The following is a 56,367-nucleotide window of genomic DNA, read 5'->3' as shown; positions in this document are numbered from 1 at the left end:
GGCGGGGGGAGGGCGTCGAACGAGGGTGTCCGTGCGGTGGCCGCCGGCGGGCGGGCGGCCGTGCGGCGCACGGTCTCACCCGGCCGTGCGTGACTCGGGCCGGTCGGGCAGGGGGAGGGGCGCGTGCGGAAGCGGCGTGACCGGTGCCGGTTCCCTGTTGGCCACTGCGCCGATCCCGCGCGGTGAGGCGCCGAGGTCCGTCCTTCCTTCCCCACCTCGTGCCGAGGAAGTCTGCCCACACCGTGGCCGTCGCCTCCGGGACGGGCCGTCTTCCGTGCGGCCTGCCCGGGCACGGACAGGGGGATTCCGCCGCTGGACGGCAACTCCGCGGCGGCAGGCGCGAAGCGCGCGCGTACGCGCCGGTGTGCGCGCTGGGTGACGACCTTTCCCCCGTCGTCGATCAGCCAGGCGCCGGTCACCGGCCGGCCCCCAGGTCCCTGCGACGGCCTGCCGGGGCAAGAGGCCCCGGAGTGCCTGGACCGGCAGGACATGCGGCGACCCCGGTTCGGCGATCCCCATGACGTCGTCGTGCCGCGCGGCACCGACATCAGGGGGCGCCGATCAGTAGCCGCGGTACTGCTGCTGTTGCTGGTTGTTGTACGGGTCCTGGTACGGAGCCGTCTGCGCGGGGCGCGGGGCCGCCGGGCGCATCGCCTCGTAGCCGGTGCCGCCCATCATCGGGCGCGGCGGCTGCGGCTGCTGCTGGCCGGGGTAGCCGCGCGGTGCCGTCGCCTGCTGCGGGATGTACGCGGTGGGCGCCTGCTGCATCGGAACGGGCTGCTGCATCTGCGGGTAGCCGTAGCCGGGGGCCGGCTGGGAGGGGCCCGCGGGAAGGGCGGGCAGTGCCGACGGGAGCGCGGGCAGGTTCAGGCCGCTCGGCGCGTCGTAGGCGGGGGGGACCCGGATCGGGGCGATCTGCGGGGTGCCCCGTTCGGCCACGAGGGAGTCGTAGATCGGGGTGTCCGGGAAGGAGGCGGAGTAGTAGCCGCCGCCATAGGTGGAGCGGGGGGAGGTCATGGCACATAAGTTAAGCCCACGATGTGCTGGTTGGGGAGACCGATAAGAGGGTTGTTTTCCGTGTCGGCAGTGACGCCGGATCCCCAATCCGAGCGAACTCGGCAAAAAAGGACGGCAATCATCGTACTGATCGTGTAAAGGCCGAGTTCCGAGGTGGTTACCGGCAGTTGGACGGGGATCTTCCGGTGCCACTCATGGGCCTTCGCCGTACCCCGGAATAGGTTGTGCGGGTAGGGATGACCTGGGACCGCCGGGCAGGCCCGGCATGCCGACACGTGATGGGGGCGGACATGACAATGTCGAAAGGATCCAATACACCGGTGCCGGCCACGGCACTGCGTGTCGAATTGGGCTGGGGCTCGGGTCCCGGTGTGCCCGACGCGGACGCCTCGGCGCTGCTGCTGGTCGCCGGAAAAGTGCGCTCCGACGGTGACTTCGTCTTCTACAACCAGCCCGCGCACGCCTCCGGGGCGGTCCGTCACGAGGGCAAACGCCACTCCGGCGGCCAGGTCGCCGACACCCTTTTCGTCGACCTCGCGCGCGTGGAGGCGCCGGTCGAGAAGATCGTTCTCGCGGCCTCCGCCGACGGCGGGACATTCGGCCAGGTCCCCGGTCTCTACATCGAGGTCCGGGACGCGGCGGACGGGAAGACAGTCGCCCGGTTCGACAGTACCGGCGCCACGGTGGAAACCGCTTTCGTCCTCGGTGAGTTGTACCGGCGCCAGGGCGGCTGGAAATTCCGGGCCGTGGGACAGGGCTACAGCAGCGGGCTCGAAGGGCTCGCCACCGACTTCGGGATCACGGTGGACGAACCACAGCACCCGGCGTCGCCGCCCGCACCGCAGGCCGCCCCGGCGGACCAGCCCACGGTGACCACCGCGCCCCGCACCGCCCCGGCGCCCCCACCGCCCGGCGGCCTCCCCTTCCCGCAGCACCCGGCGCCGACGACGGGCGGCCTGCCGGTCCCGCAGTACCCGGCGCCCACCACCGGCGGCCTGCCCGTCCCGCCGCCCCCGCCGCCCGCACCCGTGCGCCTGTCCAAGGTGACGCTCACCAAGGCCACGCCCTCCGTCTCGCTGGCCAAGCAGGGCGGCACCTCCGGCTCACTGCGCGTCAACCTCAACTGGCAGGTCCGCGCACAGTCGCCGGGCCGGGACGGCCGGCAGGGCGGCGCCGGCCTCGATCTCGACCTGTGTGCCCTGTACGAACTCGCCGACGGCCGCAAGGGCGTCGTCCAGGCGCTGGGCAACGCCTTCGGCTCGCTCGGCAGGCCGCCGTACATCCATCTCGACGGCGACGACCGCACCGGCGCCGTCGCGAGCGGGGAGAACCTCACCGTCAACCTCGACCACCGGCAGGACTTCCGGCGCATCCTGGTCTTCGTCACGATCTACCAGGGCGCCAGGTCCTTCGCCGACCTGCACGCCACCGTCACCCTCCAGCCCCAGCACGGCGCGCCGATCGACTTCTCCCTGGACGAGTGCACGGTCCCCTCGACCGTGTGCGCGCTCGCCCTGCTCACCAACACCGGGGGCGACCTCGTCGTACAGCGTGAGGCTCGCTATCTGGTCCCGGACCGCGGGGTGAGCCCGCAGCGGACCGTCGACCGCGCCTACGGCTGGGGCATGAACTGGACACCCGGCCGCAAGTAGCCCCGCGCGGACGCGGGTCAGCCCTCGTCGGCCACTGCGTCCGGACGTGCGTACGTACGGCCCTTCCAGGCGGCCCCGCGCCCGCGGTAGTGCTGTACCGCCGAGTCGACCGTCATCAGGAGATAGAGGAACGCGGTGAACGGCAGCAGGGGAGCGAGCCACGGCGGCTGACGGTAGTAGCGGAGCATCGGCAGGTACGTCGCGGTCATCACCAGCCAGGCCGCCGCACCGAGGAGCGCCGCCGCCGCGCTGCCGGTGACCGCTCCCGTCAGCACCGCGGCCGGGGGCAGCAGGTACACCAGCGCGAGACCCGCGACCGTACCGAGGAGCACCAGCGGGTTGTGCCGCAGCTGCGCGTACGCGCTCCGGGAGACCATCCGCCACAGGTCGTGCAGGCGCGGATACGGCCGCACGCTGTCCACCCGGTCCGCCAGCCCCAGCCAGATGTGCCCTCCGGACCCCTTCACCGCGCGGGCGAGGGCCACGTCGTCGATCACGGCGTGGCGGATGGCGTCCGGGATCCGCGCCCTCTCCGCCGCGTCGGCGCGGAGCAGCACACAGCCGCCCGCCGCGGCCGCCGTACGCGACCCCTGCCGGCCGATCCGGCGGAACGGGTACAGCTGGGCGAAGAAGTAGACGAAGGCGGGGACCACGAACCGCTCCCACAGGCTCTCCACCCGCAGCCGGGCCATCTGCGAGACCACGTCGAAGCCCCCGGTTCGCGCGGCCGCCACCAGCAGCCGCAGACTGTCCGGCTCGTGCGCGATGTCCGCGTCCGTCAGGAGCAGGTACTCGGGGCCACGCGCGCGTGCCAGCGCGATGCCGTGCCGCACCGCCCACAGCTTGCCCGTCCAGCCCGCCGGCGGCTCGCCGGGCGAGACCACGCTCAGCGGCAGCCCGCCGTGGCGCACGGCCAGTTCCCGGGCCAGCTCCCCGGTGCCGTCCGTACTGCCGTCGTCCACCAGGAACACCTCGGCCCGCCCCGGGTAGTCCTGGGCCAGCAGCGAGGGCAGACTCAGGGGCAGGACGGCCGCCTCGTCCCGGGCCGGCACCACCACGCACACGTCCGGCCACCGACCGGGACGGCCCCGGGGCGGCAGCCGGACGTCGGTGCGCCAGAAGAAGCCCTGGCAGAGCAGCAGCCACAGCCAGGCGGCGAGGGATACGGCGGCGATCCACACGATGGCGCTCACCCGCGCAGTCTGCCCCATGCGATCTGCCCCCAACGGCCCATCGTCTATCGTGGCCGGGTGAAGATCGCGCTCATCGACTCCGGCATCGGCCTGCTGGCGGCCACCGCAGCGGTACGGCGGCTGCGCCCCGACGCGGATCTCGTCCTCTCTTTCGACCCCGAGGGCATGCCCTGGGGGCCCCGCACCCCCGAGGGCGTCACCGAGCGTGCGCTGGCCGTCGCCGAGGCGGCCGCCGCCCGCCGTCCCGACGCACTGATCATCGGCTGCAACACGGCGACCGTGCACTCCCTGCCCGCGCTGCGCGCCCGCCTGGAACCCGGCATCCCCGTCATCGGCACCGTCCCGGCGATCAAGCCGGCCGCGGCCGGCGGCGGCCCCGTCGCGATCTGGGCCACCCCCGCGACCACCGGCAGCCCGTACCAGCGGGGCCTCATCGAGTCCTTCGCCGACGGCGTGCCGGTCACCGAGGTGCCGTGCTGGGGCCTGGCCGAGGCCGTCGAGCACGCCGACCAGGCGGCCGTCGAGGCCGCAGTGAGCGCCGCCGCCGCGCTCACCCCGGACGACGTGAGGACCGTGGTCCTGGGCTGCACCCACTACGAACTCCTGGCGGAACGTATCCGCGCCGCCGTGCAGCCCCCCGGTGCCACACCCCTCGTACTGCACGGCTCCGCCGGAGCGGTGGCCGCGCAGGCGCTGCGCCGCATCGGCGCGCAGCCCGACCCGGGTGCCCCGGCCACCGGCACGGTGACCGTGCTGCTCAACGGCCGCGAGGGCGAACTCCCGGAGACCGCGCTCGGCTACGCCGAGGCACGCCTGCTGCGGACGGCCAGCCCCGCCGCGTCCCCGTGAGCCCTTCGGGTCCCCGGATACCGCCGATGTGAGCAGTCACCGTCCGCGACGCGGTACCCGCGCAGCGAAACCTGAGTAATCTCATAGGCATGAGGGACCACCCCCACGACCGCTCCCCGGACGAGGACGCCCCACCCCCGGATGTCTGGACGGGGCGCGCCACCAACCGGGTCCAGTGGCTGATGGCCCTGGTCGGCGCGGCCTGCCTGGCGCTCGGCGTCGAACTGGCCGTGGAATCGGCCTGGACCTCGGGGATCGCACCGCTGGTGATGTCTGTCGTGGGCTGCATCGCCGCCGGACTGCTGGTCCTCTTCGGCACCCTGGCCTTCGTGCACGTCGATCTGAAGCTCGACGAGGAGTGCCTCGAAGTCAGGTGCGGTCATATAGGAGTACCGCGTCGGCGTATTCCGCTCTCCCATGTGGTCGGCGCCGACTTCACCCCGCAGATCACACCGCGTCACTGGGGCGGCTGGGGCTACCGCTGGCGGCCCGAGAAGGGCACGGCCGTCGTCGTCCGCCGTGGCGAGGGCATCGTGCTGCGCCTGTGGGACGGCCACACCTTCACGATCACCGTGGACAACGCGGAGTCGGCGGTCCGGGTGATCAGGGAACGCCTGCGGACGGTCACACCCGGCGCCGCGCACTGAGGCAGCCGACGGGATGGTGGGGCGGACACACGGGTGCGCGCCACAGGGACGTCGGCGTCCGCTCCGCGCGTCTCAACTCCGCGGGAGACCCGCCGGCCACGGCCGGGCCGTCGCCAGGCCCGCCAGCAGGCCGGCGCCCGCCGACACCGCCGTGAAGCTCAGGGCGTCGCCGACCGCGGCGACCACGGCCAGTGCGGTGAGGGCCGCGCCCGCCGTGAGCACGACAGGTGTGCGGCGGGCCGAGCGCCACAGGGCGTAGAGGATCCAGCAGAACGCGGCGCTTAGCAGCAGGACACCGACCAGACCTTGTTCGGCGGCCTGCTGGAGCGGTGCGGAGTGCGGCCGGCCGTCGGGCAGCACGGTCGCGGACGAGGCGCCGCTCAGCTCGCCGAACCGCCCTGGGCCGACGCCCAGGGCGCTGTTGCGGCGGGCGAGGTGCAGCGCGTCCCGCCACAGCTGGACGCGGCGTTCGGTGAGGGGGCCCGTCAGGGCGGCGGTGAGGCCGGCGGGCAGGGCGTTGGCGGCGACCGCCCAGACCGCGCCGGCCACCAGCGCGGCCGTCAGGGCCAGCCCCGCGAGGCCCGCGCCCCGACGGCTCATCCGGCCCGCCGCCAGGGAACTCAGGAGTACGGCCGCACTGGCGGCGCACCCCACCGCCGAGCCCACGGCCGCCCCGGTCACCGCGATCCCGGCGGCCAGGGTCCGCAGTCCGAACCGCAGCGCCGGAACCGGCGTCGCCCAGGCGGCGCAGCACATGCAGCCCGCGGCCAGGACCAGCAGCGCGGCGACGGCACCGGCCTGGCCGAGCGGCGTGGTGAACCGAGAGCCCGTGGCGACCTGCGGCATCGCCACCGCCGACGCCAAACCGGCCAGCGCTCCGGCGCAGGGCGCGGCCACCGGCCACAGCGACCCCGACATCCGGCCCGCGGCGTAACCCGCGGCCACGGCCAGCACCGCCAGCAGTACGCCCTCGGGCCGTCCGTCCCGACCGGCCGCGGAGAGCAGCGGCCACACGGCACACGCCCCCAGCACCATGACGCCGACCGCATCAGAAACGTTTCGTCTGTCGCTGTCCGCATCCGTTCCGGCAGCGGACGTCATCCCGGTCGACCCCACCGTCGCCCCCCGTACCCGGTCCCCCGACCTGTGGCAGGCCCCGCCGCCCGCCTCGGCTCACCGTAACCGGTGATGCCCGCTTTGTGGATGACTTGAGCGGGAACGGTGTGGTTCCTGCATGCCGAGACCGCGCTGTCGGCCCCAAGGCCGCCGCCGTACACTCCCGGAGTGACCGCCACCGCAACTTCCGTCGACCAGTCGGACCAGCTCACGCCCCGCCTCGCGCCCCGCGCCCGCGGCCTGCGACTGCTGCTCCGTCCGGTCCCGGCCGCCGCCGCCGCGCTCAGCGGAGTGCTGCTGTACGTCAGCTTCCCGCCGCGCACGCTGTGGTGGCTGGCCCTGCCCGCCTTCGCCGGCTTCGGGTGGGTGCTGCGCGGCCGCTCCTGGAAGGCGGCCCTCGGCCTCGGCTACCTCTTCGGCCTCGGCTTCCTGCTGCCCCTGCTGGTGTGGACCGGCGTCGAGGTCGGCCCCGGGCCGTGGCTCGCGCTGGTCGCGATCGAGGCGATCTTCGTCGCCCTGGTGGGGGTCGGCGTCGCCGCCGTGTCCAGGCTGCCGGCCTGGCCGGTGTGGGCGGCCGCCGTGTGGATCGGCGGTGAGGCGGCACGCGCGCGCGTGCCGTTCAGCGGCTTTCCCTGGGGCAAGATCGCCTTCGGTCAGGCGGACGGCGTCTTCCTGCCGCTGGCCGCGGTGGGCGGAACCCCGGTGCTGGGCTTCGCGGTCGTGCTGTGCGGGTTCGGCCTGTACGAGGCGGTGCGCCTGGCCGTCGAGGGGCGCCGGAGCCGGGAGATCCGGCGCGGGGCGGCGGCCGCGGCCCTGCTGAGTGTGGCCGTCCCCGTGGCCGGCGCGGTCGCCGCGCGCACACTGGTGAGCGACAAGGCGGAGAACGGCTCCGTCACCGTCGCGGTCATCCAGGGCAACGTGCCGCGCGCGGGCCTCGACTTCGCCTCCCAGCGCCAGGCCGTGCTCGACTACCACGTCAAGGAGACGCTCAAGCTCGCCGCCGACGTCAAGGCCGGCAAGACCGCCAGGCCGGACTTCGTGCTGTGGCCGGAGAACTCCTCCGACGTCGACCCGTTCGCCGACGCCGACGCGGCCGCCGTGATCGACAGGGCCGCCACGGCCATGGGCGTGCCCATCTCGGTCGGCGGGGTCGTCGAACGGGACGGCAAGCTCCTGAACGAGCAGATCCTGTGGGACCCGGTCAAGGGCCCGACGGCGACGTACGACAAGCGGCAGATCCAGCCCTTCGGCGAGTACCTCCCGTTGCGCGGTCTGGTCGGCGCCGTCAACAAGGACTGGACCAGCATGGTCCGGCAGGACTTCAGCCGGGGTACCAGGCCCGGTGTGTTCGACATCGACGGCACCAAGGTCGGCCTCGCCACCTGCTACGAGGCCGCCTTCGACTGGGACGTGCGGGACACCGTCACGCACGGCGCCGAGATGATCTCGGTGCCGAGCAACAACGCCACGTTCGACCGCAGCGAGATGACCTACCAGCAACTCGCCATGTCCCGGATCCGAGCGGTCGAGCACAGCCGGACCGTCACCGTGCCGGTGACCAGCGGCGTCAGCGCGGTCATCATGCCGGACGGGAAGATCACCCAGAGGACCGGCATGTTCGTGCCCGCCTACCTGGTCCAGAAGGTGCCGCTGCGGACCTCCCGGACCCCCGCGACCAAGCTCGGCATCCTGCCCGAGATCGCGTTGGTGCTGGTCGCGGCGGGTGGGCTCGGCTGGGCGATCGGCTCGGGGCTGCGCTCGCGGCGCGCCGGTGACGCGTAGCCGTACACCCGCCGTACGCCCCGTGGCTTCGGCCGGCCGGGGGAACCGGGCGGTTAGGGTCGGCGCATGGCCACTCCTGACTTCATCCATACGATCCGGGCCTCCGCCGGCCACCAGCTGCTGTGGCTGCCCGGGATCACCGCCATCGTCTTCGACGACGAGGGCAGAGTGCTCCTGGGCCGCCGTACCGACACCCGCAAGTGGTCGGTCATCGGCGGTATCCCGGATCCCGGTGAGCAGCCCGCGGCCTGTGCCGTGCGGGAGGTCTTCGAGGAGACGGCGGTGCGGTGCGTCGCCGAGCGGGTTGTCCTCGTCCAGGCGCTGAACCCCGTCACCTACCCCAACGACGATGTCTGCCAGTACATGGACATCACCTTCCGCTGCCGGGCCGTCGGCGGCGAGGCCCGCGTCAACGACGACGAGTCGCTGGAGGTGGCCTGGTTCGACGTGGACGCCCTGCCGGAGCTGAACGAGTTCGGTGTCTTCCGTATCAAGCAGGCCATGTCGGATGCACCCACATGGTTCGACGCCACGGCTTTGAGCTGAAGCACGTGCGCTGACCATATGTGGTCGTGGGGGAGGGCCGCCTAGGGTCGGAACATGACTTCGTCCAGCGCCCTTCCCGGCCCGCCCGCGTCCGCCCTCGATCTGCGCGGCCGGGTCGCTCTGGTCACCGGTGCCGCCGGCGGCATCGGCCGCGCCTGCGCGCTGCGCCTCGCGGCCGCCGGGGCCCAGGTGAGGGCCGTGGACCGGGACGGGGCCGGGCTGGCCGAACTGACCGAGGCGGCCGGACGGGTCACGGGGCCGGCGGGTGGCGTCGAGCCGTACGTCATCGACCTCACCGACCTGGACGCGGCCGAACGCGCCGCCGCCGGCACCGACGTCCTCGTCAACAACGCCGGCATCCAGCGGGTGTGCCCCATCGAGGAGTTCCCGCCGGACGTCTTCCACACCGTGCTGACGGTCATGCTGGAAGCACCGTTCCGGCTCATCCGGGGCGCCCTGCCGCACATGTACGGGCAGGGCTGGGGGCGGATCGTGAACGTGTCCTCCGTCCATGGGCTGCGCGCCTCCTCCTTCAAGTCCGCCTATGTGGCCGCCAAACACGGTCTGGAGGGACTCTCCAAGACGGCCGCCCTGGAGGGCGCACCCCATGGCGTGACCTCCAACTGCGTGAACCCCGGCTACGTGCGCACCCCACTGGTCGAGGAGCAGATCGCCGACCAGGCCCGGGCACACGGCATCCCCGAGGAACGCGTGCTGTCCGAGGTGCTCCTGACGGACACCGCCGTGAAACGGCTCCTCGAACCGGAGGAGGTCGCCGAGGCGGTGGCCTATCTCTGCGGCCCACAGGCGTCCTTCGTCACGGGCACCTCGCTGGTGCTCGATGGCGGCTGGACCGCCCACTGACGGACCGGGAAGCCGCCGGGCCGCGAGTTTTCCACAGGCCCGGCGGGCCACGGCGGCATGCGGAATCCTGTGACCGTGTTCCGCAATCACGTGCAGTCCGCCCGGCGGCCCGCATCCGGCGGCTGCGGCTCGGCATGGGGGAGAGGCTCGAAGGCCTTCGAGACGAGTGCCGCCCGGGACGAGTGGTCCGGGGAAAGGTTCGCTGCCGCCGCTCGGCGGTCCCAGGGAGGTCAGGACCTGGCGTGAGTCAAGTCGTGGCAGGCTTGTTCGATCCAGCCGAAGGGGACCCCGCTGGGCAGGGCGTCGTCACGCATGTCGGCCGTCAGCGCGCCCCAGTCGGGATAGCCGTGGGCCTTCGCTACCGAGTCCCTGACCCTGGTCTCATGCGGAGGTGTCACCTCCGAACGGCTCGTCTTGTGATCCTTCAGCCGGCGAACCGCATGCCACAGCATCACTTCCGTCTCGAACTGCCTGAAATGATGGATCTTGTCCATCAGGTTCGCGGACAGGGACGGAAGGTCCAGGAAGAGGCGGGCGAGAGCCGGCTCGACCGAGGCGTTCCGTGACAGCTTCGACTCGCTCCCGGTCATCAAGCCCGCGAAATCGAGCTGTCCGGCCAGCAGGAACCGGATGTATTTCTGATACCGGCCGGTTCCGAAGACGAACGGAGGGAGGGACAGGCCGAGTTCTTCGCGACTGTGGCCGAGAAGCGGGTCGTGCGAGGAGTACCGCGGTCCTTGGCTGAATCGGCGGTCGCTTCCGCCGGCGGGTGCCCCGTCGGGCAGGAGCGACAGAAAGCGAACAGCCCGCAGCGCGTCCACCCTCTTGATGTCGACGGAGGCCGCGACTTCGCCCCTCACGCCACTCGGGTCGTCGATCCCGGCCCTCTTGAACAGAAGCCGCCAGACCCGGTCGGGGTAGTACGACTCGGCGGCGACCCGGTGAAGCTCCACACCCTGGGACCGGGTGATCAGCTTGAGGCCGTACAGCTTTCTGATCGCCGCACGGACATTGACCAGGGCGACGCTCACCGCCGCGTGGTCGTCGTCGGGATCCGTCGCCACCGCCACGGGGTCGTCCGAGTCGAAGAGGCCGGCCCGGTACATCCTGTAGACGGCCCCGACACCGTGGACGCCGACGGGCCAGCACTCCGCGGCGCGTATGGCCCCCATGCTGGACGCGCCGACGATCTGAGCGCCGTCGCGCGCGACTTCGACGACCTCGCGCGGTGACACCGGGAGCACCTGCGAGAAGGATCCGTCGATGAGGAGGATCCGGGTGCTTCCGCTTTCTCTGGCCCGGTAGACGTCGCCGCGTTTCGCGGGAGGAAGGACCTGTGCCTGCGGCAGCAGGGCCCGCGCCTCGCCCGGCGACAGGGACGGCCCGGTGAATATGGTGGTTCTCATGCCTCAGATCACCGCTTCCAGCAGGCGGAGGGTGGGGGTGCGGGAACTCTCCCCGTAGGGGGACGCGAGACCCGGAATCAGGACACGGACCACCGGCACGCCGAGATCCTCGCGGGTGAGTTCGGTCACCAGGCACGTGTCGTGTCCCGCGTCCCGCAGCCGGCCCACGACCGTGTGTATGTTCTGCAGGATGCTGCCGCCGCCGTCCTTGGCCTGCGGGAACGGCAGGGAGCCGGGGTTGCGGTAAAGAGAGTCGATCCGCTTCAGCTCGGCCGGCCTGCGCTTGGCCCGCCCCGTCTCGAACACCTCGCGCGCACCCGTGGCGAAGCTGGCGTGCCCCTGGCACGCCTCGGTGAGCGCGCGAAGCAGGGCCCGTTCGGGCTGGAGGTCGGCCCCGTACCCGGGGAAGTAGGTCACCTTGCCCTCCTGTCCGAAGTAGCCGTCGTCGAAAAGGACGACCCGGATGACCGGCACCTCGATCACGTTGGTCAGATCCTGTATCCGGACGACCAGCCCCTGACCGGTCAGCGCGTCGATGAGCTCCTTCGCGGTTCCGGCCGGAACCGACTCCGGGGAGATGACCCTGAGAGGCCGACGGGGAGAGAAGAGCGGGTCGTGGTGAGCGGAGTAGAACGCCTCCTCCGACACCGCGTCGCGCTCGACAAGCTCACAGACCGCGTGGAGGACGGCCTCCGAATACGTGTTCCCGGAGGCGAGCCCGTTGGTCTCGATCCGAGCCGTCATGCCTTCCGCCGAGGGATTGAGGACGAGGTCGGTCGGCACCAGATGATGGCCACCCCGTGCCAGGTCGTACGCTCCCGTCCAGGAAAAGACGGCGTCGGGCCGGTACGTCGTGTCGTGCGGCAGGCTGAAGTCCTCCGGGTCGACCGCGCCGGCGGGAGCGAGTTCCTCGTAGGACCCCCTGACGATCCTGCGGGCCGGAATCTCCTCGGCCGAGACGCGCTCGATCGCCTCCATGACGGCGCTGAGCTTGGCCGCGATCGGCGTCGCCCCCTTTCCCGCGCTCACCATCAGGTCTTTGGCCAGCGGGGTCACGGCCGACCACACCGGGGAACTGATGTAGTCCAGAGGGGTGGTGTCGTACACGCGCGTGACGGGGACGCGCGGCAGCAGCGGTTCCAGGGAGTCCCACGTCTCCTCGAAACTTCTGGCGTGGCCGGCATCCGAACTTTCCGCATCGGGCTGAAAGCTGTCCGGGCGCAGGGCTGTCAGGCTGTTCGGTTCGACCGTCATCGTGATGCCTTCTCTGGAAGCGGGGTCGACGGGAGGGCGTACCGCCGCGCGTCGCTGCGGTCTTGCTGCGGCCTGCCTCAGGCGTCCGGCGTGACCACGAGGTCGTCGGCGAACCGCGCCCCGAAGTCCCCCTTCCACACCGCGGTCAGCCGGGGCAGCTCCTCCAACAGGCCTGTCGACGCGAGTTGCAGCATCATCTCCCTCATGACCTGCCGCGTGAGCCCGGCCGCCAGGCACGCGTGCCGGCCCCGCCCGAAGGCGACGTGGCGAGCCCCGGTCCTGTCCGCACGGAAGGTGTCCGGTTCGGCGAACCGCCTCGGGTCCCGGTTGGCCGCCACGAGGACGAGGACCACGCGCGACTCGGCCCGCACGGTGTGACCGTGCAGGGTCAGATCGGACAGCGCCCGCCTGGTGGCCAGGTGGAAGGGCGTGACCAGCCGCAGGGCCTCGTCCACGGCCCCGTCGACGTCTTCCTTCAGGTCGACGGCGGTGCTCTCCGGGCCGGTCAACGCCTCCAGCAGGCGGGCGACAGCCGCCGCGGTGGGTTCCAGCGCGCCGCTCACCAGCTGGGCGTAGATCGCGGTCGCGTCCAGAAGATCCAACGTCCCGTCGGACAGCGCGCGGCTCAGCGCCGAGGCGAGGACCCCCCGGGGAGCCGCGCAGCGCTGCGCGACGATCCTGGTCAGTTCGTCCAGGGCCTCCTCCGCCAGCCGTCCGATGGCGGGGTCGTACGTCTCGATCGGCCCGACGGCCAGGATCCGGGTGGCGCAGTCAGCGAGCTGTGCCAGCCCGTCCGGCTCCTCGTCCAGCAGATCGCTCAGGCCGGCCGCAAGAGCAGGCCTGACGACATCGGCGAACAGCCTGTCAGGCGTCACCGTGGAACTGGTCGCCGCCACGGAATCCGTCATCGCGGCGACCATCCGCCGCACGGCGGCGGGCGTGAACAGCGGCAGGAGGAGGCGCCGCATACCGGTGTGCCGCGGCGGATCGGAGAACACGGGCCAGCGGTCGATGAACTCCGTCACCCGCCAGTAGGTGTTCTCCTGCTCCTCCGTCAGCGAGGGCGGGCAATAGGTCTCCACCTGGGCGCCGAGCCGGGGATCAGGGAGGAGTTCGTACACGTCGTCGTATCGCGTCACGTACCACGTGTTCGTGCTCTCGTCCCAGTGCACACCGTGCGACTCGCGCAGTTCGTCGAACCACTTGACCGGTTCCGCTTCCCGGTCCGTCGGGAACTGCGGCACCGTGGTCTCCGCCGTTACGTTGTCCATCACTAACCAACCCGTTCGATTCACGCGCTTCATGAGGCTGACGGAGTACCGGGAAAGGGGCGCTACAGGAGTGATCGGTCGGCGAGCAGATAGCTCGTCAGCTCCCGCCGCGCTTCGGCCGACTCCGGCACGGCCGCATACGTCGTGGTGATCTGGCGCCGCTTGTCGGCACCGCCGAACGACGCGTGGTAGGAGTGCGGATCGAAGGCGATGAGGTCACCGGGGGAGGAGCCGACGGTGAAGGCCGGCACCTCCTCGGGCCGCATCCCGAGGCGACGCAGCGGGCGCTCCATCTCCGCGGCGAACGAGTCCCAGCTCCCGCCTCTGCGGTGGGTGCCGGGAATGATCCGCAGCGCGCCGGTGTCGCCGTCGAGCGGCTCCAGATACTGGACGATCTTGAGGAGCCGCAGCGCGCGGTGGTTGCCGTCGCGGTGCCAGTAGGTGGCACCGTCGTAGCGGACTCCGTCGCCGCCGACGTAGACGACGTCCGTGCCCAGCAGCCGGCGTGCCACCCGGGGGCACCGGTCGTCGGCCAGGAGCACCTTCTGGAGCACCTCGCTGCGCTCGGCGATCCGGGCCACGCCCGCACGCCCCTGTCGGCCGACCTGCGGGAAGTTCTCGAAGACGGTTTCGAAGGCGTCGGCGACCGCCGGTACGACGTCGTTCTGCACGCCGCGCAGGTGGAGGAACCCGAACGTCCTGAAGCGGGTGACCTCGGCGTCGGTCACCGACAGAGAGGTGAGTTTCATCCGATGGACACCGATCCGGAGACGTAGCGGTTGAGGAAGTAGCGACGCGTGTCGCGCTGCTCGGTCTCGGTCACCGGGTCACCGACACAGTTGAACGCCAGCTGCCGTCGTACCTCGCCGTGCCACGCCGAGTGCAGGACGTTCGTGTCGAAGACGATGACGTCGCCCGGTTGGGAGTCGACGACCACCGCCGGAACGTCACCCCCGGTGAGACCGAGGTCCTCCCGGTGCCTGATGACGTGCTGGGTCGGTTCCCCGAGCCAGCCGTTGTCGGCTCGATGCGAACCGGGCAGGAAACGCAGGGCCCCCGTGTCGTGCGCGGTGGCGTCCAGGTAGAGCACGAAACGCAGGAACGGCGTGGTGTAGAAGCCGTCCGAGTGCCAGTACGAGTCCCCGACGAGCGCGTTGGCGTCGCTGGTGATGACCTGGTGGTTGCGCTCGAAGAACGCCCCGCAGACTGCGTCCACCCACGCCGATCCGGAGATCAGCGCCAGCTCGGGCATCTCGTTGAGGGCGTCGAACCTGGTGACCCTCTCGTTCGGGGCAGCGCCGGCCGGCAGATCGATCAGCCGGCCGAAAGCACGCTGCAGTTCCTCCACGGTGTCCGCGGCGGCGCCCGGGAGGCGGGCGAAGCCGAACACCCGCAGCTGCTGCGCGACCTCCGCCTCATCGAGTGACATGGGACCGCCCGGGTGCGGAGTGCCGAGCGCCGGACGCGAGCCAGGCCAGCCCCGCCTCGTAGTCGTCCAGCTGCTCCCTGGTCCGGGGACCGATGACCACGGCTTCGGGACGGTAGATCTCGTGGATCTCGGAGATCCTGGCGGCGATCGCCGCCGCCCTGCGCTGGGACGGCACCTCTCGCAGCCGGGAGCCGCCCGAGAAGAGACTGCGGACCACGAGACGGTAGTCGGCGAGGAGGTGCCGCACGTTCGTGTCCTGCGGATCCAGCTGGTCCGCCTCGCACATGACCACGCTGCCGGCCGGCAGCCTGCCGGCGATCTGCGGCAGACTCACGTCCGGCAGGAGCACACTGACGCCCACCAGATCCGCCTGCCCCGTCCGTGAGCAGTGCCCGGCGAACCCGGCGAAGTCGATGTCCGACACCCGCCTCGGCTCCGGGTTGTGCACGAAGGCGACCTCGACGTGGTCGCGCCCGAGCCGCTTCAGGCTCCCCTGCAGCGACTTGGCCATTCCTTCGAGGCTGTAGTCCAGCGTGGGCAGCGGAGTGGTGGTGTCGATCCCGACCTTGGTCCAGACCGACGCGTCGCCGGGAAGGTGCGCGCCGAGGTCCTCCTCCGCTCTCCCGCGTGCGTACACGGGCGAGGTGTCGAAGGTGGTGAAGCCCCGGGCGACCGCACCCTCGACGAACTCCCGGCCCTCGTCCGCGTCGCGGCCCAGCACCATCAGGCCGTTGAAGGATCCCGAGCAGCGCATGGTGCCGATCACCACGGACGGCTGATCCTGCATCGTGTTCATGGACGACTCACCCTTCGTGGGATTCCGAACGGCAGATCGCCATGCAGGCCAGACCGGTGGTCGGTGGTTCGCAGAACGACTGCTCGAGCGCTTCGCCGATCTCCCGCCGCGTCGCGAAGACCGACACCTGCTGAGAACTGTCGTAGGGGCAGCGGCGCAGGAAGCCGTCCGCGGACAGGTACAGCCGCGCCGACTGGCAGGACCGCACGACCGGGCCGCGCAGCCACTCGTGGTAGTCCGACACCACGGTCCTCAGCTGCTCCGACATGCCGAAGAACGTGTCGATCAACGCCAGGTCGCGCTTGAGGTGGGGGTTCTCGAAACGGAACGTCGGCGACGGCAGCAGCGGGCTGACCTCCACCGGGACGTCGGCCTTCTCGACCACCGAGATGATGGCCTTCAGGTCGTCCTCGTCCAGCTCGTAGGCGGTGACGTGCAGGCTCGCCCGACGGTGTCCCAGCGCCTCGAAGACCTCCGGCGTCGAGGAGATGGTCCGGCCGGTGCGGCCGATCTCGTCCGCCCTACGGCTGTCGGCGGAGACCGTGACGTGACTGAGCATGCCGGCGACACCGGCGAGGGCATCGAGGCGCGGGCCGGTCCTGGCGGCGGTGACCACCGAGGTGCGGAAGCCGAACTGGAGCGCGACGCGCACGAGTTGGCGAAACTCCGGGTGGTCGGTCGGCTCGCCGCCGGACAAGCACAGTTCGTCCACGCCGAGTTCGTGGAGGCGTGACAGGGCCCGGGCGTAGGTGTCGAGGCTGAGGACGTCGCGTCCGACATCGGCCCGGAAGCAGAACCGGCAGTTCACTTCGCAGTTGTCGGCGGTCGAGACGAGCACTCCGCGGAGTGCTCCGAGGCTGTCGGTCACTGCAACCCCGTCTGGTCGGTGAGGGCGAGTTCGAGACCCACCTGGAAGAAGTCGCACATCTGCGGGTCGGGCTCGGGGTTGTTCCGGAGCGAGACGTCGTTGCGGGACGGACCACCGCAGACGGCGGCGGCGGGGCACTCTCCGCACTCCTTCGCCGGCAGGAGGTTCTTGGCGGCTCCCGCCAGCAGTTCCGGCTGCTCCCGAAGCTGACTGATCGGGAAGACGAAAGAGTCGTCGCGCCAGTTCAGGTCGAGGATGGAGATGCGCCCGCGGGACAGCAGGGCCGCGTTCAGGCCGCCGTCCTGCTGGATGTGCTCGTACATCTTCGGCAGGCGGGTGTCCAGGGCCTGGTAGATGCGGTCGAGCGAGGAGAACAGCATGGCACCGCGGGACAGCGCGAGAAGCCGGGAACGGAACACCGCGCGGCACAGCGCCTCGCCGTCGACGTGCCAGCGGCCGGAGATCGGAATGGGGGTGTTGACGTAGATGAAGTTGATGCCGAGGGACAGCACGTACTCGACGGTGTCCGGCAGGTTGCTCACGTTGATCGGCGTGGGGGTGAGGTTGCAGCCCACGTGCACCCCGGCATCGATCAGCCGCTGGATGTTCCGGTGGATCCGCTGGTCCGCGGGCTTGCCCGACAGCAGGAACCGCTCGACCTTGTTGTCGTCCGGAGCGCCGTCGAAGGACACGCCCACGCCGTACTTGAACTTCTTGAAGTGCTCGATCATGGGGTCCTTGATCAGGACACCGTTGGTGACGACGGTGAACTGCACCCGCCCCACGCCGTGCTTCTCGGCGAGTTCGAGAGCGTACTCGTCGCCGTACTGCATCAGGTCGAACCGCGTGGTCGGCTCGCCGCCGAACCACTGAATGGTGACCTCCTCCTGGCCGGCGTTCTGCTCGAAGAGGTACTCGAGCCCTTCGCGGAGGTCGGGGATGGTGATGTCGTCGGCGCCCGTGTTGGTGTCGACGAAGCAGTACGTGCAGGTCATGTTGCAGCGGTCGGTCACCACGATGCGGTATCCGCTGATCCGCGGCGGCTTTCCGGTCATGCCCAGCCCGTTGATCCGGTCGAAGATGAGATCGCGCTGAGGTGCGGCCGGCGGCTCGGAAGTGAAGCCCAGCTGTTTCATCTCCGCCAGGATCTGGGGATCGTCGTCGCGTATGCGCTTCATCTCATCGGCGGTGAGACTAGCGCTCCCCAGGGAGACGGGATCGAAGACAATACCCTCCGCCCCCTGAGCGACAAGCAAATACTTGTTCCAGAGTCGATCGGCATCGTTCGTCACGGTGAACTCCTAAAGAAACGGAAGCAGCCATGCGTCGGAACGAACCGCACAGCGAGAAGCCCGCTGCGGTGCCACCGTCGCTTGCCGATGACACCGCAGCAGGATGGATCGATCAGTCTTCTTGCGCGATGTTCGCGTCCTTCAGGACACCCTGGACGATCTCGGTGTAGTGCTTCTTGAGATGCTCGGTGTTCTCGGACGTCGCACCGTCGGCGAGGACGATGATGCCGGGCAGCGACGGGTTCGGCGCCATGAGAACGATGCCGGGCGGGTCAAGGCTGATCGCCATGACGGCGTCCTCGACCGGCACCCACTCGATGCGCTCCTTGACGGCGTCCATCACGCTGACCTGCTTGGCCTTGAAGTCTTCGCGCTCGCCGAACCACACGCCCGACTTACCGCGCGACCCCACGGCGTCGGCGTAGATGAGGTGGTTGTCCTTCTGTTCGCGAGGTTTGGGCATTCAAACGCCTCCTAAGAAAGGGCCGAATTCGGTCCGCGCCGCCCCGGAGCTGAATTGCTGACCGCTCCACGACTTTTTCCGCGCATATTGCGACCGCTGGCGCTCACTCTCGCACGCCGGGGAATATACGTGGTCCATCCCTGGTATATTCGACGTGCGCCTCGCCTTTTCGGCATTCCCACTCCACCGCGAGGGGGATTTCAAAGACGTGACGGGATGTGCCGGTACGGGCCGGCGACCGGTACCGTCACGGTCCGTCCGTCGGTGCGCTGCCGTCCGGCAGCCGGCCGAGGATCCGGCTGACATCGTTTGCATCGGGCAGGCCGAGACCGGTGAAGAGTGCGTACGCCTTGCCGAGCTGGACACGGGCGGTGTCGATACCGCCGCGATCGGCCTCGGCCCGGCCCAGGACCATCAACGCGTAGGCGTGGTCCCGTACGGCTCCGATCTGCTCGCACCGGGCCACGGCCTCGGTGGCGTACCGCACCGCCTCGTCGTACCGCCCCGTCCTGCGGAGCGTTTCGGCGAGTCGGTACAGGGCATGGGCCTCGCGCCCCCGGATGCCGGCGGACCGGCAGACCGCGAGGCACTCGGTGTAGCGGGCGACGGCGTCGCCGAACCGCTCGTGCTCGTGCAACGCCAGTGCCAGCACGTACAACGCGTAGGCGACCCCCGGAAGGTCGCCCAGGGAACGCAGGGTCACCAGCGTCGCCTCGCACGCCGGGATCGCCTCGGCGGCCCGGCCGCTGCGCACCCGGGCGAGCGCCGCGTTGATGGTGGTCGCCGCCTCGCCGGACCGGTGGCCGAGGACACGGGCCAGGGCGATCGCCTCGTCGAAGCACTCCACGGCCTCGTCGTATCGATGCAGAAACATGACCGCTACACCGAGGTTGTTGAGCGCCTGCCGGAGGATGACCGTGTCCTTCGTGCTCCTCGACGCCGTGACGGCAAGACGCGCGTGCTCCTCGGTGTCGGACGGGCGGGCGGCCTGCAGGGCGATGCTGCTGCACAGCAACTGCGCCCGGCCCAGCACCCGTTGGCCGCCCCGCAGCCCGGCCTCCCGCGCGAGCTCCAGGGCGGCGGACCGCAGCCCCTCGAACCGGACGTCGGCACAGAAGGGACTGACCGCTATGAGCAGGTCCACGGCGGTCCGCAACTGGCCGTCGTAGGGCTCCGACCGCAGACCGACGGCGTGCAGCGCGGCCGCCGTCACCAGTCCGATCTCGCCGGTGATCCAGGAACGCGCCGCGTGGACGTCGTCGAAGTGCAGCCCCTGGGCCCGCAGCGGGCCGAGGGAGTTCGCCACCGGGTCTCCGGGCACGGCCTGCGCGAAGGCGTTGCACGCGGTGGCCAGCAGGTAGTCGAGCAGTCTGCCGAAGGCCCGCCGGGTCTCGTCCTGGTGTTCCGGCTCCGCGCACTGGGCGAAGGCGCGCAGCAGGTCGTGATAGCGGTAGCGGCCCGGTTCGGGGGACTCCAGCATGGCGGCGTCCACCAGGGCTTCCAGCAGCTCCTCCGCCGTCTCCTCGTCCGTCGCGAGTGCGGCCGCGGCCACCGGCAGCCCGAAGTCCAGGGGCCCCGGGACGGCGAGCAGCCGGAAGGCGCGGGCCTGCTCGGGCGGCAGTTGCCGGTAGCCGAGTTCGAAGACCGCGTGGATCGACACGTCACCCACGCGCAGTTCCTCGATGCGTCGCTGCTCGTTGGCGAGGCGGGCGGTCAGTGTCGCGATGGCCCACCGCGGCCGGGACGCCAGCCTGGTGGCCACGATCCGGATGGCCAGCGGCAGGAACCCGCACAGCCGGAGCAGTTCGAGCGCCTGTTCCCGCTCCGCGTCCAGCCGTTCCTGCCCGATGACCGTGCCGAGCAGCGAGAGGGCCTCGTCGGGCCTGAAGGTGTCTATGCTCAGCTGTTTGGAGACCGGCAGACCGAAGAGACGGGACCTGCCGGTGATGATGACTCCGCAGCCGACCGATCCGGGCACCAGGTCCAGGACCTGCGACGCGTCACGTGCGTTGTCCAGGACGATCAGCACCCCGCGGCCGTCCAGCATCGAACGGAAGAGTTTGCAGCGGTCCTCGAGGGTGTCGGGTATGTCCTCGGCCGCGACGCCCAGCGACAGGAGGAACCCCGTCAGGACTCCGGCGGGCTCGGCGGGGTTGTCGTCCGCTCCCCGCAGATCGGCGTAGAGCTGCCCGTCCGGGTAGGCGTGACGGACACCGTGGGCCGTGAACAGGGCCAGTGAGGTCTTCCCGATCCCGCCCATCCCGGCGATCGCCACGACGGTCGGCGATCGCCGTCCGGGTGTCGTCAGCAGGGTGTGCATGTCGCTGACGGCGTCGGTGCGACCGGCGAAGTCGGGCAGCAGCGGCGGAAGCTGTGCCGGAACGGGCAGCGGTTCCCGGTCCCGGGCGGCCGTGGGGAGGGGCTCGGCCGCCTTCGGTTCGTCGGACACCGCGGGTTCCTCGACGGCCGCGATGGACAGGGCCGGATCGTTCTCCAGGACCTGCCGGTAGACGGCGGTCAGTTCAGGCCCGGGATCGATGCCCTGCTCCTCCAGCAGCAGCTTCCTGACACCGCTGAACAGCGCGAGCGCGTCGGCCTGTCTGCCCGCCCCGTAGAGCGCGCGCATCAACAGGCCGTACGGACGCTCCCGCAGGGGGTGCATGGCCGTGAGGTCCGCCAGACCGGGAATGGCCTGGCGATGACGGCCGAGGGCCAGGTCGAGGTCGAAACGTTCCTCCAGCAGGGCGATGCGAAATTCCTCGAGCCGGTCACGCTGCCGCATGGCGAAGGGTCCGGGCACTCCGGCCAGAGTCTCTCCCTGCCACAGGTCGAGTGCGCGGACCAGGCTGTCGCTCGCCTCCTCCAACCGGCCCGAGGCACGTGCCTGCGCCGCCTCACGCGTGAGCGTCTCGGCCTGGCCCACGTCGAGCGAGGACGGGGGCACGACCAGGCGGTAGCCGTCGCCGACCGACACGAGCACACTCGGCGTGGAGCGGTCCGGTTCCAGGAGTCTGCGCAACTGCCAGGCGTAGGTGCGGATGGTGGTGGTGGCCTTGCTGGGGGGCGTGGGGCCCCACAACGCGTCCACCAGCTGCGCCTTCGACGCGGTGTGCCCCGGTCGCAGGAGCAGGACCGCCAGCATGGCCCGGAGCTGGGGTGGACCGAGGTGCAGTTCGGTGTCGCCCCGGTAGGCACGGACCGCCCCGAGAACGGCGAAGAGCAGTTCTTCCGTCACCTCGCCAAGGCCCTCCTTGCCCGACCGTTCCGAACGCCGTCGTCACCACCATGGTCACGAACTCGCCGTGGGGATCGGTTCACGCCTGGATCGATCGCCTGTGCGCTGAGGTGGCAAGCCGACCGCGGTCGGCGAGCAACCAGCCTATCAATCAGGCCGGTTCATCCTCGAAAATGTGTATACGACCTGGCGCCGCCGGGATCGGGGGCCGGGGACACCGGCTCCGGGGGAGGACATGCGAACGGCCGGCACGTGCTCGTCGTGCCGGCCGGGACGCCGTGGACACCGCTCTGGCCGCGTGACCGGTGACCAGACACACGAGCGGGTGCCCGTACGGGCACCCGCTCATGAACCGTCAGTGGCCGGCCGGACCTCTCAGACCAGGGATTCCCAGTCGACGATGCCCTCCGCGAGATCGCGCACTCCGGCGAGCAGACCCAGCCTGTTGGCCCGGACCGCGGGGTCCTCGGCCATCACCAGGACGTTGTCGAAGAAGATGTTCACCGCGTCGACCAGTTCGCCCGTCTCCGCGTTGAACCGGACGAGCGAGGTCTCCCCGTCGAGGACCTGCCGGCACTTGGCCAACGCGGCGTGCAGAGCCTGCTCGGCGGGCTCGTGGAGCTGCTCCGGGTCGTACACCGCCTCCAGGCTGGCCGGCACGATGCGACGAACCCGCTGGAACGCCGCGAGAACGGTGGTGAACCGGTCGTCACCCTGCAGGCCCTCCAGCTCCTCCAGGGTGCGCGTGGCCAGCCGCGGCGAGTCGCCGCGCACCAGTACCGCGCGGACGTCGGTGGTGGAGTGCCCGAGCTCGATCAGCTGCTGCTCGAAGCGGCGCAGCACGAACTGGGCCGCGTCCTCCAGATGCTTCTGCCCGACCGCGACGGCCTGATGCTCCGCCGCGACGGCCAGCGCCTGGCCGAGCCTGATCGCGGACAGGTCGCTCCTGCTGAGGAGGATGTTGACCACGCCCAGCGCGGAGCGGCGCAGCCCGAACGCGTCCGAGCTGCCCGTGGGTTCGGCCCCGATCGCGAAGAGACCGACCAGCAGGTCGAGCCGGTCCGCCAGCGCCAGCAGGGCCCCCGGCAGGGTCTCGGGCAGCGCGTCGCCGGCGAAGCGCGGCAGTTCGTTCTCGTAGAGGGCCTGCGCCACCGCCTGGCTCTCGCCCGCGCGCACGGCGTATTCGCGCGCCATGATGCCCGCGAGGCTGGACAGTTCGGTGACCATCTGGGAGCCGAGGTCGAACTTGGTCAGGGCCGCGGCCCGTTCCAGGACGTCGTGGTCCGTGCCGGACAGGCCGACGATCTTCGCCAGCCGGCGGGCGACGGCCGAGATGCGGTCGGCGCGGTCCGCCATGGAGCCGAGCCGCTCCTCGAACGTGAGGAGGTGCGTCTTCTCCCTCATCTCGCTCAGCGGGGTCTCCAGGTCCGCCTTCCAGAAGAAGGAGGCGTCCTCGTACCGGGCCCGCAGCACCGCCTCGTTGCCGTGGCGGACGACGTCGTGGTCGCACCTTCCGTTGGCCACCGCCACGAAGTGGGGCAGCATGCTGCCGCCGCCGTCCACCACGGGGAGGTAGCGCTGGTGCTTGCGCATGACGGTGACGAGGATGTCCGCGGGCAGCGTGAGGTACTTCGGGTCGAAGTTCCCGAGGATCGGGGTGGGGGACTCGACCAGGTTGGTGATCTCGTCGATCAGCGCGCCGTACTGCTCCGTCTGGATGTGTCCGCCCACGGCCTCGGCCAGTCGCGCCGCGCCGTCCACCACCAGGCGCCGCCGCTCCGCGACGTCCGCGAGGATTCCGTGCTCCTTCAGAAAGGGCAGGTACCCGTCGGCCGTCGGCACCTCCGCGGTGGGCGGCGCCGCGTCACGGTGCACCTGCGTCGTACGCCCCGACGTCAGGCTGGACACCGTGAAAGGGACGACCCGCTCTCCCAGCAGAGCCATGATCCAGCGGATCGGACGGGTGAAGGAGAGCCGCGGGGCGTTCCACCGCATGTTCTTCTCGGAGCGGAGTCCGGTCACGACCTCCGAGAGAAGAGCGGAGAGGACCTCCTCGGCCGAGCGCCCGACCACCTGCCGGGTGAGCGCGACGTGCTCGTTGGCGCCGACGGTGACACGGCCGAGATCGGCCGGTTCGGCGCCGTTGCTCCTGGCGAAGCCGATGGCCGCCTTGGTGGGGTTTCCCTCCGCGTCGAACGCCGCCGAGACCCGGGGCCCGCGCACGGTCTGTTCGTAGTCGGCCTCGCGGGGTTCCACACCGAGGACGGTGGCCACCACGCGTCGGGGGCTGGCGTCGACCCTGATCTCACCGTGTCCCAGCCGGGTGGCGCCCAGTTTCTCCGTCAGCGCGGTGCGCACCGCCTGCGAGGTCCGGGTGACCTCCGCCGGCGGCATCTCCTCCACGCCGATCTCCACCACGAGGGTGGCCGGCCCCGGCCCGGCCGGCGGGGTCACCGTGTCCCGCGGGGCCACGGCGGGCTCGGCCGCCGCCGCCCGGTCCGGAGCCCCGCCCAGGGCGGCGCCGGCCGGGGCGGAGTCGCCGCTGGACACGCGACCGAGGGGAAAGCCGAGTTCCTCGCGGCGCGCCACCCACAACTCGGCTACCTCGTGGGCCAGTCCGCGCATCCGGGCGAAGGAACGCGCCCGCTCCGTGGTGGAGATGGCGCCCCGCGCGTCGAGCACGTTGAACGCGTGCGAGCACTTGAGGACGAAGGAGTACGCGGGTACGGGAAGACGCGCGTCGAGCATGCGGCGTGCCTCGCCCGCGTAGGCCTCGAAAAGGCTCCGCTGGGTCTCCAGGTCGGCCTCGTCGAGATAGTAACGGCTCATCTCGTACTCGGCCTGGCCGAACGCCTCGCCGTAGGTGACACCCGGCGCGTACTTGAGGTCCTTGAAGTGATTGACGCCCTGAAGCGCCATCAGGATGCGTTCCATGCCGTAGGTGATCTCGACGGACACCGGGTCGAGGGTGATGCCGCCCGCCTGCTGAAAGTATGTGAACTGGGTGATCTCCAGACCATCGAGCCATACTTCCCAGCCGAGCCCCCAGGCGCCCAGCGCCGGGGATGCCCAGTTGTCCTCGACGAAGCGAATGTCATGTGCCGCCGTGTCGATGCCCAGGGCCTGCAGACTGCCCAGGAAAAGCTCCTGCGCGTTTCCGGGCTCGGGCTTGAGGATGACCTGGTACTGCGTGTGGGTCTGCAGCCGATTCGGGTTCTCGCCGTAACGTGAGTCGTCGGGCCGGACGCTCGGTTCCACGTATGCGACACGCCACGGCTCCGGTCCCTGGACCCGCAGGAACGTAGCCGGGTTGAGCGTGCCCGCACCCACCTCGGTGTTCATGGGCTGAACGACCAAACACCCGTGTTCGGTCCAGTACTTGTTCAGCACCAGCAGTGCTTCTTGCATCGTCAACACCGAGATCATTCCTCCACGGGTACCGCGCATGCTCAGAGCATCTCCCGGCTGACGCTCAGGAGACCATGGCCTGCGGGAGTCTACCAATCAGGGCGTTTCCGCTTGGCATCCCCGATGGCCAACGGGCGCCACGTCCGGGCCAATTGCGGCCGGCCGGCCGGGCGGACCGGTCGGCGTTCCCCCGAGTGGCGGAGAGCTGTCGGCGGCCGTCGCCACGGGCCCGTCGTCCTCGGCCGCGTCCCTCCGCCGGACGCGCGCGTGCCCGGCGGCCGAACAGGGCGCACAACTCGAAGATCTAGGGAATCCACTAGTCTTTCCGGGCCGCCGTTCCGGCAGCCGATTTTCATGCCACCATGAGTGTGGACGTTTATGTGGCTCCTTTCCTTCTGGCCCACGCTATTCAGTTCGCGATGCCGGGGGGCGGGAATTCGTACTCGGCGTGGATCGAGCATAACGCGAGCGGCGAATCAAGGCTTGACCGATCGTATGATGCTCTCTATGGTTCAGTCGTTCGGTCATCCGGACGTGAAGTGAATGCATTACATCCCCTGTGCTTCCTCTCGTCAGGTGGTTCGGTGCCTGTAGTGGATTTCGTCCGGGCGCCGCTTTTCGGTGATTTCTTGGTGTGGCTCGACACCGTTCTCTGGTTACAGAATCCGATCCACGGATGCGAAGAGGCCTCATTCGAAAGAGAGAAGTCATGGAAAACTTCGACGACATCGACATTTCCGACCTGTCGGAAGAGGAGCTGGACGACATCGTCGGCGGCCAGTTCGGGGTTTCCCTCACCTGCGTCATCTGACGATCTGAGATCCGCGGTCCGTCCGCCGAAGGGGCCTGCGCTTCTTCGGCGGACGGATTGACGGCTCGCGTCCGGACGTCCTGTCGCGGGCGGACAGGCCAGCGACTCACAACGGGAAGGGACTCATGCCTGGCGATTCGCGTTTCAACGCCGAGGCGCTCGAACACCATCGCAGGAGCGATGGCCTGGGACCGGTCTTCGGCGACGCTCCTGCCGTGACCCGGCCCAGGGGAGCGGCCGAGCGGATCACCGCGGTCCGCGAGCGGTTCGGGCGACGCACACGCGGAGCGCGGTTGCAGGTCTGCTTCCAAACCCAGGTCAGCGACTGCGGTCCCGCCGCTCTCGTGACCGTGCTGCGCCACCACGGCGTGGACGTGTCCCTCGACGAGATCCGCGCGCGTGCGGGTTCCGGACGCAATGGCGCATCGGCCCGCACCCTCCTGGAGATCGCCCGCGAATACGGCGTCAAGGGCCGCGGCGTGCGCGCCCGCGCGGAAGCCCTGGCCCGGCTGTCCCCCGGTTCGATCCTGTTCTGGAACTTCAACCACTTCGTCGTCCTGGAGGGAGCCGGCAAAGACCATGTGGACGTCATCGACCCTGTCCATGGACGCCGCAGGCTCACCCTGGCGACGGTCGCCGAGTCCTTCACGGGCGTGGCCCTGGAGTTCGAGCGGCCGCTCGAAACCGGCACCGGCCGGCGCCGGCGCGGCAGTGAACTCCGCGGCCCCTGGCACCGCCTGCGGCAGTTTCTGCCGCGCGGCCGGGAACTCGCGCTGATCCTCGCCTCCTCCGCCGGACTCATGGCCTTCGAACTCGCCCTGCCGCTCACCGCCGGATTCCTCGTCGAACGCGTCCTCGGCAACCGTTCCACCGGCGGAGCGTGGACGGCCTGCGCCATCCTGGCCGCTCTGGTCGTCTTCTATTTCTCCCTGTCCGTCGCGCGGTCGTTTCTGGTCACCAGGCGCCAGGCCGTCATCGAGAAACGGCTCACCCTGGGCGTCGTCGGGCATATGGCGGACCTGCCCTACGACTTCTTCACCGTGCGCAACTCCGGTGATCTCGCGCTACGGGTCCGCACCAGCAACGTGCTCGTCCAGGTCCTGAGCCTCACCGCGGTCTCGGCCGTCTTCGACAGCCTGCTCATCGTCGTCTATCTGATCGCCATAGCCGTCGCGAACCCGCTCCTGTCGCTTCTCGTCACGGTGCTGGTCGTCGTGCAGACCGGCATCCTCGTGCTGACCTGGCGCCGGCAGACCGGGCTGAGCCAAGAGGTCCTCGAACGCCAGACCAAGGCCCAGGAGGAACTGGTGGAGATGCTGGAGAGCATCACCACCCTCAAGGCCGCCGGCATGGACGGCCGGGCGGTGGAGCGCTGGTCGCACACCCTGGTCCACGAGGTCAACAAGCGGCTGAACGCCCGCCGCAACCTCGCCCTGTTCGCCTCCCTCAGCCGCACGCTGCAGTTCGCCGCGCCGCTGATCGTGCTGGTCGCCGGGATCTGGCTGGTCCTCAGCCACCGCTACTCGCTCGGTGAGGCCATGGGCTTCATGACACTGACGATCGCCCTGTTCATCCCGCTGGAAGGCCTCTTCGACGCCGGCTCCCAGCTGGCCGCGGTCCGGCCGACCCTCGCCAAACTCGACGACGTCCTGCGGGCGGCCCCCGAACCGCGGGGCGCCTTCGCCGAGACCGGCGTGGCCAGGCCCGGCCGGATCAGGGCCGAAGGGGTCGGCTTCCGCTATCCGGGGGCTCCGCGGCCCACCCTCGACGACGTCAGTCTCGAACTCGAACCGGGGCAGTTCATGGCCATCATCGGCCGTTCGGGGTCCGGGAAGTCCACCCTCGGCATGCTGCTGGCCGGGCTCTACACACCCACCGGCGGCACCCTGACCGTCGACGGCACCGACCTGGCCGAACTCGACCGGCCCACCTACCGGCGGCGCATCGGCTACGTCAACCAGAACGCGCACCTCTTCGGCGGCACCATCCGGGACAACATCCTCTTCGGCGGCGACGACATCAGCAAGGAGGACCTGATCGCGGCGGTCGGGCTGGCGCACATCCACGAGGAGATCGAGGCCATGCCCATGGGCTACAACACCCTCGTGGCTCCCGGCGGCCACGGGCTGTCGGGAGGACAGCGCCAGCGGATCGTGCTGGCCCGGGCGCTGGCGAAGAAACCCGAACTGGTCATCCTGGACGAGGCGACCAGCGCCCTCGACCCGGCTCTCGAGGAGTCCATCATGCGGGGGCTGCTGGACGCGGGGATCACCGTCGTCGTCATAGCCCACCGCCTGACCGTGATGGACGAGGCGGACCAGGTCGTCGTCATGCGCGACGGACGCGTCGTCGAGGCGGGTTCCCCCGCCGTGCTCAAGGAGAGCGGAACGGAGTACCTGTGCCTGGCCTGACGGACCCACGGGTCCGTACCCCCTTCCCCCTGACCTTCGAGCAGGAGTGGTTCCACACCAAGACCCTCTCCAGCGGCTGGTCCCACAAGAACACTCAGCTCGCGTTCGAGATCCTGGGCGACCTCGACACGGACGCCCTCGCCGCCGCCGTACGCGCCTTCGTGGTCCGGCACGACGCCCTCCACCTCCAGATGGATCCGGTGCCGGGCCCGCACCCGCTGCAGTGGACCCGGGGCATCGAGGCCGACGAGGACGTCGTCCGACGGGTGAAGGTGAAGGCCGCCTCGCCCGCGCAGTTCTCCCACTACGCCTCGGTCCTGCTGTCCCGCGACTGCGTCACCCCGTGGTCGTACGGCCCGCAGCGCCCGTTCGTCATCAGGCTGCTGCGCTACGACGACCGCCACCACGCGCTGCTGGCCACCTTCCAGAACCTCGTCTTCGACGGCCGGGCCCATCACCTCTTCGGGCACGAGGTCTGGCGGGACTACCAGACCCTGCGTGACGGCGGGTCCCCGCCGGACACGGCCCCCTCGTTCGCCGACGCGGCGGTCCGGCAGCGGGAGCGGACGAGCGAGCGGCTGCGTGAGCAGGCGCTCGCGAACTGGCGGGAACGCCTGGCCTTCATGACCCGCGTCCCCTGGCCCCGCACCGACCCCACCGGGGCCGACCGCGCCGAAGCAGGCATGGTGAGCGCGGAGCTGCCGGCCGTGACCGTCACGGCGCTGCGCGGTGTGTGCGCAGAGTTCCGCTTCACCGTCCTGCAGTCGGCGGTCGGTCTGTTCGTCACCGCACTGGCCGCTCGTACCGGCAGGTCCGAGGTGGGACTGTGGACGTCGATGGACTCGCGTGCGTCCCGGGACACGGACGTGGTGGGCATGTTCGCCGGCTCCTGCCCGCTGACCCTGCGCGACGTCGGCGCCGACGCCTTCTCCGTACGGACCCAGGTGCGTGACCAGCTGCTCAACGGGCTCCGGCACCAAAGGCTCGACGCCGAGGACCTCACCGCGCTGATCCGGGAGGCGGAGGGGGCCGCCGGCGCGCCGGTCAGCCGTGACATCTACGTCAACCTGCGCCGGTTCGAAGGGAACTCCACGGTCGCGGACGACATCGACGGTCTGCGGATCACGGCCGACGCCTACCCGCTGCACCGGATCACCTTTCACGACACCTTCGCACTCCACCTCCGGTGCACCGAGTTCCGCGACCGCCTGGGCATCGACCTCCTCTACGACGGGCACCGGGCCGACCGCCGGCTGGCGCGGGCGGTCCTGGACGACATGCTCGCCGGTCTGGCGGCCACCGTGCCCGCCGGATGACCGGGCAGGTGTGGTGAGGGCCGTCCTCCTCCCGCCGTACCCGATTCCGACCCCAGCCCCCAGCAGAGAAGGCGCCATGTCCGACACGCCGATCGACGAGGTACTGACCGCCGTGAGCGAGGTGTTCGGCAGGCCGGTCGTGCCCGAGGACGACTTCTTCGCCCTCGGCGGCGACTCCATCACCGCGGTCGAACTGAGTCTCCGTCTGGAGGAGCGCCTGGGCGTCGAGGTCGATGTCGAACTGGTCGTCGGCCTCCCCGACCTCGCGGCACTCGCCGAAGCACTCGCGCAGCCCTCTCCCGCCTCGCCGACAGCCAAGCACTGAGGAATCATGAAGCCCTATCTCTGGGACCCCTGGGCCACCGCGCGGACCCACCCGGACCGCGTGGCCGTGATCGCCGACGGCGAGCAGAGCACGTACGGCGAACTGACCGGCCGCGCGGACGACCTGGCCCGGGGGCTGCGCGCCCACGGGATCCCGGACGGCGCGGTCGTGTCGACCGACATCCCCACCGGGCCGGCCTTCTTCGCGCTGGCCCTGGCCGCGCTGCGACACGGCTTCGGTCTCTTCCCCATCGACCGTGACCTGCTCGGGATCCCCATGGGACCGTCCCTGCTCGCCTCGGTGTCCACCGCCGTGCACATCAGCGCGCGGCCCTGGGCCGACGGCCCCGCCCTGCCCTGCCCGGTCGTGACCGACACGCAGCTGACGGCCCTGACGGACGGCCCCGCCGCGCCCGCGGCCCCGCCGGCCGCGGGCCGCCTCGTGTTCGCCACCTCCGGCACCACCGGACTGCCGCAGGCCGTGGCCCGGGCCCGTCCACGCAGGCCCTACCGCGGGGTCGCGGTCGTCGAACGCTACGGCGCCGGAGCCGGCCGGGGCCCGCACCTGATGGCCAACCCGACCTACCACCTGGGCACCTTGGGCCCCGCCCTGTACGCGCTGCAGGCGGGCAGTACGGTCGTCGTCCAGCGAACCTGGTCCTGCGACGCCTTCATTGAACTGGCGGACCGGCACCGTGCGGACAGCGTCATGCTCAGTCCCGACCGCCTGACCGACCTGGTCCAGGCCGGCGCGGCAGCGCGCTACCCCTTCCAGGTCGTCTTCCACGGCGGGGCCGCCTGCCCACCCGCCGTCAAGCGCGCCGCCATCGACCTGTTCGGGCCGGTCCTGCACGAGTACTACGGCACGTCCCACGGTGTGATCACCGAGATCACGACCGCCGAGTGGCTGGCCAGGCCCGGATCGGTCGGACGGCCCCTGCCGGGGATCCGTGTCGAGATATCGCGGGAGGGCCGGCCCGTGCCCGCGGGCGAGACCGGGGACATAGACATCCGGCTGCGGGCGGCCGACCGGGATCCGTCCGACACCGGCGTGCTGAGAACCGGGGACGTGGGCCATCTCGACGACGAGGGATATCTGTTCGTCCTCGGCCGGGCCGAGAGCCCGCGGGAGATCCGGATGGCGCGGCTGGAGCACGACATCCGGCTGCTGCCCGGAGTCACCGACGCCGCCGCCCTCGACGGCGCCGACGACGAACCGGTGTGCTTCGTGGAACACGGTCACGGTGCCGACTTCCAGGACCCGGTGCCCGCCATCGAGGCCACGGCGGACGAACTGGACCTGCCCCGCCCCCGCGTCGTGCTCGCGGTCTCGGGCTCCCTGCCCCGCACGCCCAGCGGCAAGCTGAGGCGTGCCGACCTCGGCGTCCTGGCGCGGAGCGCTCCCCATGGCCCCCGGTAGCGGAGGACCGGCCCACGACTGCGTCGCGGCGACCGGATGGCTCCGGCACCACGCCCGGCACCGGCCGGACGCCATCGCCCTGACCAGCTGGGACGAAGGGGGGATCCGGCGCCGTACGACCTTCGGTGAACTGGCCGGGCTGGTCGCCACCGTCGCCCGCGCGCTGCGGGGCCCGCATGCCGAACCCGGACAACGGGTGGTCCTGGTCCTGCCGAACGACGAGACGTTCGCCGCCGTCCTGCTGGCCGTGATCGGCACCGGACTCGTCGCGGTTCCCGCCCCGGGCCCGCGCACGATGCGCGCCGAGGCGTTCGAGCAGAGACTGCGGGCCGTCGTCCGGGACTGCCGCCCGGCTCTCGTGATCACCACCGAGGCGTGGCGGGACACGGTGCGCCCCGCCCTGGAGGACCTGCCCACGCGGGTGCGGATCCGCACCTGGGAGGAGTTGCGGGCGGTCGCCGCCGTCCTGCCGGAGGGGGGCGGCGCGCCCGACGTACGGGTGAGCCGGCGCACACCCGCCTTTCTCCAGTACACCTCCGGATCGACCGGCTCTCCCAAGGGCGTCGTCATCGGTCACCGCGCCCTGCGGGCGAGTTGCCGCCAGGCGGCCGTCCGCTACCGCGAGAGCCCGGCCGACGTCGCCGTGACATGGGTGCCGCTCAGCCACGACATGGGTCTGATCACCGGCATCCTCAGGCCGCTGTTCAGCGGATACGAGTCCGTGCTCATGCCGACCGAGCGCTTCGCCCGCCGTCCGGCGGAATGGCTCTCCGCTCTCACCGTCTGCCGCGGCACGCTGTCCAGTGCTCCCGACTTCGCGTACGACCTGTGCGCGCGCAGGACCACCGACGACGAGATGGCCACCCTGGACCTGCGTGCCTGGCGGGTGGCGCGCAGCGCGGGAGAGGTGGTCCGCGCCGCCACCGCCGAGCGGTTCGCCGCCCGGTTCGCGGCGGCGGGGTTCCGGGCCGGGGCCCTGTGTCCCTCGTACGGGATGGCGGAGGCGACCCTCACGGTCACCGCCACCACCCCCGAACTACCGCCGCTCCGCCTCGCCGTCAGCACCGAGGAACTGCGTGCGGGCCGTGCGGTCCGTGCCGCGCGCGGTACCCCCGCCACCACCCTGCTCTCCTCGGGTGTCCCGCTGCCGGGAACCCGGGTACGCATCGGCGACGGCCGCCAGGACGAGCACCGTGTGGGGGAGATCCACATCCGGGGCCCGCAACTCTTCAGCGGCTACTGGCGCAAGCCGGTCCGGCGATCCCGCTGGCACCCCACCAGGGACCTCGGGTTCCTCGACGACGGCCAGCTGTTCGTCCTGGGACGGGCGGACGACGTACTCGTGCACCGCGGCCGCAACTTCCACCCGGCGGACATCACCGCGGCCTGTGCGGCCGTACCCGGCCTCAGACCGGGGCGGTGCGCCGCGTTCACCGTAGGGGACGAGACGGCCGGCGACCTCCTGTGCCTGGTGTCGGAAGTGACCGGTGGCCCCGGCGCACCGTCCCCCGCGCACCTGGCCGCCCAGGTCCGGCGCCGCCTCGCCCAGGCCCTCGACCTGTACGTCTCCGAGGTCGCCCTGCTGCCCGCCGGCAGCCTTCCCGTGACGACCAGCGGCAAGGTGCGGATCTCCGCGACGAAACAGCGCTTCGAGCGGGGCGACCTGCCCGTTCTCCGGCCCCACGTGCCCCGGCGCACATCGTCCGAGCACAGAGAGGAACCCACGACATGACCCTTGCGCACTCCACCACGCTGTCCCGGTGGGTCGGCGACCCGGCGGTCTTCGCCGCCGACCACTGGCGCCGCCGTCCCGGTGTCTTCACTCCCGGCGGCTCCCTCGGCAGTCCCTTCACGCCGGCCGACGTGGACGACGCCCTCGCCAGCGGCTTCCTGCACGAGCCCTACGTGGAGATGACCGGCGCCGAGGGCCCCCTGCCCGCCGACACCTACCTCTCGGCGCGTTCGGTCCGAGGCGTCTCCCACCCGGGGTTCGCCGACCAGAAGAAGATACGGGCGCTGATCGAGCGGGGCGCGACCCTGCTCATGCACAGGGTCGACCAGTGGCACGGCCCCACCCGCGATCTCCTGGCACACCTGTCGGCCGAACTCCAGCGGCCGGTGGAGGCGTTCTGCTTCGTCACCCCGCCCGGCGCCCAGGGTGCTCCACTGCATCGCGACGACGCCGATGTGCTCGTTCTCCAACTGGCCGGCAGCAAGGACTGGCGGGTCTACGAGGGACCGGCCGGCGGTGACTGGCGCGAGGGAAGTGTGGAAGGGGAGAAACCGGCGGAGGTGCTGCGCGCCACCGTGCACGCCGGGGACGTCCTGTACATCCCACGCGCCTTCGCCCACGAGGCCGTCGGGAGCGGTGGCCTGTCCGTGCACCTGTCACTGACGATCCGTGAGGTCCACAAGGGCGATCTGTTCCGCAGTCTCCAGAAGCTCACCGCCAGGGCGATGAACGTCGAAGCGCGCCCGCTGGACGACGAAGCCGTCCTCGCCGCCGCCACCGCCATGCTGGAGCACGTGAGCAAGGCTCTGGCCGGCCTGACCCCCCGGGACCTGGTGGACCACGCCAGGCGGGCCAGGCTCGCGGCCCTGCCCGACCCCGGTGCACCGGTCTCGCTCGGTGACCTGGCCGCCGGATACGCCGATCCGCGGTGATCCCGCGCGCCCCGACGGTGGAAGCCGCACCTGCCGCGGTCCGGCGTCCGGAGCCGCGGTGACACGGGGGAACGTGCCGAGGACCCCGGCCGGTTCGTCGTCGTAGCGGCCCGGGGACCCGCCGCCGTTGCGGAATTACCACTGGCAAGCGCGCCCAGGACCCCCGGGGATCCGGGTGCGGGCAGCTCCCGCGCTCGTCGATTCTCCACTGATCGTGCGCTGATCGCCGTGAGCCAGTATGACCGTAACCGAACAGGTCGGGCGCGTGCAGCGCTCCATCCCCAGCGGCGCTCATGAAAGGTCTGCCCTGCGAGTCGCCGTCATTCGGGCCGGCAAGGTGCAGTCGAAAGCCACAGGAGCACGAATGGGTCATTCTGCGCTGACAACGGACAGAGAGATCTTGGTTTTTCTCGACCGCAAGCACCAGATGCAGTACGGGAGTCCGGAATTCTTCCGGCAGTTCGGCGGGTCGGGCGAGGAACTGTACGGAAAGCCGTTCCGCTCCCTCATAGAATCAGACCTCCGCGAGGCTCTCGACCGCGATCTGAACCAGCTGCTCGTCGGAGACCGGGACCAGTTCAGTCACCGCATAGCCCTGCGGCGGCGGTCTGCCACGCCGCTCAGCGCCGTGCTCACGGCGACAGCCCTGTGGGGAAGTTCGCCGAACAGGGCTGTGGTCATACAGCTCTTCCACCCCACGGACCCCGCCGGGCCGAAGACCGTCGGTGAGAGTCAGGTCATCGGTGAGATGGCGGCGAAGATCCTCGAAGGAACCGCGGCAGGACTGACGTCGGAATTCCTGGCCTCACGCTTATTCATCAGCCCCAAGACCGTCGATTACCACATCTCGCGCATGCTCCGGCAGTTCGGCATGCCGAATCGGGTGGCGCTGATCGCGCTGGCCTACTCGACGGGAATACTGCAGATCAATTCGTGGCCGCCCCGGGTCGCCGATGAGTTCATAAAATAGGAATCCGGAGTGGAGCTCATGCGCAGAGCCTGGCACGGCGGAACGTCCCGTTCGGACGCCGACCCGGACGCGGGGGCCGAGACCGGCCTCACTCAGCTGAATCTCTTAGGGCCGCTGGAGATCCTCGTGTCCGGAGTCACCGTGTCCCCGGGAGGAGCTAAGCCGCAGATCCTCTTCGCCTACCTGTGTCTCCATGTCAACCGGCATGTATCGGTCGACAACATCATCGAGGCAGTCTGGGGGGAGGCGCCACCCTCGAGCGCCAAGAAGAACGTACAACTCTACGTCAGCCGCCTGCGCCGGCAGTTCACCTACGCGACCGGCGTCCGTCTGGTCACGACCAGCGACGGGTACCAGCTCACGGCCGAGTCCGGTCAGGTCGATCTGGAGCGGTGCCGGCAACTGTGGCAGCTCGGTCAGGAAAGCCTCCACAACGGTGCGCCCAAGGAGGCCGGCAGGCAACTGCGGGAGGCCATCCGGTTGTGGCGGGGCAAGCCGCTGAGCGGGCTCACCCACACGCTGGTCATGCAGGCCGAGGCGGCCAGGCTGGAACAGTTCCGGCTCGGACTGCTGATGAAGTACTTCCAGGCGCAGCTCGCGGACGGTCAGCACTTCGAGATAATTCCCGAACTCCTCGCCACCGTCGCTGATTATCCGCACCAGGAACGACTGCGCGCGGATCTCATGATGGCCCTGTGGCGGTCCGGCCAGCGCCACGCCGCCCTGGCCACCTATCGCGAGGCGTATCAGCTGCTGGCCGACGACCTCGGAATCTTCCCCGGACGGCAGCTGCACGCGCTGCACCAGGCGATCCTGGCCGACGACGCCGAGATCATGGGTGGCTTGACGGCGGATCGGAGCGTCGCTCCATGACGTCGTTCACGGCCCGCGGGAAGGCCTTCGCGGCGCGGGGACGGTTGTCGCCGCAGTGGGCACAGCAACCCCCGATTCACCGCCCGACCTGCACATTGATCACCTGTTGATCACGGTCTGCCAGCATGACAAATCGCGGCGGGCCCCGTGGCACGCGGCGCAGAACTCACCAGAACGGATACATAAAGTGAAGCGATACAGATCCGGCGTTCCGCTGCGTCAGTCTCCCCTGGTCGCCGTCCTGGCGCTGCCGGTCGTCGTGGCCGGCCTCATCGGCGGTTCCGCCGTCGGCGGCGTGGCGGACCACCCGTCGTCCGGCACGGTGAGGCACCACGACCGGGCAGACGAGCCGCTGGGGTGGAACGGCACGGGATCGCGATACCGGGGCTGGCCGTCGTGACCTGCCGGCAGTATCGGCGCGCGCGGTCGCCAGGGGTGACCGTCGGCCGGGGGCGGGGCGTCCAGCCTTCGCGGAGGTGACCTGCGGCGCGGGCCGGGCCGGCCGTTCGCGGCCGCCGCGTCCACCGGGCCGGACCCCGGATGCCCCGGTGGCTCTCCCGGGGCCGTCCCTCGCGTCGGACGGTGCTGCCGCCGCCGGTTCGGCTCTTGCCGCCGATCCCTCCGGGAGCAGGCCCCGAACCGGTCCGGCGGCAGAGGTTGCAGAGGTTTACGTGAAGAGGTGGAGACGTTTCATCTGCGCTATTCGTGGCGGTTGCGAAGGAGCTGAACTTCTCCGCGGCGGCCCGTCGGCTGCACATGGCCACCTCGCCGCTCAGCCGGCGGATCAGGGACCTGGAGCGGGAGTTCGACCCCCACCCGCGGGCGAGGCGCTGCTGTGACCCGGACCGAGCGCAGCACCATGTTCGTCGGTATCCCGCCCGGGGTGCACCCCGCACTCAGGTCGCTCGCCGAGCGCGTCGGCGAGGCGTATGAGCTCCTGCGCTGGCCCGGCAGCTCCAGGGCCCTGGCCGTCGGTGTGCGCGAGGGCAGACTCCCCCTCGCGCCCGTCCACCTGCCGGTCGCTGATCCGGCACGGGAGCAGCTGCTTGCCGGAGCGGCTGGGAGCCGGTCCGGCAGCACGCTCGCCCCCAGCCCCTCCGCGGCCATCAGCTTCCCCATCTCGGCACCGTCGGTCGAGTACGAGAACGCGGGTGTACGGTCCGCCCGGGAGCCGACGCTCATAGCGGTGCCTCACATAGCCCGTACGCATGCCGATCAACGGCACCGTCAGCAGGTCGTCGACCGACACCTCGGCCCGCTCTGCGAGCGGGCTGTCCGGACGTACGCACACCGCCGGTCGTCCGCGCGGCAGCTCGGTGGCCTCGAAACCGGCGGGCACGTCGTCACCGTCGAGACGGTTCACCAGCCCCAGGCCGAAACCGCCCTCGGCGAGGCCCCGGTGGATCTCCGTCCGCTGCGCGCCCACCACCTCGACCTGGGTGACCGGCTGGGCGGTCCGGAAATCCGCAGCACCGGGAGGAGCAGCGGCACCGTCACCGCGTTGACGGTGCCGACGCGCACCACACGGCTGATGCGGTGCTGCTCGCCCGCCGCCACGACGCCCAGCTCCCGCTCAACGCGGGCTGCGACGGGCGCAGTTCCTCGGCTGCCCGGCGCAGAGTGCCGAGCATTCCAGCTGTTCGGCCCGCACCCCGGCAGAATGCGTCGCCATTCGGCGCGTGTTCAAGGGTTTCCCTGTCACACGTTCGTGAAATTCAGTGGTCCGCGATACGAGAACGGTCGGGTTTTCCTTGACGGTTCTCGGCGCCGACTGCCACCATCGACGGCATGAAGATGCGACTGGACCTCACGCGGCGACGCCACGTCGACCTCGCGCGCGTCTCCAGCGCCTCCTGTTGCCGCGCGGCCTGATCCCCGTCACCTCCCCCCAGTGACCCGCCGCGCCCATTCCGTGTCCGTCTGAAATTCGTCGGAATTCGCCCCGACGGGATTCGGCGTGCCCGAAAAGGCCTTCAGCAACAGGAGTTCCGTATGCCTGCCGCGCCCCTGAAGTTCGCCTACTGGGTCCCCAATGTCAGTGGAGGACTCGTCACCAGCAACATCGAGCAGCGCACCGACTGGGGATACGACTACAACCGGGAACTCGCGGTACTCGCCGAGAACAACGGCTTTGAGTACGCGCTCAGCCAGGTCCGCTACATGGCCGGCTACGGTGCCGAGTACCAGCACGAGTCGACCGGCTTCAGCCTCGCCCTGCTGCTCGCCACCGAGCGCCTGAAGGTGATCGCCGCCGTCCATCCCGGCCTGTGGCATCCGGGCGTGCTCGCCAAGTTCGGCGCCACCGCCGATCACCTCTCCCACGGCCGGTTCGCCGTGAACGTGGTGTCGGGCTGGTTCAAGGCCGAGTTCACCGCGCTGGGCGAGCCCTGGCTGGAGCACGACGAGCGCTACCGCCGGGCCGAGGAGTTCATTCGCGCCCTGCGTCAGATCTGGACCGAGGACCACACTGAACTCGCGGGTGACTTCTACCGGTTGCGGGACTTCTCGCTCAAGCCCAAGCCGCTCGGCACCCCCGAGCGCCCGCACCCCGAGATCTTCCAGGGCGGCAACTCCACGGCCGCGCGTGCCATGGCCGGCCGGGTCTCCGACTGGTACTTCTCCAACGGCAAGGACTTCGAGGGGTGACCGAGCAGATCGCCGACGTCCGCCAGGCCGCCGCCGAAGCCGGCCGCCCGGCACCGAAGTTCGGTCTCAACGGCTTCCTCCTCGCCCGCGACTCCGAGGCCGAGGCCCGCGACACCCTCCGCGAGATCATCGCCAAGGCCGACCGGGAGGCCGTCGAAGGCTTCGGCGCGGCCGTGAAACAGGCGGGCCGGTCCAGCGCGGACGGCAAGGGCATGTGGCAGGACTCCACCTTCGAGGACCTCGTCCAGTACAACGACGGATTCCGCACCGGGCTGATCGGCACTCCCGAGCAGATCGCCGAGCGGATCGTCGCCTACAAGCAGCTGGGCGTCGACCTCCTGCTGCTCGGCTTCCTGCACTACCACGAGGAGGTCGCGTACTTCGGCAGGCGCGTGCTGCCCCTGGTCCGCGAACTGGAGGCGGGTCTCCCGGACCGCGCACCCGAGACCGCCCCGGCCCAGGCCTGACCGACCCCTGCCGGGCCGCCCGTGCCGTACGGGCGCCCGGGCTCCCAGAACGAGGCATCCATGGCCACCGTCCTCTCCGTCTCCGGCAGCCCCTCCGCCTTCCCCGGCACCGGCCGGCTGCTGCGCCACCTCGACCAGCGGCTGATCGCCCACGGGCACGAGGTGATCCCGCTGGACATCCGCACCGTCCCCGCCGAGGCCCTGCTCGGCGCGGACTTCCGTCACCCTGCGATCGTCGAGGCGGCCGAGCTGTTCGCCCGCGCCGACGGGGTCGTCGTCGGCACCCCGGTCTACAAGGCGTCGTACTCCGGTGTGCTCAAGGCACTCCTGGACCTGCTCCCGCAGTACGCGCTCGCGGGCAAGACCGTGCTGCCCCTGGCCACCGGCGGTTCCACCGCGCATGTCCTCGCCATCGACCACGCGCTCCGTCCGGTGCTCAGCTCCATGGGCGCCGCCCACATAGTCCAGGGCTGGTTCACCCTCGACAAGGACATCACCGTTCGGGAGGACGGCACCCTCGCCCTCGCACCGGCCGTCACCGAGGCGCTCCACCCGATCGTGGACCGGTTCTCGGCCGCCCTCGGCCGGCGGCCCGTCCTCGCCGCGGCGGGCTGAACCGATGACCGCACATGTCAGCACCGACGAGGCGGAGGCCCTCGCCGTGGCGGCGGCCCTGGCCGGGGAGTTCCGGGCCGGAGCGGCCGAGCGGGACGCCGGACGCCGGCTGCCCCGTGCCGAGCTGGAACGGCTGTCGGCCTCGGGCCTGCTGGCCGTGACCGTTCCCGCCGAGTACGGGGGAGCGGACATCGGCGCGGAGGCCCTCGCCGAGATCTTCCGGCTGCTCGGTTCGGCCGACGCGAGCCTCGCCCAAATACCCCAGAGCCACTTCGTGTACGTCAATGTGATCCACCGTCAGGGAACCGAGGGGCAGCGGAAGTTCTTCTTCGCCGAGCTGCTCGCCGGCAGCCGGCCGGCAAACGCGCAGTCCGAGGCCGGGACCAAGCACGTCCAGGACATCCGGACCCGCCTGGAGCGCGCGGCGGACGGCTCCTACGTGCTGCGCGGTGTCAAGCACTACTCCACCGGCGCCCTCTTCGCCGACTGGATCCCCGTCCTCGCCCGCGCCGAGGACGACCAGCTGCATGTCGCGTACGTCCCCCGGGACGCGCCCGGCCTCACCGTCGTCGACGACTGGGACGGCATGGGGCAGCGTACGACCGCAAGCGGGACGGTACGGCTGGACGGCGTCGCGGTGCCCGCGGACCGGGTGCTGCCCCACCACCTGACCTTCCAGGGACCGCAACTCCACGGTGCGGTGGCACAGTTGCTGCACGCTGCCATCGACGTGGGGATCGCCGGGGCGGCGCTGGCCGAGGCAGCGGAGTTCGTCCGCACGAAGAGCCGGCCCTGGTTCGAGAGCGGCGCGGACACCGCCGCAGAGGACCCCTTGCTGATCCAGCGGTTCGGTGAACTCGCCCTCCTGACCCGGGCGTCCGAGGCGCTCCTGCGGGAGGGAGCGCGCTCCGTCGACACGGCCGCCGCCCGGCTCACCGACGAGTCCGCCGCCGAGGCGTCGATCGCGGTGGCGGCGGCGAAGGTACAGGCGGCCGAGGCGGCCGTCGCCGTCGCCGGGGCGCTCTTCGAGGTGTCCGGCACCCGCTCCGCGCTCGACTCCCTCAACCTGCACCGGTACTGGCGGGACGCCCGCACCCACACCCTGCACGATCCGGCGCGCTGGAAGATCCAGCACATCGGCCGGTACGTGCTCAGCGGCACCCTGCCGCCCCGCCACGGTCTGCTGTGACGCCTCAGGGCCCCTCTCGATCGGAGAAATCCCCGTGTCCCTCACCTTTCACTGGTTCCTGCCCACCAACGGGGACAGCCGCCATGTCGTCGGCGGCGGCCACGGCACCCCGGCGACGGTCTCCGGACGGGACCGGCCGCCGACGGTCGCCTATCTGAGCCAGATCGCCAAGGCCGCGGAGGACCTCGGCTTCGTGGGTGCGCTCACCCCCACCGGCGCCTGGTGCGAGGACGCCTGGCTGACCACCGCCATGGTCAGCCGGCACACCGAACGGCTGAAGTTCCTGGTCGCCTTCCGGCCCGGCTTCGTCTCGCCCACGCTCGCCGCGCAGATGGCGTCCACGTTCCAGCGGCAGACCGGGGGACGGCTGCTGCTCAACGTGGTGACCGGGGGCGAGAGCCATGAGCAGCGGGCCTACGGCGACTTCCTCGACAAGGACGCGCGGTATCGCCGTACCGGCGAATTCCTCGAAGTGGTAAGGCAGTTGTGGGAGGGCAGGACCGTCGACCTGGCGGGCGAGCACCTGCGGGTCGAGGACGCGCGGCTGGCCCGGGTGCCGGACCCGGTTCCCGAGGTCTACTTCGGAGGGTCCTCGCCGGTCGCCGGGGAGGTCGCGGCCCGGCACGTGGACGTGTACCTGACCTGGGGCGAGCCGCCCGCACAGGTCGCCGAAAAAATCGCGTGGATCCGCGGGCTGGCGGCGGAGCAGGGGCGCACCCTGCGGTTCGGGATCCGGCTGCACGTCATCACCCGGGACACCTCGGAGCAGGCCTGGGCGGAGGCCAACCGGCTGCTCGACGGGTTCGACCCGGAGACGGTGCGGTCGGTGCAGGCCGGGCTCGCGCGCAGTGAGTCCGCGGGCCAGCGGCGGATGCTGGCGCTGCACGGCGGCCGACGGGACGCGCTGGAGATCCATCCCAACCTCTGGGCCGGCATCGGCCTGGTGCGCGGCGGCGCGGGCACCGCTCTGGTCGGCTCGCACGAGGAGGTCGCCACACGGATCAAGGAGTACGCGGCCCTCGGCATCGACGAGTTCGTGCTGTCCGGGTATCCGCATCTGGAGGAGGCCTACTGGTTCGGGGAGGGGGTGCTGCCCCGCCTCGCCGCGGAGGGGCTGTGGCGGCACCCCGCCGGGAGGAGCGAGGCCGCGTCGGCACAGGTACCGTTCGCGTCCTGACGGCCCGCGGGCCCAGACACACGGCACCGCACGCGCGATGCCCGTCGGGTTGCCCCCGGCGGCCGTGGTGGAGTGCGATGACGCGCCCACTGAGGGGAATTCCCCGCTGAGCCGGTCCCCGGGCGTACTCGGGCTCGGCCGCGGGCCCCTCGGCCTTCTCGGGTGGAATGTCGTTCTCATAGCGTGCGTCAGGGTCACGCCACCGGGAGCCGCTCCATGGCCGGCAGCGGACGGAGGCGCAAGAGCCGCAGCCGGTGCACGAGCCCGGCCTCGTCCAGGGTGAGCAGCCACGCCACCGGGGGGCGGGCGGTGCTCGGGGCCGTCGGACGGATCGACGATGTCCGTCTCCCAGGCGGCCGGAGTCCGGACGGCGACGGCATGGGCGAGCCGCTGCCGGACCCCGGCCTCGATGTCGCCGTCCATGGCACGGAACAGGAGGTCTGCCGTGCGCGCCGGGCGGTTCGCCGTGCGCGCACTCCGCCGTGGCGGCGAGGGCGGCCGCGAGCTCGGCCCTTCCCTGACCGAGCGGGCTGCGGACGGGGCCGACCGGAACCCCGCACACGTGCACGGTCCGTTCGCAGGAGTTCACCCCGGTGGTGAAGTGGCGCAGCACCAACGGCAGTCGCAGGACCGGGGCCAACTCCTCCGGGGCCGCCCGGACCCAGTCCCGCAGCGCGTTCTGTTCGAGCCACCGCTCGGGGCCGGGCTCCGTCGCCGGCAGGTGCGGGCCCTCGTCCACCGGCCGCGGGGACGGCGGCCCGCAGCAGGGAGGGGGCGGTGCACGGACGATCGTCCGCAGCCACACGCCTGGGCTCGGCAAGGTGCCGGTGGCCGGACGGCGGCCGCCGGGGACCGAGGAGTGCCCCGGCGGCCACGGGGCCTGCCGGGGCACATACCGCGCGTCAGCAGTGCGCGTTCGGTCATGCGCGTCCTCGGACGCCGGTGACGGTGACGACGTCGGAGGCGGGGCGTACGCACGAGTTCCGGACCGCACGGGCGGACCGGCGTCGGCGGTGCTGGTGCCGCCGGTCACGGCGCCCTGCCGGGCGTGGGTGGGTCAGCCCTCGATCCAGCCGTGGTTCTTGGCGAACTGGGCCAGTGCGCCGCGGACGCGCACGATCTCCTCGGCGGTGAGCGTGGGTGCCGAGGCCAGCAGCGTCTCGGTGACCTCGCGGGTGAACTCGTCCGCGCTCAGCAGATCGCAGAGCGAGTCGTCGTCCGGGCCCAGCGTGCGGACGTCGGCTCCCCGGGCGAGCCGGACGCCGGACGCCTTCGGCCCGCGCTCGCCGCTCTCGATCTCGAACTCCACGGCCACGCCCGGGCGGACGTAGGACTCCGGCATCTGCATGTCGTTCACATGCAGGAAGACGTCCTCTCCGCCACCGTCCGGAGCGATGAACCCGTACCCGCGCGTGCTGTCGAACCGCACCACACGACCAGTAACCATGTGAAACCCCCAACCAAACTCGGGCAACGTGCCCGGACACCTGGCCAGATGGTAGCCAGGGCGGTCCGTGGCAGGCGACTTCGGCCACCGGCCCACGCGGGTCCCTAGCCAGAACTCGGTGCACGCACAACGAAGTTGATGTGGAAGGCTGTCGCCAGCCGTCGGTGTGCCAAGGGGGGCCGGGCGGTCATCGAGAGGAGCGCACGTGACGCAGGACGGTAATCACCCCGTGGAGATCGACACCAGCAAGCCGCATCCCGCGCGGATCTACGACTACCTGCTGGGCGGCAAGGACAACTACGAGGTGGACCGCAAGGCCGGTGACCAACTCGCCGCCGTCGCGCCCGAGGTGTGGATCTCGGTACGGGCCAACCGCGGTTTTCTGCGGCGCGCCGTACGGCACGTCGTCGACAGCGGGGTCCGCCAGATCCTGGACGTCGGCACCGGCCTGCCCACCTCGCCGAACGTGCACGAGGTCGCCCAGGAGGCCGCCGCGGACGTCCGTGTGGCCTACGTCGACAACGACCCGATCGTGAAGGCGCACGCCGACGCGCTGCTCAACCGGGCCGGCACCACCAGCATCGTCCTCGCCGACCTGCGCGACCCGAAGTCCGTGGTGGAGCACCCCGAGGTCCGCCGGATCATCGACTTCGACCAGCCCGTCGCCCTGTTCCTCGTCGCCATCCTGCACTTCATCCGCGACGCGGAGGAGCCGGAGCGGATCGTGGCCACCCTGCGCGACGCGCTCCCGGCCGGAAGCTTCCTGGTGCTCTCGCACGCCACGGACGACTTCGCCGAACGCAGCGAGGCCCAGGCCGTCTACAACAACGCGACGGCCAGCATGAACCTGCGGACCCGAGCCCGGGTCGAGCAGTTCTTCGACGGGTTCGAACTGGTCGAACCCGGCCTGGTCCAGGTCCCGTTCTGGCGTCCGGACACCACCCCGCCGGACGGCTCCCGGGAGATCGGCTTCTACGGCGGCGTGGCCGTCAAGAAGGGCTGAGCCGTTGCCAGGAGGTGTCCGGCGGTCCGCCGGACACCCCTCAGGGCACCCCGAGTTCGAACAGCGCATACCCCGCGTACGAGCCGGAGGCCAGTGCGGCCACGCTCAGCACGAGACACAGGCAGGGCAGGGCGACCCGGCGCAGCGCGACCGCGAGCGGGACGAACAGCGGGAAGGCGGGCAGCAGGTAGCGTGAGACGTTCGCGAAGTACTGCTGACTGCCGAGCACCAGCACCAGGGTGAGCACCGTGTGCACGACCAGCACCGCCGGCGGTCGCAGCCGGAACAGCAGTGGCAGCAGCGCGAGGTCGAGCAGCACGACACCGACCCCGATGACGTCCGCGAACGGGAGCGAGAACAGATAGTCGAAGCGCCCCACGGCAACGGACGTCAGGACGTCCAGGGTCTGCCTGCCGTAGTCGAACTCGTGCCCCCACGCATCCGACTGGAGCCTGAAGTAGCCGCCCCAGTCGCCCATCCGGTGGCCCACCCAGCCGAGGTAGCCGAGCAGACCCAGCGGGGCCACGAGCATCGCGGTCAGCGGACGGGCGACGCCGTCCTCGCGGCGGCGCAGGGCGAGCAGCCCGGCGAGGGCCAGCGCGGCGATCAGGGCGGCGGCGGTGGGCCGGTTGAGGCCGGCCGCGAAGGTCAGCACCCCGGCCGTCAGCCAGCGGCGGGTCAGTACCGCGTACAGGGCCCAGGCGGCGAGGGCCACGTACAGCGAGTCGGAGTAGACCGCCCACTCCACGCCGGAGCCCGGCCACACGGCCCACAGCCCGGCCGCCGCCGGCCCCGCCCGGCGGCCGCCGAACCACGCGGCGACGGCATGGATCCCCAGCGCCGCCACGAACGAGGCCAGTACCGACACCAGCAGCCCGGCACCGAACGGGCCGAGACCGGTGACCTCCATGGCCGTCCGCATGAGCGCCGGATAGAGCGGGAAGAACGCGGCCGAGTTGCCCTGGAGGGTGATCAGTCCGGTGGCGCCGGGGACCGGGACCAGTTCGGGGTGGTAGCCGTGCAGGGCGATCTGCTGGTACCACCAGCCGTCCCAGGTGCCCAGCACGTCCCAGGCGTGCGCGCCGCCCCCGAAGCGCGGATGCTTCCTGCGGAAGTCCCCGGCCGAGTCCAGCAGGTACATGAAGGAGCCGAAGCCGATGAGCTTGAGGGCCCCGTACACGGCGAGGGCCGGACCGTACCGGCGCAGCCACCGCCGGAGCACCGGGGCCGGCGGAGTACCGGGACCGGGGGCCTCCGACCGGGCCGGGGGTGTGACCGTCACGGGTGCCGTCACGAGGTCCCGGACTCCTTCCGGTGCCGCCGCGGTGGCAACAGCCGCGGCAGGAAGGCCAGATGGGCGGCGGCCAGTACGGCGAGCTCGGCGCGGAGCCCGGCGGCGGGCGCGGTGTGCCGCAGGACGGCGAGCGAACCGGCCGTGACAGCCAGCCGGGAGGCCAGGGCAGGCGGCGCGAGCGCCCCCAGAGAGGCCTGGGCGACGGTCCAGCACGCCAGCAGTGAGAGTGAGTTGGCCACCTGGACCGCGGTGGCCGGGCGCACGGCCGCGTACAGCGGGAGATGGGCGAGTGCCGTGGCGAGGGCCGGGGTCACGGACCGCCGTTCCGGCCGGCCGCCCGGCAGCGTGCCCCGGGCGAGGGCCCAGCCGACCCTCGCGACACCGCGCAGATCGGCGACCGCGGTGGACAGCAGCGCGACCCGGCTGTCCGGGTCGTCCACCCAGTCGACCGGCACCTCGTGGATCCGCAGCCCGGCCCGTTCGGCGACGACCAGCAACTCGGTGTCGAAGAACCAGCCGGAGTCCCGCACCAGCGGCAGCAGCCGCTCGGCGGCGTCCCGGCGGACCGCCTTGAAACCGCACTGCGCGTCGGAGAACCGGACCGAGAGAGTGCAGCGCAGCAGGATGTTGTAGCAGCGCGAGACGATCTCCCGTCTGGGGCCGCGCACCACCCGGGAGGCGGGCGTCAGCCGGGTGCCGATGGCCAGGTCGGAGTGGCCCGAGAGCAGCGGGGCGACGAGCGGCAGCAGCGCCGCGAGCCCGGTGGACAGATCCACGTCGAGGTAGGCGAGGACGGGCGCCCGCGATCGCGACCAGGCCGCCCGCAGCGCCCGCCCGCGCCCCTTCTCGGCCAGCCGTATCCACTCCACCTCGGGCAGGTCACCGGCGAGCCGGGCGGCGATCGCCGGGGTGGCGTCCGTGCTGGCGTTGTCGGCGACGGTGATACGGAAGGGGTACGGGAACGTCTCCCGCAGGTGGGCATGGAGCCGCCGCACGCTCGGCTCCAGATCGGTCTCCTCGTTGAACACCGGCACGGCCAGGTCCAGAACCGCCTCGTCCTGGTGCGTGGAGTCCGGGGGAGCCGGTGCCGGCGAGGTGGCCGCGGGTGCCGGGGCCTGAAAGTGTTTCATGGTGTTTTTTCGCATTCGTACTCGTTCTCGGGGCGCGCCGAAGGCACACCCGGCTGGAGTGGGTGAGGGACGGAGGACGGTCTGCCCGCTAGCCGGCCGAGCCGGACGGGTCGGCCCCCTCGGTCGTGGGCGCCGACGGAGGAAACGTGGTGGTCGTGGACTCCCCGGACGTGCCCTGCGAGGAGGTCGTCACCGCGTCCGGGGTGGCCGTTCCGGACGGCGTCGAGGAGGCCGTGTGACCGCCCGTGGCCGAGCCGGTCGCCGAGGGCGGGGAGGTGTCCCCGGGCGGCGGGGCCGAGCTGGTGGCGCCGGTGGGCGGAGCGCTGGGGGAGAGGCCCGGCCACGGTGTCGTACTCGTACCCGTGCTCGGGCCGGGGCTGGTCGCGGGCCACGGGTGCGGCGCCGAGGGCTCGCCGTGCACGCCGGCCTGGGGCCACAGGCAGAGACCGAGGCAGAGTCCCGCGGCCGCGAGGACACCGCCCGCCGCCCGCCGGGCCGCGCGCACGCGCCGCCGTGCCTGCACACCGGCCCGCAGCCGGTCCCGGTGCCGGGGCTCGAACGCCGTCGGTCCCCGCTCGCCGTGCATCAACCGCGTGAGCTGCCGCTCGAATTGATCCATGGCTTCTCCCTCACCCCACCGGCTCGATGACGTCGGCCAGCAGCTGACGCAGCCGGGCCACCCCGCGTGCCGCGTGCGACCGGGCCGTGCCCACCGGGCATCCCAGCACCTCGGCCACCTGCCGGTCGGGCAGGTCCTGGTAGTAGCGCAGGACGACCGCGGCCCGCTGACGCGGCGTCAGCAGGGCGAGCGCCGCCTCCAGACGGGTCCGCTCGGCGACGGCCGCCGACAGGTTCCCGCCCGCCGCGACCTCGGGCAGCTCCTCGACGGGCCGCTCGCCCCACCAACGGCGCCGTGCCGAGCGCGCGGCGGCACGCGCCAGCACCTTGCGGACGTACGCCTCCGGCGCCTCGTCGGCGATCTTCGGCCAGACGAACCACAGCTTGACCAAGGACTCCTGCAACAGGTCCTCGGCCCGATGCCGGTCGCCACCGGTGAGCAGACGGGCCAGATGGAACAACCCCGACCAGCGGGCCGCCACGAACTCGTCGTACTCACCGGCCCGAGCCTGCTCCGTTCCCTCGGTTCCCACGGTCCCCGCTCTCCCCGGCTGCCTACACCTGGGAGAAGGCCCTGGGAGCGGCGGAACGCTGCACCCGGGCGGGGTGATCCCCGTCACGTGCGGAGCGCGGCACAATTGCGTGGCGGACCGCTGCGGCGCCGCCGTATGCTCCCGGCGATGACCACTGAATCTGTGCACAGATGGGGGGTCCCGTCCACGCAAGGTGAGTGCTGATGGCCACTCACCCCATGGACGAGGACACCCGGCTGCTCCTCTGGCGGCGGGTACGCGAGTTCGCCGTACCGCCCGCCATGATCGAAACCGCGACCGCCCGGCGCACGGCCGGGGACTGGGCAGGGGCGTGCGCCGCCGCCGGCTTCGACGTCGACCTCAACCTGCGTGTCCTGGCCCGCACCCGGGGCCGGGACCTCATGGAACGGGTCCGTGCCGATCTGCGGCGGCTCGCCCCCGACCTGCTGCGCTGGCATCTGCCGAGAATCGCGCCCGACGGGCTGCTGCGGCCCGGGCTGACCATGCCGCTCGCCCACTACGGCGCCGGGCCGGGATCCGTGCGCCTCGTGGCCCGGACCCCGCCGGCCTGGGCGGACGCCGGGCAGCGGATCAGCCTCGCGCTGTGGGACGGGGACCTGGTCGGGCCCGCCGCCCGGGGGCATCCGCATCCGCGTCCCAGCCGCCGGTTCCGCTTCGACCTGCACCGCCATCTGTGGGACGCGGACAGCGCCGACGACCTGCGGATCCGGTCCCGCGGCGACCGGGGGACCGGCGGCGAAGGGGCGTTCACGGGCCTCGCCGGCGCACCGCGCACCCGGTCCGGCGCGGGTGCGGTACCGCAGTCGTGCGCCACGGGCCGGTGGGCGGAGGAGGCGCGCATCCTGCTGCGCGCCGAGGGACGGGACAGCGGAACCGTCGCCGTGCACCTGCGCGGACGGCAGCGGCTCGCCCTGCACCTCACGGCCGACGGGACGATGGCCGCGGGGTGCGACGGGGACACCGGGGGGCTGCCCGTCCTGCCCGACGCGGCGACCTGGACCCTTCCCGACCTGGAGCTGCTGGACGCCGGGCTGATCGACGCCGGGCGGCTGCATCCGCTGGTCGCGGCCGCGCTCGTCCCCGGACACGCGCCGGCCGGGCGGGACCCGCACCCGGATCCGGGCGGGCAGCCGCGCCTCGTGGAGTGCCGGGGAGCACGCCACCGCATCGGCCTGGTCGACGGGGTGCTGTCGCCGCTGGACCACGACCCGGCCGAACTGCGGCGCGAGGAACTGCTGGTGGCGCTCGGCGGCCCGCCGCTGCCCTGCCTGCGGATCATCGACGAGGCGCACCGCCGCCCGGACTGCCTCACCGGTGTACGCGAACGCCTCGACCACGGGGACATCGCCGGCGCGCTCGCCGTCGTGGAAGGACTGCTGGGGCCCCAGGCGGTCCTGCGCGACGGCCCGTTGAAGGACGAACTGGAGTCGGCCGCACGCCGGCGCGTCGTCTACGGCCTCTACCGGGCGGGCCTCGCCGGACCCGGTATCGGCCCCGTCCGGACCCGGGAACGGCCGCGACCGCGGTCCCGCGACCCACGCCTGGGACCCCGCCCCGCCGGCCGGCGCTGACCCACGCTCACTCGCTCATCCCCCAACCCAAAGGTGATCACCCATGCCCCTGCGCGTTACCACCCGACTCGACGTTGCCGACGACCTGTTGAAGCTGCTCGGCGACTCCGCCACGGAACTGCGGCCCGACACCCAGCTGGAGGCGCTCACCCTCGCCGTCGCGGCCGACCTGCCCGTCCTCCTGTGGGGCGAACCCGGCATCGGCAAGACCGCCGCCCTGACCCAGCTGGCCGACTCCCTCGACCTGCCGCTGACCACGGTGATCGCCAGCGTCCACGAGCCGTCGGACTTCTCCGGGCTGCCCGTCGTAGGAGACGACCCCGCCGTCCAGGGCGTCCCGATGGCGCCGCCGGACTGGGCGGTACGGCTGGTGCGGGCCGGCCGCGGCCTGCTCTTCCTCGACGAGCTGTCCACCGCGCCGCCGGCGGTGCAGGCCGCCCTGCTCCGGCTCGTCCTGGAACGACGGGTCGGCGCCCTGCGACTCCCGCCCGGGGTACGGATCGTGGCGGCGGCCAACCCGCGGTCCTCGGCGGCCGACGGCTGGGAGCTGAGTCCGCCGCTGGCCAACCGGTTCGTGCACCTGCAGTGGGCCCACGACCACGAGGTCGTGGTGCGCGGGCTCGGCGGCACCTGGCCCCGGGCGACGCTGCCCCGGCTCGACCCGGGAAAGCTTCCCGCCGCCGTGGACTTCGCCCGCCGCGCGGTGTGCGGGCTGCTCGCCACCCGCCCCACGCTCGTCCACCGGCTGCCCAGCGGCGAGATGCGCAGGGGCGGCGCCTGGCCGTCGCCCCGCAGCTGGGACATGACCGTGACGCTGGTCGCCTTCGCGCACGCCGCCGGCTCCTCCCGGGACGTGCTCTCCCTGCTGGTGCGGGGCACGGTCGGAGACGGTCCGGGGCTCGAACTGCTCGCGAGCGTGGACCGGTTGGAGCTCCCGGACCCCGAGACCCTGCTCGCCGACCCGGGCGCGGCCGAGCTGCCCGAGCGCGGCGATCTGCGCCAGGCCGTGCTCGACGGCGTGGTCGCCGCCGTGCGCGAGCGGCCCGACCGGGCCCGCTGGGACGCGGCCTGGGAGCTGCTGGTCCGCGCGCTGGACACCGGTGCCCCGGACCTGGTGGTGGTGCCCGCCGCCGGCCTCGCCGCTCTCCGTCGGGAGGACTGGGACGTGCCGGAGGCCGTCGAACGCCTCGCCGGGGCCGTCTCCGTGTCCCGCCGGGCCGACCGGGCCGCCCAGCGCGTAGCCGCGAAGGCCGGACGATGAGCGCCGAACCGGCCGGGACCCTGGACCTGGAGAAGCTGTACGCCGCCCGGCTGCAGGCCGCCCGGGCCCGGCCCTACCTGGCCACCGCGCTGTTCGCCCTGCACGTGGTGGAGTCCCGGCAGGTGCCGACCATGGCCGTCGATCCCCACTGGCGGTGCTACGTCTCGCCCGCGTTCGTGGACCGGATGCCGGTGCAGGACCTGGCGGGCGTCTGGGTGCACGAGGTGTCGCACCTGCTGCGCGACCACCACGGGCGCAGCGACCGGGTCGCCCGGCAGCGCGGGCTGGCCGGGGCCGGCGAGTGGTTGCGGATGAACATCGCGGCGGACCTGGAGATCAACGACGACGCCTACGGCGACGGACTGGCCCGGCCCCAGGGTGCCGTCCGGCCACGGAACCTGAGGCTGGCCGAGGGCCTGCTGATGGAGGACTACCTGCGGCAGTTCCGGCTGGGACCCCTGACCCGGGACCTCACCTGGCTGGACTGCGGCAGTGGCGCCGACGGCGGCGAACGCGCCTGGGACCTCGGGCCGGACGGCGCGAACGGCCTCAGCGAGCAGGAGCGGGACGGGGTGCGGTTCCGGGTGGCGCAGGCCATCACCGGGCGCCCGGGCAGCGCCCCGGACGGCTGGCGCCGCTGGGCGGAGGAGGCCTTCCAGCCGCCGCAGCCGTGGCGGGAGCTGCTGGGCGCGGCCGTCCGCTCGGCGACCTCCGCCGCGGGCGCCGGCGACGACTACGACTACGGCCGCCCGTCTCGCCGTTCGGCGAGCCTGCCCGGGGTGGTGCTGCCGAGCCTGCGCCGCCGGCCGCCCCGGGTCTCGGTCGTCATCGACACCTCGGCCTCGGTCAGCGACGCCGAACTGGGCAGCGCGCTGCTGGAGGTGGCCGCCATCGCCCGCGCCGTCGGCGGCCGCCGGGACCTGGTGAGCGTGGTCTCCTGCGACGCGGCCGCGCGGACGGCGCAACCCCTGTGCCGTGCCGAGGGGATCACGCTGGTGGGCGGCGGCGGGACGGATCTGCGCGAGGGCTTCGCCAGAGCTCTGCGGGCGCGCCCCGCCCCGGACGTCGTGGTGGCCCTGACCGACGGACAGACACCCTGGCCGCCGGCCCGGCCGCCCTGCCGGACGGTGGTCGGGCTCTTCCCCCGCACGCACAGCGGCACGCCGTACGACGAGAACGACCCCGACTACCTGCCGGACGAACCGCCCGCCTGGGCGCGGGTCGTCCACATCGGATGACACCGCTCGCGAGGGCGGCCCCTCACTCGTCCGCCCGGGTCGCCGCCAGGTAGTTGTACGCGGAGGCCCGGGAGATGCCGAGGCGCACGGCGATCTGCTGGACCGACCCGCGCACCGCGAAGACGCCCTGCCGGTCGAGGTCCCGGAAGAGGTCCAGCCGTTCCGCGCGGCTGAGCTGCGGCCACGGCCTGGTCTCGCGCAGCTGGCGGGCGTCCACGAGCGAGTCCAGTACGGCGGTGATGTCGTCGCCGAACGTCGTGGTCGGCGGCGCATCGGGCAGGGCCGCGACTCCGGCCAGGTCTCCGACCAGCGCGTGGACCTGGGTCACGGACGTGACGTCGAGGTTCACGCACAGCGCCCCGAACGCCGTGCCGGCCGAGTCGCGCAACACCATCGTGGAGGACTTGACCAGCTTCCCGTCCCGGGTCCGGGTGAGGTAGTTCAGCTCGTCGGCCGCCGCGTCCCCGGCGGCCAGCAGCTTCATGCCGATCTCGCTCATCGACCCGCCGACCCCGCGCCCGGTGACCGACCCGGCGATGGCCACCACGGAGCGCTCGGGGCGGCGGAAGTCATGGACGACGGCCTCGCAGAAGGCGCCGAAGGTCGCCACGATCCCGTCCACGACGGGGGCCAGCGCGGCGATGATCGCGTCCTGCTCGGCCCGTGCCGCCGCCTCGCGCGCCGTGCCCGTCGGTTCCTGTGCCATCCGCCCGCCTCCGTGTCCCCTCCCGGAGCCGCTGCCCGGACGAGTCTGGACTTCTCGTCCAGATGATAGACAATAATTCCATGCTGTCGGCGTCGAACGCCCGTGCTCGACGCCATCCGGCGCCCGGCGGCGCCCAGAACGGAGGAAGACCATGCCCGACACCCCGCCCGTGACCCTCCAGGACGTACGGGACGCGGCCGCGCGGATCAAGGGAGTGGCCCACCGCACCCCCGTGCTGCGCTCGCGCACCCTGGACGCACTGGTCGGCGCCGAGGTGTTCCTGAAGTGCGAGAACCTCCAGCGCATCGGCGCCTTCAAGTTCCGGGGTGCCTACAACGCCGTCTCCCGCCTCTCCGCGCAGCAACTGGCCAAGGGCGTCGCCGCCTACTCCTCCGGCAACCACGCCCAGGCCGTCGCTCTCGCCGCCCGCGAACTCGGCACCACCGCCGTCATCGTGATGCCCGAGGACACTCCGCGCGCCAAGCTGGAGGCGACCGCCGGGTACGGCGCGGAGATCGTGACCTACGACCGGTACACCGGCGACCGCGTCGCCATCGGCGAGGCGCTCGCGGCCGATCGCGGACTCGCCCTGGTCCCGCCGTACGAGCATCCGCACGTGATCGCGGGACAGGGCACGGCGGCTCTCGAACTCATCGAGGAGGTGGGCGAGTTGGACGCCCTGGTGGTGCCGGTCGGGGGCGGCGGGCTGATCGCGGGCAGCGCCACGGCGGCGAAGGGGGTGCTGCCCGGGATCCGGGTCGTCGGGGTGGAGCCGGAGGCCGGGGACGACACCAGGCGCTCCCTGGAGGCCGGGCACCGGGTGTCCGTCCCGGTGCCGAGGACCATCGCCGACGGCCAGGCGGCCGACATCCCCGGCGAGTTGACCTTCTCCGTCAACCGGCTTCTGGTGGACGAGATCTCGCTGGTGAGCGACGACCAGATCCGGGACGCGATGCGGTTCGCCTTCGAGCGGCTGAAGACCGTCCTGGAGCCGAGCGGGGCCAGCGGCCTGGCCGCGCTGCTCGCCCGTCGGGTGGCGCCGCTGCCGCGCCGGATCGGGGTGGTCCTCTCCGGCGGGAACGTCGGTGCCGAGCGGTTCGCCGAGATCGTCGCCGGCTGAGCGGGCGGCCCGGCGCCGGGCCGCCCGTCCGCGCCGATGAGGTTCAGCAGTCGCGGAACTCCGGTGACTGGTTGAGGATCTGCGAGCGTGCCGAGGTGAAGCGGGAGTGCGTCTCGCCTCCTCGCGCCTGGGGCGGGAACACCGCCACCCGGTGGCAGTTCTGGAAGGCGAGGACGACCCCGAAGTGGCGCTCCAGGCTGGACCGGATCGCGTCGGAGGACAGTGCCCGCAGCAGCTGCCCGCGCTCCCGCTCCGACGGCGGCGGGGTCTGGTTGTCGGCGAACTCGCGGCTGCCGTCGCCGTCGCGCAGTTCTGCGGCCAGATGGGCGACGAGGCGGTACGCGTACGGCAGTGACGTACGCACGGTTTCCACGAAGTCCTCCTCCCGCACGGGGCCGTTCTCGGCTTCGGCGAGCAGTTGCGGGGAGACGTCGAGCGACATGGGGCTGGATCCTGTTCTGTTCAAGGGGCGGTGCCCGAATGGAAATCGAAAAGGGAACTGGGAGAACCGGGAGAGAGTCGACAGTGAGCCGGGAGGGAGTGAGCGGCGGCGGATCCTCAGGCGAAGGCGGGCAGGGCCGCCGGTCCGTGCCGGAACTCCGGGTCGACCTGGGCGGCCAGATCCTGGCCGGTGGCCGCGTCGGCCCAGGCGGCGGCATTGCGCAGATGGAACTCCACGGCGTGCCGCTGGAAGGCGTCCCAGTCCTTGGCCTGCGCGTCCACGGCGGCCCGCAACCGGTCCATGGCCCCGGAGTTGTGCGGCTCCAGCGCGCCGCCGCCCCGGCCCTGTTCCTGGGCACGGACGTACGACGACAGTTCGCAGTGGGCCAGCAGGTCCTCGCCCACCTGCTCGCGCAGGAAGGCGAGGTCGTCCGGGCCGGTCACCTTGTTGCCGACCACGGCGACCGGGATGCCGAACCCGGCCGCGTGGTCCCGGTACTGGCGGTACACGGAGAGGCTCCTGCGGGTCGGTTCGACCACCAGGAACGTCATGTCGAAGCGGGTGAAGAGGCCGGACGCGAAGGCGTCGGCGCCGGCCGTCATGTCGACGACGACGTACTCGCCCGGCCCGTCCACCAGATGGTTGAGGTAGAGCTCCACCGCGCCGAGCTTGGAGTGGTAGCAGGCCACCCCGAGGTCGCCCTCGGTGAACGCCCCGGTGACCATCAGTGCCACCCCGTCGACCTCCTGGACGTGGTGGAGGTGCACCTCGTCGTCGCCGAGCAGGCGCAGCAGCCGTGAGCCGCGCCCGGGCGGAGTCGTCTTGACCATGGCCTCCCGGGACGCGATCCGGGGGTTCGTGCCGCGCAGGTAGTCCTTGATCGCGCCGGTCCGCGCGCTCAGCGGCGGTGCCGTGAACGGCTCGCCCTCGTCGAGGCCGAGGGCGTGGGCCAGGTGCTGGTTGATGTCGCCGTCGATCGCGACGACCGGCGCGCCGGAGCGCGCCAGCCGGCGGGCGAAGAGAGCCGACAGGGTGGTCTTGCCGCTGCCGCCCTTGCCGACGAAAGCCACACGCATCGCTGGTTGCTCCTCCTTTTGAAAATGGATGTCATGATCATAGGGTGGAGAGGGGGTTGGGCGGTGTCAAATCGGAGGGGGCCGATCGGGTCACGAGGGCGGGGCCGGGAGCCCGGACGCATGCCGCGGCCCCGACCGGGTACGCGTGCCGTGGCCGCCCGGTACTCACCGGTCCCTGCGGCCAGAACCGCCACTACCTGGGGATCTGTCATGGAGACACCCGCACACGACGACTTTCCGACGCCGGCCCAGCGGGCACTCGACACGCTGGCCGTGAACGCCGAGGACCGTGACGCGCTGGACACGCTCGCCCACAGCGACGTGCTGGTCCCGGTGCCGGACGACGCGGCGGAGACGGCCGATCCCGCCATGATCGCGCTGCCCGTGCTGGAACGGCCCGAGGGCGATCCCGTCGTCCCCGTGTTCACCTCGGAGGGAGAGCTGACCGGTCTGCTGCCGACGGTCTCCCGCTACCGCCTGGTGCCGCTGGGCGCGCTCGCCCAGCAGTGGCCCGAGGACAACCTGTCGCTCGCCATCGACGGCAGCTCGGCGCACGCGCTGACGCTGACGTCCGAGGGCGTGCGCACCCTGCTGGCCCGTCCGGCGGGCTGACGCCGCCTCCCGGTCACCGGGAGGTCGCCGTGCGGGCCAGAATGGCCCCATGGAATGGATCTCCGGGGTGGCCGGGGGACTGGTGCTGATCCTGGTCCTGCGCAGCATCCTGCGCACCCTCGTGGTCCCCCGGGGCCTGTACTCCGTGCTGGTGTACCGGCTTTGGTGGACCCTGCGCAAGCTGCTCTGTCTCGTCGCGCGGGGCCGCGACTACCGGGCGATCGACCGGGCGGAGACCTGGCTCGCCCCGCTGATGCTGGTCGGCATGCTCGCCGCCTGGCTGGGCGGGGCGTTCCTCGGCTTCGGCATGCTCCTGTACGCGTT

49 protein-coding genes and 2 pseudogenes (1 of these 51 running past the window's edge) are annotated in these 56,367 nt (G+C 71.6%); 28 read left to right on the top strand and 23 right to left on the bottom strand.

The features are described from left to right. Window positions 1-561 precede the first annotated feature (561 nt). Window positions 562-1,017, bottom strand: a complete 456-nt coding sequence (locus ACFXI4_RS18545; RefSeq protein WP_384991924.1) for a DUF6643 family protein — start codon at window positions 1,015-1,017, stop codon at window positions 562-564. A 296-nt stretch (window positions 1,018-1,313) separates the two neighbouring features. Here ACFXI4_RS18545 and ACFXI4_RS18540 point away from each other — a divergent pair, with 296 nt between their 5' ends. Then, the gene (locus ACFXI4_RS18540) at window positions 1,314-2,669 is read left to right on the top strand and encodes a TerD family protein (RefSeq protein WP_384991987.1); all 1,356 of its coding nucleotides are present in this window, start codon (window positions 1,314-1,316) and stop codon (window positions 2,667-2,669) included. A 17-nt stretch (window positions 2,670-2,686) separates the two neighbouring features. Here the strand turns inward: ACFXI4_RS18540 and ACFXI4_RS18535 are convergent, their stop codons facing one another. After that, a complete protein-coding gene (locus tag ACFXI4_RS18535; RefSeq protein ID WP_384991921.1) occupies window positions 2,687-3,880 on the bottom strand; it encodes a glycosyltransferase in 1,194 nt (397 codons plus the stop codon). Window positions 3,881-3,919: 39 nt separating this feature from the next. Between ACFXI4_RS18535 and ACFXI4_RS18530 the strand changes: the two genes are divergently transcribed. Beyond that, window positions 3,920-4,711, top strand: a complete 792-nt coding sequence (locus ACFXI4_RS18530; protein ID WP_384991919.1) for a glutamate racemase — start codon at window positions 3,920-3,922, stop codon at window positions 4,709-4,711. An 89-nt stretch (window positions 4,712-4,800) separates the two neighbouring features. Then, window positions 4,801-5,358, top strand: coding sequence for a hypothetical protein (locus ACFXI4_RS18525; protein WP_384991916.1), 558 nt, complete (start codon window positions 4,801-4,803; stop codon window positions 5,356-5,358). A 72-nt stretch (window positions 5,359-5,430) separates the two neighbouring features. Here the strand turns inward: ACFXI4_RS18525 and ACFXI4_RS18520 are convergent, their stop codons facing one another. Continuing rightward, window positions 5,431-6,459, bottom strand: coding sequence for an O-antigen ligase family protein (locus tag ACFXI4_RS18520; RefSeq protein WP_384991913.1), 1,029 nt, complete (start codon window positions 6,457-6,459; stop codon window positions 5,431-5,433). Window positions 6,460-6,642: 183 nt separating this feature from the next. On the opposite strand from ACFXI4_RS18520, the gene lnt reads away from it, so the two are divergent. From lnt to ACFXI4_RS18505, 3 genes are all read left to right on the top strand, one after another. After that, the gene (gene lnt / locus ACFXI4_RS18515) at window positions 6,643-8,256 is read left to right on the top strand and encodes an apolipoprotein N-acyltransferase (RefSeq protein ID WP_384991911.1); all 1,614 of its coding nucleotides are present in this window, start codon (window positions 6,643-6,645) and stop codon (window positions 8,254-8,256) included. Between the two features lie 66 nt (window positions 8,257-8,322). Beyond that, window positions 8,323-8,802, top strand: a complete 480-nt coding sequence (locus ACFXI4_RS18510; RefSeq protein ID WP_384991908.1) for an NUDIX domain-containing protein — start codon at window positions 8,323-8,325, stop codon at window positions 8,800-8,802. A gap of 54 nt (window positions 8,803-8,856) precedes the next feature. Next, entirely contained in the window at window positions 8,857-9,666 is an 810-nt protein-coding gene (locus ACFXI4_RS18505; protein ID WP_384991906.1) for a 3-hydroxybutyrate dehydrogenase, read from the top strand. 230 nt (window positions 9,667-9,896) lie between these two features. On the opposite strand, the gene ACFXI4_RS18500 is transcribed toward ACFXI4_RS18505, so the two are convergent. The 11 genes from ACFXI4_RS18500 to ACFXI4_RS18450 form a co-directional block, all read right to left on the bottom strand. Further along, on the bottom strand, window positions 9,897-11,072 hold the full coding sequence (locus ACFXI4_RS18500; protein ID WP_384991903.1) for a TfuA-like protein: 1,176 nt from the start codon (window positions 11,070-11,072) through the stop codon (window positions 9,897-9,899). Between the two features lie 3 nt (window positions 11,073-11,075). Next, window positions 11,076-12,326, bottom strand: a complete 1,251-nt coding sequence (locus tag ACFXI4_RS18495; RefSeq protein WP_384991901.1) for a YcaO-like family protein — start codon at window positions 12,324-12,326, stop codon at window positions 11,076-11,078. A gap of 77 nt (window positions 12,327-12,403) precedes the next feature. Next, window positions 12,404-13,597 carry a cytochrome P450 gene (locus ACFXI4_RS18490; RefSeq protein ID WP_384991898.1) on the bottom strand — a complete coding sequence of 398 codons (1,194 nt, stop codon included), beginning with the start codon at window positions 13,595-13,597 and terminating at the stop codon, window positions 12,404-12,406. A gap of 62 nt (window positions 13,598-13,659) precedes the next feature. Beyond that, a complete protein-coding gene (locus ACFXI4_RS18485) occupies window positions 13,660-14,346 on the bottom strand; it encodes a phytanoyl-CoA dioxygenase family protein (protein ID WP_384991896.1) in 687 nt (228 codons plus the stop codon). Continuing rightward, complete coding sequence (locus tag ACFXI4_RS18480) at window positions 14,343-15,026, bottom strand: phytanoyl-CoA dioxygenase family protein (RefSeq protein ID WP_384991894.1); 684 nt, start codon at window positions 15,024-15,026, stop codon at window positions 14,343-14,345. Before ACFXI4_RS18480 ends, ACFXI4_RS18485 begins: the two co-directional genes overlap by 4 nt. Then, on the bottom strand, window positions 15,013-15,822 hold the full coding sequence (locus tag ACFXI4_RS18475) for an aldo/keto reductase (protein WP_384991891.1): 810 nt from the start codon (window positions 15,820-15,822) through the stop codon (window positions 15,013-15,015). Before ACFXI4_RS18475 ends, ACFXI4_RS18480 begins: the two co-directional genes overlap by 14 nt. 7 nt (window positions 15,823-15,829) lie before the next feature. After that, window positions 15,830-16,690, bottom strand: coding sequence for a radical SAM protein (locus tag ACFXI4_RS18470; RefSeq protein WP_384991888.1), 861 nt, complete (start codon window positions 16,688-16,690; stop codon window positions 15,830-15,832). Further along, entirely contained in the window at window positions 16,687-17,868 is a 1,182-nt protein-coding gene (locus ACFXI4_RS18465) for a radical SAM protein (RefSeq protein ID WP_384991885.1), read from the bottom strand. Before ACFXI4_RS18465 ends, ACFXI4_RS18470 begins: the two co-directional genes overlap by 4 nt. A gap of 226 nt (window positions 17,869-18,094) precedes the next feature. Then, window positions 18,095-18,445 (bottom strand): hypothetical protein, encoded by a 351-nt coding sequence (locus ACFXI4_RS18460; RefSeq protein WP_075029623.1) that lies wholly within the window; start codon window positions 18,443-18,445, stop codon window positions 18,095-18,097. A 247-nt stretch (window positions 18,446-18,692) separates the two neighbouring features. Next, window positions 18,693-21,680 carry a BTAD domain-containing putative transcriptional regulator gene (locus tag ACFXI4_RS18455; RefSeq protein ID WP_384991883.1) on the bottom strand — a complete coding sequence of 996 codons (2,988 nt, stop codon included), beginning with the start codon at window positions 21,678-21,680 and terminating at the stop codon, window positions 18,693-18,695. A 375-nt stretch (window positions 21,681-22,055) separates the two neighbouring features. Next, the gene (locus tag ACFXI4_RS18450; RefSeq protein ID WP_384991985.1) at window positions 22,056-25,088 is read right to left on the bottom strand and encodes a glycine--tRNA ligase; all 3,033 of its coding nucleotides are present in this window, start codon (window positions 25,086-25,088) and stop codon (window positions 22,056-22,058) included. Between the two features lie 936 nt (window positions 25,089-26,024). Here ACFXI4_RS18450 and ACFXI4_RS18445 point away from each other — a divergent pair. The 10 genes from ACFXI4_RS18445 to ACFXI4_RS18400 all read left to right on the top strand — a co-directional run bounded on the left by ACFXI4_RS18445 (window position 26,025) and on the right by ACFXI4_RS18400 (window position 36,810). Beyond that, a complete protein-coding gene (locus tag ACFXI4_RS18445) occupies window positions 26,025-28,310 on the top strand; it encodes a peptidase domain-containing ABC transporter (RefSeq protein WP_384991880.1) in 2,286 nt (761 codons plus the stop codon). Then, complete coding sequence (locus ACFXI4_RS18440; RefSeq protein WP_384991878.1) at window positions 28,298-29,626, top strand: condensation domain-containing protein; 1,329 nt, start codon at window positions 28,298-28,300, stop codon at window positions 29,624-29,626. The genes ACFXI4_RS18445 and ACFXI4_RS18440 overlap by 13 nt, the downstream gene beginning before the upstream one ends. Window positions 29,627-29,702: 76 nt before the next feature. Continuing rightward, entirely contained in the window at window positions 29,703-29,951 is a 249-nt protein-coding gene (locus tag ACFXI4_RS18435) for an acyl carrier protein (RefSeq protein WP_384991875.1), read from the top strand. A 6-nt stretch (window positions 29,952-29,957) separates the two neighbouring features. Beyond that, the gene (locus ACFXI4_RS18430) at window positions 29,958-31,370 is read left to right on the top strand and encodes a class I adenylate-forming enzyme family protein (RefSeq protein WP_384991873.1); all 1,413 of its coding nucleotides are present in this window, start codon (window positions 29,958-29,960) and stop codon (window positions 31,368-31,370) included. Then, window positions 31,357-33,102: an AMP-binding protein gene (locus ACFXI4_RS18425; RefSeq protein ID WP_384991871.1), complete on the top strand. Its 1,746-nt coding sequence runs from the start codon at window positions 31,357-31,359 to the stop codon at window positions 33,100-33,102. Before ACFXI4_RS18430 ends, ACFXI4_RS18425 begins: the two co-directional genes overlap by 14 nt. Further along, on the top strand, window positions 33,099-34,034 hold the full coding sequence (locus ACFXI4_RS18420) for a JmjC domain-containing protein (protein WP_384991868.1): 936 nt from the start codon (window positions 33,099-33,101) through the stop codon (window positions 34,032-34,034). Before ACFXI4_RS18425 ends, ACFXI4_RS18420 begins: the two co-directional genes overlap by 4 nt. A 238-nt stretch (window positions 34,035-34,272) precedes the next feature. After that, window positions 34,273-35,004: a LuxR C-terminal-related transcriptional regulator gene (locus ACFXI4_RS18415; protein WP_384991866.1), complete on the top strand. Its 732-nt coding sequence runs from the start codon at window positions 34,273-34,275 to the stop codon at window positions 35,002-35,004. An 18-nt stretch (window positions 35,005-35,022) separates the two neighbouring features. Beyond that, window positions 35,023-35,877 (top strand): BTAD domain-containing putative transcriptional regulator, encoded by an 855-nt coding sequence (locus ACFXI4_RS18410; RefSeq protein ID WP_384991863.1) that lies wholly within the window; start codon window positions 35,023-35,025, stop codon window positions 35,875-35,877. A 187-nt stretch (window positions 35,878-36,064) separates the two neighbouring features. Further along, window positions 36,065-36,277, top strand: coding sequence for a hypothetical protein (locus ACFXI4_RS18405; RefSeq protein ID WP_384991860.1), 213 nt, complete (start codon window positions 36,065-36,067; stop codon window positions 36,275-36,277). Between the two features lie 305 nt (window positions 36,278-36,582). Beyond that, entirely contained in the window at window positions 36,583-36,810 is a 228-nt protein-coding gene (locus ACFXI4_RS18400) for a LysR family transcriptional regulator (RefSeq protein WP_384991982.1), read from the top strand. A 135-nt stretch (window positions 36,811-36,945) separates the two neighbouring features. Here ACFXI4_RS18400 and ACFXI4_RS18395 read toward each other — a convergent pair. Beyond that, a pseudogene (locus tag ACFXI4_RS18395) lies at window positions 36,946-37,508 on the bottom strand (substrate-binding domain-containing protein); the annotation flags it as partial. Between the two features lie 157 nt (window positions 37,509-37,665). Between ACFXI4_RS18395 and ACFXI4_RS18390 the strand changes: the two are divergent. The 5 genes and pseudogenes from ACFXI4_RS18390 (at window position 37,666) to ACFXI4_RS18370 (ending at window position 41,971) form a co-directional block, all read left to right on the top strand. Next, a complete protein-coding gene (locus tag ACFXI4_RS18390; RefSeq protein ID WP_384991979.1) occupies window positions 37,666-37,749 on the top strand; it encodes a putative leader peptide in 84 nt (27 codons plus the stop codon). Window positions 37,750-37,869: 120 nt separating this feature from the next. Then, window positions 37,870-38,990, top strand: a pseudogene (gene sfnG / locus ACFXI4_RS18385) (dimethylsulfone monooxygenase SfnG). A gap of 60 nt (window positions 38,991-39,050) precedes the next feature. Next, complete coding sequence (gene ssuE, locus ACFXI4_RS18380) at window positions 39,051-39,605, top strand: NADPH-dependent FMN reductase (protein WP_384991858.1); 555 nt, start codon at window positions 39,051-39,053, stop codon at window positions 39,603-39,605. A gap of 4 nt (window positions 39,606-39,609) precedes the next feature. Continuing rightward, window positions 39,610-40,794 (top strand): SfnB family sulfur acquisition oxidoreductase, encoded by a 1,185-nt coding sequence (locus ACFXI4_RS18375; RefSeq protein ID WP_384991855.1) that lies wholly within the window; start codon window positions 39,610-39,612, stop codon window positions 40,792-40,794. Between the two features lie 34 nt (window positions 40,795-40,828). Continuing rightward, window positions 40,829-41,971, top strand: coding sequence for an LLM class flavin-dependent oxidoreductase (locus ACFXI4_RS18370; protein ID WP_384991853.1), 1,143 nt, complete (start codon window positions 40,829-40,831; stop codon window positions 41,969-41,971). A gap of 1,057 nt (window positions 41,972-43,028) precedes the next feature. On the opposite strand, the gene ACFXI4_RS18365 is transcribed toward ACFXI4_RS18370, so the two are convergent. Continuing rightward, window positions 43,029-43,418 carry a cold shock domain-containing protein gene (locus ACFXI4_RS18365; protein WP_352221831.1) on the bottom strand — a complete coding sequence of 130 codons (390 nt, stop codon included), beginning with the start codon at window positions 43,416-43,418 and terminating at the stop codon, window positions 43,029-43,031. 205 nt (window positions 43,419-43,623) lie between these two features. Here ACFXI4_RS18365 and ACFXI4_RS18360 point away from each other — a divergent pair, with 205 nt between their 5' ends. Next, window positions 43,624-44,421: an SAM-dependent methyltransferase gene (locus ACFXI4_RS18360; protein WP_384991850.1), complete on the top strand. Its 798-nt coding sequence runs from the start codon at window positions 43,624-43,626 to the stop codon at window positions 44,419-44,421. A 40-nt stretch (window positions 44,422-44,461) separates the two neighbouring features. Here ACFXI4_RS18360 and ACFXI4_RS18355 read toward each other — a convergent pair whose 3' ends face one another. The 4 genes from ACFXI4_RS18355 to ACFXI4_RS18340 form a co-directional block, all read right to left on the bottom strand. Next, window positions 44,462-45,715, bottom strand: a complete 1,254-nt coding sequence (locus ACFXI4_RS18355; protein ID WP_384991847.1) for a hypothetical protein — start codon at window positions 45,713-45,715, stop codon at window positions 44,462-44,464. After that, the gene (locus ACFXI4_RS18350; RefSeq protein ID WP_384991844.1) at window positions 45,712-46,845 is read right to left on the bottom strand and encodes a dolichyl-phosphate beta-glucosyltransferase; all 1,134 of its coding nucleotides are present in this window, start codon (window positions 46,843-46,845) and stop codon (window positions 45,712-45,714) included. The genes ACFXI4_RS18355 and ACFXI4_RS18350 overlap by 4 nt, the downstream gene beginning before the upstream one ends. Window positions 46,846-46,933: 88 nt before the next feature. Further along, a complete protein-coding gene (locus ACFXI4_RS18345; RefSeq protein WP_384991841.1) occupies window positions 46,934-47,464 on the bottom strand; it encodes a hypothetical protein in 531 nt (176 codons plus the stop codon). A 10-nt stretch (window positions 47,465-47,474) separates the two neighbouring features. Continuing rightward, on the bottom strand, window positions 47,475-47,996 hold the full coding sequence (locus tag ACFXI4_RS18340; RefSeq protein ID WP_384991838.1) for a SigE family RNA polymerase sigma factor: 522 nt from the start codon (window positions 47,994-47,996) through the stop codon (window positions 47,475-47,477). A gap of 203 nt (window positions 47,997-48,199) precedes the next feature. Between ACFXI4_RS18340 and ACFXI4_RS18335 the strand changes: the two genes are divergently transcribed. From ACFXI4_RS18335 to ACFXI4_RS18325, 3 genes are read left to right on the top strand one after another with little or no spacing between them, the layout of a single operon-like run. Continuing rightward, window positions 48,200-49,588: a hypothetical protein gene (locus ACFXI4_RS18335; protein WP_384991835.1), complete on the top strand. Its 1,389-nt coding sequence runs from the start codon at window positions 48,200-48,202 to the stop codon at window positions 49,586-49,588. Window positions 49,589-49,631: 43 nt separating this feature from the next. Then, window positions 49,632-50,849 (top strand): AAA family ATPase, encoded by a 1,218-nt coding sequence (locus ACFXI4_RS18330; protein WP_384991833.1) that lies wholly within the window; start codon window positions 49,632-49,634, stop codon window positions 50,847-50,849. Further along, window positions 50,846-52,087 (top strand): VWA-like domain-containing protein, encoded by a 1,242-nt coding sequence (locus tag ACFXI4_RS18325; RefSeq protein ID WP_384991830.1) that lies wholly within the window; start codon window positions 50,846-50,848, stop codon window positions 52,085-52,087. Before ACFXI4_RS18330 ends, ACFXI4_RS18325 begins: the two co-directional genes overlap by 4 nt. A 22-nt stretch (window positions 52,088-52,109) precedes the next feature. Here ACFXI4_RS18325 and ACFXI4_RS18320 read toward each other — a convergent pair whose 3' ends face one another. Further along, the gene (locus ACFXI4_RS18320) at window positions 52,110-52,793 is read right to left on the bottom strand and encodes a transcriptional regulator (protein WP_384991827.1); all 684 of its coding nucleotides are present in this window, start codon (window positions 52,791-52,793) and stop codon (window positions 52,110-52,112) included. Between the two features lie 151 nt (window positions 52,794-52,944). Here ACFXI4_RS18320 and ACFXI4_RS18315 point away from each other — a divergent pair, with 151 nt between their 5' ends. Further along, window positions 52,945-53,913 carry a pyridoxal-phosphate dependent enzyme gene (locus ACFXI4_RS18315; protein WP_384991824.1) on the top strand — a complete coding sequence of 323 codons (969 nt, stop codon included), beginning with the start codon at window positions 52,945-52,947 and terminating at the stop codon, window positions 53,911-53,913. A 43-nt stretch (window positions 53,914-53,956) separates the two neighbouring features. On the opposite strand, the gene ACFXI4_RS18310 is transcribed toward ACFXI4_RS18315, so the two are convergent. Both ACFXI4_RS18310 and ACFXI4_RS18305 read right to left on the bottom strand, forming a co-directional pair. Next, a complete protein-coding gene (locus ACFXI4_RS18310) occupies window positions 53,957-54,355 on the bottom strand; it encodes an SCO5389 family protein (RefSeq protein WP_384991822.1) in 399 nt (132 codons plus the stop codon). Between the two features lie 116 nt (window positions 54,356-54,471). Next, the gene (locus tag ACFXI4_RS18305; RefSeq protein ID WP_384991819.1) at window positions 54,472-55,431 is read right to left on the bottom strand and encodes an ATP-binding protein; all 960 of its coding nucleotides are present in this window, start codon (window positions 55,429-55,431) and stop codon (window positions 54,472-54,474) included. Window positions 55,432-55,641: 210 nt separating this feature from the next. Here ACFXI4_RS18305 and ACFXI4_RS18300 point away from each other — a divergent pair, with 210 nt between their 5' ends. Together ACFXI4_RS18300 and ACFXI4_RS18295 are read left to right on the top strand one after the other, a co-directional pair. After that, complete coding sequence (locus tag ACFXI4_RS18300; RefSeq protein ID WP_362720461.1) at window positions 55,642-56,043, top strand: SseB family protein; 402 nt, start codon at window positions 55,642-55,644, stop codon at window positions 56,041-56,043. A gap of 49 nt (window positions 56,044-56,092) precedes the next feature. Next, window positions 56,093-56,367, top strand: partial view of a hypothetical protein gene (locus ACFXI4_RS18295; RefSeq protein ID WP_384991816.1) — the beginning only. 838 nt of this gene lie beyond the right edge of the window; only the first 275 of its 1,113 coding nucleotides appear in the window; the start codon lies at window positions 56,093-56,095; the stop codon falls past the right edge of the window.

The organism is Streptomyces sp. NPDC059224 (genome assembly GCF_042754285.1).
Taxonomy (GTDB): Bacteria; Actinomycetota; Actinomycetes; order Streptomycetales; family Streptomycetaceae; genus Streptomyces.
This window is presented reverse-complemented; position numbering and strand designations above follow the sequence as displayed.

What these genes read in the sequence shown, in the direction of transcription:
- ACFXI4_RS18435 (WP_384991875.1), top strand. Translation starts at nt 29,703, where the DNA reads ATGTCCGACACGCCGATCGACGAGGTACTGACCGCCGTGAGCGAGGTG.
- ACFXI4_RS18330 (WP_384991833.1), top strand. Translation starts at nt 49,632, where the DNA reads ATGCCCCTGCGCGTTACCACCCGACTCGACGTTGCCGACGACCTGTTG.
- ACFXI4_RS18485 (WP_384991896.1), bottom strand. Translation starts at nt 14,346, where the DNA reads ATGAAACTCACCTCTCTGTCGGTGACCGACGCCGAGGTCACCCGCTTC.
- ACFXI4_RS18365 (WP_352221831.1), bottom strand. Translation starts at nt 43,418, where the DNA reads ATGGTTACTGGTCGTGTGGTGCGGTTCGACAGCACGCGCGGGTACGGG.
- ACFXI4_RS18520 (WP_384991913.1), bottom strand. Translation starts at nt 6,459, where the DNA reads ATGACGTCCGCTGCCGGAACGGATGCGGACAGCGACAGACGAAACGTT.
- ACFXI4_RS18475 (WP_384991891.1), bottom strand. Translation starts at nt 15,822, where the DNA reads ATGAACACGATGCAGGATCAGCCGTCCGTGGTGATCGGCACCATGCGC.
- ACFXI4_RS18445 (WP_384991880.1), top strand. Translation starts at nt 26,025, where the DNA reads ATGCCTGGCGATTCGCGTTTCAACGCCGAGGCGCTCGAACACCATCGC.
- ACFXI4_RS18315 (WP_384991824.1), top strand. Translation starts at nt 52,945, where the DNA reads ATGCCCGACACCCCGCCCGTGACCCTCCAGGACGTACGGGACGCGGCC.
- ACFXI4_RS18465 (WP_384991885.1), bottom strand. Translation starts at nt 17,868, where the DNA reads ATGAAGCGCATACGCGACGACGATCCCCAGATCCTGGCGGAGATGAAA.
- ACFXI4_RS18350 (WP_384991844.1), bottom strand. Translation starts at nt 46,845, where the DNA reads ATGAAACACTTTCAGGCCCCGGCACCCGCGGCCACCTCGCCGGCACCG.
- ACFXI4_RS18425 (WP_384991871.1), top strand. Translation starts at nt 31,357, where the DNA reads ATGGCCCCCGGTAGCGGAGGACCGGCCCACGACTGCGTCGCGGCGACC.
- ACFXI4_RS18410 (WP_384991863.1), top strand. Translation starts at nt 35,023, where the DNA reads ATGCGCAGAGCCTGGCACGGCGGAACGTCCCGTTCGGACGCCGACCCG.
- ACFXI4_RS18540 (WP_384991987.1), top strand. Translation starts at nt 1,314, where the DNA reads ATGTCGAAAGGATCCAATACACCGGTGCCGGCCACGGCACTGCGTGTC.
- ACFXI4_RS18480 (WP_384991894.1), bottom strand. Translation starts at nt 15,026, where the DNA reads ATGTCACTCGATGAGGCGGAGGTCGCGCAGCAGCTGCGGGTGTTCGGC.
- ACFXI4_RS18450 (WP_384991985.1), bottom strand. Translation starts at nt 25,088, where the DNA reads ATGCAAGAAGCACTGCTGGTGCTGAACAAGTACTGGACCGAACACGGG.
- ACFXI4_RS18525 (WP_384991916.1), top strand. Translation starts at nt 4,801, where the DNA reads ATGAGGGACCACCCCCACGACCGCTCCCCGGACGAGGACGCCCCACCC.
- ACFXI4_RS18490 (WP_384991898.1), bottom strand. Translation starts at nt 13,597, where the DNA reads ATGGACAACGTAACGGCGGAGACCACGGTGCCGCAGTTCCCGACGGAC.
- ACFXI4_RS18310 (WP_384991822.1), bottom strand. Translation starts at nt 54,355, where the DNA reads ATGTCGCTCGACGTCTCCCCGCAACTGCTCGCCGAAGCCGAGAACGGC.
- ACFXI4_RS18500 (WP_384991903.1), bottom strand. Translation starts at nt 11,072, where the DNA reads ATGAGAACCACCATATTCACCGGGCCGTCCCTGTCGCCGGGCGAGGCG.
- ACFXI4_RS18545 (WP_384991924.1), bottom strand. Translation starts at nt 1,017, where the DNA reads ATGACCTCCCCCCGCTCCACCTATGGCGGCGGCTACTACTCCGCCTCC.
- ssuE (WP_384991858.1), top strand. Translation starts at nt 39,051, where the DNA reads ATGGCCACCGTCCTCTCCGTCTCCGGCAGCCCCTCCGCCTTCCCCGGC.
- ACFXI4_RS18300 (WP_362720461.1), top strand. Translation starts at nt 55,642, where the DNA reads ATGGAGACACCCGCACACGACGACTTTCCGACGCCGGCCCAGCGGGCA.
- ACFXI4_RS18325 (WP_384991830.1), top strand. Translation starts at nt 50,846, where the DNA reads ATGAGCGCCGAACCGGCCGGGACCCTGGACCTGGAGAAGCTGTACGCC.
- ACFXI4_RS18345 (WP_384991841.1), bottom strand. Translation starts at nt 47,464, where the DNA reads ATGGATCAATTCGAGCGGCAGCTCACGCGGTTGATGCACGGCGAGCGG.
- ACFXI4_RS18510 (WP_384991908.1), top strand. Translation starts at nt 8,323, where the DNA reads ATGGCCACTCCTGACTTCATCCATACGATCCGGGCCTCCGCCGGCCAC.
- ACFXI4_RS18535 (WP_384991921.1), bottom strand. Translation starts at nt 3,880, where the DNA reads ATGGGGCAGACTGCGCGGGTGAGCGCCATCGTGTGGATCGCCGCCGTA.
- ACFXI4_RS18320 (WP_384991827.1), bottom strand. Translation starts at nt 52,793, where the DNA reads ATGGCACAGGAACCGACGGGCACGGCGCGCGAGGCGGCGGCACGGGCC.
- ACFXI4_RS18420 (WP_384991868.1), top strand. Translation starts at nt 33,099, where the DNA reads ATGACCCTTGCGCACTCCACCACGCTGTCCCGGTGGGTCGGCGACCCG.
- ACFXI4_RS18505 (WP_384991906.1), top strand. Translation starts at nt 8,857, where the DNA reads ATGACTTCGTCCAGCGCCCTTCCCGGCCCGCCCGCGTCCGCCCTCGAT.
- ACFXI4_RS18305 (WP_384991819.1), bottom strand. Translation starts at nt 55,431, where the DNA reads ATGCGTGTGGCTTTCGTCGGCAAGGGCGGCAGCGGCAAGACCACCCTG.
- ACFXI4_RS18415 (WP_384991866.1), top strand. Translation starts at nt 34,273, where the DNA reads ATGACCGTAACCGAACAGGTCGGGCGCGTGCAGCGCTCCATCCCCAGC.
- ACFXI4_RS18390 (WP_384991979.1), top strand. Translation starts at nt 37,666, where the DNA reads ATGAAGATGCGACTGGACCTCACGCGGCGACGCCACGTCGACCTCGCG.
- ACFXI4_RS18495 (WP_384991901.1), bottom strand. Translation starts at nt 12,326, where the DNA reads ATGACGGTCGAACCGAACAGCCTGACAGCCCTGCGCCCGGACAGCTTT.
- ACFXI4_RS18460 (WP_075029623.1), bottom strand. Translation starts at nt 18,445, where the DNA reads ATGCCCAAACCTCGCGAACAGAAGGACAACCACCTCATCTACGCCGAC.
- ACFXI4_RS18375 (WP_384991855.1), top strand. Translation starts at nt 39,610, where the DNA reads ATGACCGCACATGTCAGCACCGACGAGGCGGAGGCCCTCGCCGTGGCG.
- ACFXI4_RS18430 (WP_384991873.1), top strand. Translation starts at nt 29,958, where the DNA reads ATGAAGCCCTATCTCTGGGACCCCTGGGCCACCGCGCGGACCCACCCG.
- ACFXI4_RS18335 (WP_384991835.1), top strand. Translation starts at nt 48,200, where the DNA reads ATGGCCACTCACCCCATGGACGAGGACACCCGGCTGCTCCTCTGGCGG.